This is a genomic window from Acinetobacter lwoffii, from assembly GCF_022967985.1.
Lineage (GTDB): Bacteria > Pseudomonadota > Gammaproteobacteria > Pseudomonadales > Moraxellaceae > Acinetobacter.
Window position 1 is genome coordinate 1 of sequence record NZ_JALJVC010000027.1, and the last position, 50,439, is coordinate 50,439.

Annotated in this window: 47 protein-coding genes; 25 read left to right on the plus strand and 22 right to left on the minus strand. The window is 43.4% G+C overall.

The features are described 5' to 3' along the window. Positions 1-259: 259 nt before the first annotated feature. Entirely contained in the window at positions 260-832 is a 573-nt protein-coding gene (locus MWG72_RS13735) for a peptidylprolyl isomerase A (RefSeq protein ID WP_004647112.1), read from the minus strand. 103 nt (positions 833-935) lie between these two features. Between MWG72_RS13735 and MWG72_RS13740 the strand changes: the two genes are divergently transcribed. Then, the gene (locus MWG72_RS13740; protein ID WP_195725359.1) at positions 936-1,610 is read left to right on the plus strand and encodes an acetoacetate decarboxylase family protein; all 675 of its coding nucleotides are present in this window, start codon (positions 936-938) and stop codon (positions 1,608-1,610) included. A 70-nt stretch (positions 1,611-1,680) separates the two neighbouring features. Here MWG72_RS13740 and MWG72_RS13745 read toward each other — a convergent pair whose 3' ends face one another. Beyond that, positions 1,681-2,751, minus strand: a complete 1,071-nt coding sequence (locus tag MWG72_RS13745; RefSeq protein WP_247144285.1) for an alpha/beta hydrolase — start codon at positions 2,749-2,751, stop codon at positions 1,681-1,683. A gap of 217 nt (positions 2,752-2,968) precedes the next feature. Here MWG72_RS13745 and MWG72_RS13750 point away from each other — a divergent pair, with 217 nt between their 5' ends. The 6 genes from MWG72_RS13750 to MWG72_RS13775 all read left to right on the plus strand — a co-directional run bounded on the left by MWG72_RS13750 (position 2,969) and on the right by MWG72_RS13775 (position 9,520). Further along, complete coding sequence (locus MWG72_RS13750) at positions 2,969-3,469, plus strand: cell envelope integrity TolA family protein (RefSeq protein ID WP_247144286.1); 501 nt, start codon at positions 2,969-2,971, stop codon at positions 3,467-3,469. 1,003 nt (positions 3,470-4,472) lie between these two features. Next, positions 4,473-5,021: a nucleotide exchange factor GrpE gene (gene grpE / locus MWG72_RS13755; protein WP_004647116.1), complete on the plus strand. Its 549-nt coding sequence runs from the start codon at positions 4,473-4,475 to the stop codon at positions 5,019-5,021. A gap of 118 nt (positions 5,022-5,139) precedes the next feature. Continuing rightward, the gene (dnaK, locus tag MWG72_RS13760; protein WP_005245535.1) at positions 5,140-7,080 is read left to right on the plus strand and encodes a molecular chaperone DnaK; all 1,941 of its coding nucleotides are present in this window, start codon (positions 5,140-5,142) and stop codon (positions 7,078-7,080) included. A 146-nt stretch (positions 7,081-7,226) separates the two neighbouring features. Continuing rightward, positions 7,227-8,057 (plus strand): OXA-134 family carbapenem-hydrolyzing class D beta-lactamase, encoded by an 831-nt coding sequence (gene blaOXA, locus MWG72_RS13765; protein ID WP_247144287.1) that lies wholly within the window; start codon positions 7,227-7,229, stop codon positions 8,055-8,057. A gap of 71 nt (positions 8,058-8,128) precedes the next feature. Beyond that, positions 8,129-9,037, plus strand: a complete 909-nt coding sequence (locus tag MWG72_RS13770; RefSeq protein ID WP_247144288.1) for a matrixin family metalloprotease — start codon at positions 8,129-8,131, stop codon at positions 9,035-9,037. A 105-nt stretch (positions 9,038-9,142) separates the two neighbouring features. Beyond that, positions 9,143-9,520 carry a hypothetical protein gene (locus MWG72_RS13775; RefSeq protein ID WP_016806936.1) on the plus strand — a complete coding sequence of 126 codons (378 nt, stop codon included), beginning with the start codon at positions 9,143-9,145 and terminating at the stop codon, positions 9,518-9,520. Between the two features lie 56 nt (positions 9,521-9,576). Here the strand turns inward: MWG72_RS13775 and erpA are convergent, their stop codons facing one another. From erpA to MWG72_RS13795, 4 genes are all read right to left on the minus strand, one after another. After that, on the minus strand, positions 9,577-9,912 hold the full coding sequence (gene erpA, locus MWG72_RS13780; RefSeq protein ID WP_004281944.1) for an iron-sulfur cluster insertion protein ErpA: 336 nt from the start codon (positions 9,910-9,912) through the stop codon (positions 9,577-9,579). 121 nt (positions 9,913-10,033) lie between these two features. After that, complete coding sequence (locus MWG72_RS13785) at positions 10,034-11,041, minus strand: putative solute-binding protein (protein WP_247144289.1); 1,008 nt, start codon at positions 11,039-11,041, stop codon at positions 10,034-10,036. A gap of 191 nt (positions 11,042-11,232) precedes the next feature. Further along, the gene (locus MWG72_RS13790; RefSeq protein ID WP_005094844.1) at positions 11,233-12,243 is read right to left on the minus strand and encodes a putative solute-binding protein; all 1,011 of its coding nucleotides are present in this window, start codon (positions 12,241-12,243) and stop codon (positions 11,233-11,235) included. 254 nt (positions 12,244-12,497) lie between these two features. Continuing rightward, entirely contained in the window at positions 12,498-13,502 is a 1,005-nt protein-coding gene (locus MWG72_RS13795; RefSeq protein WP_005094847.1) for a putative solute-binding protein, read from the minus strand. Between the two features lie 217 nt (positions 13,503-13,719). Here MWG72_RS13795 and MWG72_RS13800 point away from each other — a divergent pair, with 217 nt between their 5' ends. After that, complete coding sequence (locus MWG72_RS13800; protein WP_004281940.1) at positions 13,720-15,651, plus strand: ATP-binding cassette domain-containing protein; 1,932 nt, start codon at positions 13,720-13,722, stop codon at positions 15,649-15,651. Positions 15,652-15,992: 341 nt separating this feature from the next. Beyond that, complete coding sequence (locus tag MWG72_RS13805) at positions 15,993-17,156, plus strand: zinc-dependent alcohol dehydrogenase (protein ID WP_001202407.1); 1,164 nt, start codon at positions 15,993-15,995, stop codon at positions 17,154-17,156. 1,140 nt (positions 17,157-18,296) lie between these two features. On the opposite strand, the gene gyrB is transcribed toward MWG72_RS13805, so the two are convergent. The 4 genes from gyrB to dnaA all read right to left on the minus strand — a co-directional run bounded on the left by gyrB (position 18,297) and on the right by dnaA (position 24,567). Continuing rightward, positions 18,297-20,768, minus strand: a complete 2,472-nt coding sequence (gyrB, locus tag MWG72_RS13810; RefSeq protein WP_247144290.1) for a DNA topoisomerase (ATP-hydrolyzing) subunit B — start codon at positions 20,766-20,768, stop codon at positions 18,297-18,299. Between the two features lie 56 nt (positions 20,769-20,824). Beyond that, complete coding sequence (recF, locus tag MWG72_RS13815; protein ID WP_180039048.1) at positions 20,825-21,904, minus strand: DNA replication/repair protein RecF; 1,080 nt, start codon at positions 21,902-21,904, stop codon at positions 20,825-20,827. Positions 21,905-21,932: 28 nt separating this feature from the next. Beyond that, positions 21,933-23,081 (minus strand): DNA polymerase III subunit beta, encoded by a 1,149-nt coding sequence (gene dnaN / locus MWG72_RS13820; RefSeq protein WP_247144291.1) that lies wholly within the window; start codon positions 23,079-23,081, stop codon positions 21,933-21,935. 109 nt (positions 23,082-23,190) lie between these two features. Next, positions 23,191-24,567, minus strand: coding sequence for a chromosomal replication initiator protein DnaA (gene dnaA / locus MWG72_RS13825; protein WP_004281934.1), 1,377 nt, complete (start codon positions 24,565-24,567; stop codon positions 23,191-23,193). A 660-nt stretch (positions 24,568-25,227) separates the two neighbouring features. On the opposite strand from dnaA, the gene rpmH reads away from it, so the two are divergent. The 5 genes from rpmH to mnmE all read left to right on the plus strand — a co-directional run bounded on the left by rpmH (position 25,228) and on the right by mnmE (position 29,334). After that, entirely contained in the window at positions 25,228-25,362 is a 135-nt protein-coding gene (gene rpmH / locus MWG72_RS13830; RefSeq protein ID WP_000831329.1) for a 50S ribosomal protein L34, read from the plus strand. 29 nt (positions 25,363-25,391) lie between these two features. After that, positions 25,392-25,784, plus strand: coding sequence for a ribonuclease P protein component (rnpA, locus tag MWG72_RS13835; protein WP_004281932.1), 393 nt, complete (start codon positions 25,392-25,394; stop codon positions 25,782-25,784). A gap of 9 nt (positions 25,785-25,793) precedes the next feature. Next, complete coding sequence (gene yidD, locus MWG72_RS13840; protein WP_004281931.1) at positions 25,794-26,114, plus strand: membrane protein insertion efficiency factor YidD; 321 nt, start codon at positions 25,794-25,796, stop codon at positions 26,112-26,114. 5 nt (positions 26,115-26,119) lie between these two features. Beyond that, positions 26,120-27,883, plus strand: coding sequence for a membrane protein insertase YidC (yidC, locus tag MWG72_RS13845; RefSeq protein WP_005245552.1), 1,764 nt, complete (start codon positions 26,120-26,122; stop codon positions 27,881-27,883). A 92-nt stretch (positions 27,884-27,975) separates the two neighbouring features. Continuing rightward, positions 27,976-29,334, plus strand: a complete 1,359-nt coding sequence (mnmE, locus tag MWG72_RS13850) for a tRNA uridine-5-carboxymethylaminomethyl(34) synthesis GTPase MnmE (protein ID WP_247144292.1) — start codon at positions 27,976-27,978, stop codon at positions 29,332-29,334. 44 nt (positions 29,335-29,378) lie between these two features. On the opposite strand, the gene MWG72_RS13855 is transcribed toward mnmE, so the two are convergent. Continuing rightward, positions 29,379-30,557 (minus strand): MFS transporter, encoded by a 1,179-nt coding sequence (locus tag MWG72_RS13855; protein ID WP_479681890.1) that lies wholly within the window; start codon positions 30,555-30,557, stop codon positions 29,379-29,381. A 345-nt stretch (positions 30,558-30,902) separates the two neighbouring features. On the opposite strand from MWG72_RS13855, the gene MWG72_RS13860 reads away from it, so the two are divergent. Then, complete coding sequence (locus tag MWG72_RS13860) at positions 30,903-31,604, plus strand: DsbC family protein (protein WP_247144293.1); 702 nt, start codon at positions 30,903-30,905, stop codon at positions 31,602-31,604. A 90-nt stretch (positions 31,605-31,694) separates the two neighbouring features. Here the strand turns inward: MWG72_RS13860 and MWG72_RS13865 are convergent, their stop codons facing one another. From MWG72_RS13865 to guaD, 4 genes are all read right to left on the minus strand, one after another. Further along, positions 31,695-31,952 (minus strand): GlsB/YeaQ/YmgE family stress response membrane protein, encoded by a 258-nt coding sequence (locus MWG72_RS13865; RefSeq protein WP_004281926.1) that lies wholly within the window; start codon positions 31,950-31,952, stop codon positions 31,695-31,697. Between the two features lie 172 nt (positions 31,953-32,124). Next, positions 32,125-32,652: a hypoxanthine phosphoribosyltransferase gene (hpt, locus tag MWG72_RS13870; protein ID WP_004647133.1), complete on the minus strand. Its 528-nt coding sequence runs from the start codon at positions 32,650-32,652 to the stop codon at positions 32,125-32,127. 124 nt (positions 32,653-32,776) lie between these two features. Next, positions 32,777-32,902 carry a hypothetical protein gene (locus MWG72_RS15560; protein ID WP_004647134.1) on the minus strand — a complete coding sequence of 42 codons (126 nt, stop codon included), beginning with the start codon at positions 32,900-32,902 and terminating at the stop codon, positions 32,777-32,779. Further along, a complete protein-coding gene (gene guaD / locus MWG72_RS13875) occupies positions 32,877-34,205 on the minus strand; it encodes a guanine deaminase (protein WP_247144294.1) in 1,329 nt (442 codons plus the stop codon). The genes MWG72_RS15560 and guaD overlap by 26 nt, the downstream gene beginning before the upstream one ends. Before the next feature lie 98 nt (positions 34,206-34,303). Between guaD and MWG72_RS13880 the strand changes: the two genes are divergently transcribed. Beyond that, on the plus strand, positions 34,304-34,876 hold the full coding sequence (locus MWG72_RS13880) for a nucleotidyltransferase family protein (protein ID WP_247144295.1): 573 nt from the start codon (positions 34,304-34,306) through the stop codon (positions 34,874-34,876). Between the two features lie 40 nt (positions 34,877-34,916). On the opposite strand, the gene MWG72_RS13885 is transcribed toward MWG72_RS13880, so the two are convergent. Next, positions 34,917-35,882, minus strand: a complete 966-nt coding sequence (locus tag MWG72_RS13885; protein ID WP_004647138.1) for a TerC family protein — start codon at positions 35,880-35,882, stop codon at positions 34,917-34,919. A 331-nt stretch (positions 35,883-36,213) separates the two neighbouring features. Continuing rightward, entirely contained in the window at positions 36,214-37,407 is a 1,194-nt protein-coding gene (locus MWG72_RS13890) for a sugar transporter (RefSeq protein ID WP_247144296.1), read from the minus strand. Positions 37,408-37,562: 155 nt separating this feature from the next. Between MWG72_RS13890 and MWG72_RS13895 the strand changes: the two genes are divergently transcribed. Both MWG72_RS13895 and MWG72_RS13900 read left to right on the plus strand, forming a co-directional pair. Continuing rightward, the gene (locus MWG72_RS13895) at positions 37,563-37,841 is read left to right on the plus strand and encodes a GNAT family N-acetyltransferase (protein WP_005094867.1); all 279 of its coding nucleotides are present in this window, start codon (positions 37,563-37,565) and stop codon (positions 37,839-37,841) included. A 31-nt stretch (positions 37,842-37,872) separates the two neighbouring features. After that, entirely contained in the window at positions 37,873-38,163 is a 291-nt protein-coding gene (locus MWG72_RS13900; RefSeq protein WP_004647141.1) for a GNAT family N-acetyltransferase, read from the plus strand. On the opposite strand, the gene MWG72_RS13905 is transcribed toward MWG72_RS13900, so the two are convergent. Further along, entirely contained in the window at positions 38,156-38,503 is a 348-nt protein-coding gene (locus tag MWG72_RS13905) for a hypothetical protein (RefSeq protein ID WP_071851289.1), read from the minus strand. The two genes, MWG72_RS13900 and MWG72_RS13905, sit on opposite strands and share 8 nt — an antisense overlap. A gap of 196 nt (positions 38,504-38,699) precedes the next feature. Here MWG72_RS13905 and MWG72_RS13910 point away from each other — a divergent pair, with 196 nt between their 5' ends. Next, positions 38,700-39,173, plus strand: a complete 474-nt coding sequence (locus MWG72_RS13910; protein WP_191112715.1) for a BLUF domain-containing protein — start codon at positions 38,700-38,702, stop codon at positions 39,171-39,173. Between the two features lie 63 nt (positions 39,174-39,236). Here MWG72_RS13910 and MWG72_RS15600 read toward each other — a convergent pair whose 3' ends face one another. The 3 genes from MWG72_RS15600 to mpl form a co-directional block, all read right to left on the minus strand. Continuing rightward, the gene (locus MWG72_RS15600) at positions 39,237-39,692 is read right to left on the minus strand and encodes a zinc-binding dehydrogenase (RefSeq protein ID WP_311204619.1); all 456 of its coding nucleotides are present in this window, start codon (positions 39,690-39,692) and stop codon (positions 39,237-39,239) included. A 24-nt stretch (positions 39,693-39,716) separates the two neighbouring features. Beyond that, the gene (locus MWG72_RS15605; RefSeq protein ID WP_338149415.1) at positions 39,717-40,319 is read right to left on the minus strand and encodes an alcohol dehydrogenase catalytic domain-containing protein; all 603 of its coding nucleotides are present in this window, start codon (positions 40,317-40,319) and stop codon (positions 39,717-39,719) included. Positions 40,320-40,677: 358 nt separating this feature from the next. After that, positions 40,678-42,042: a UDP-N-acetylmuramate:L-alanyl-gamma-D-glutamyl-meso-diaminopimelate ligase gene (gene mpl / locus MWG72_RS13920; protein ID WP_247144297.1), complete on the minus strand. Its 1,365-nt coding sequence runs from the start codon at positions 42,040-42,042 to the stop codon at positions 40,678-40,680. Between the two features lie 242 nt (positions 42,043-42,284). Between mpl and MWG72_RS13925 the strand changes: the two genes are divergently transcribed. The 4 genes from MWG72_RS13925 to MWG72_RS13940 all read left to right on the plus strand — a co-directional run bounded on the left by MWG72_RS13925 (position 42,285) and on the right by MWG72_RS13940 (position 46,472). Then, entirely contained in the window at positions 42,285-42,626 is a 342-nt protein-coding gene (locus MWG72_RS13925) for a DMT family protein (protein ID WP_005252989.1), read from the plus strand. Between the two features lie 198 nt (positions 42,627-42,824). After that, entirely contained in the window at positions 42,825-43,337 is a 513-nt protein-coding gene (gene purE / locus MWG72_RS13930; protein ID WP_005104916.1) for a 5-(carboxyamino)imidazole ribonucleotide mutase, read from the plus strand. Positions 43,338-43,352: 15 nt separating this feature from the next. Continuing rightward, positions 43,353-44,474 (plus strand): 5-(carboxyamino)imidazole ribonucleotide synthase, encoded by a 1,122-nt coding sequence (locus MWG72_RS13935; RefSeq protein ID WP_247144298.1) that lies wholly within the window; start codon positions 43,353-43,355, stop codon positions 44,472-44,474. Between the two features lie 705 nt (positions 44,475-45,179). Further along, positions 45,180-46,472 carry a lytic murein transglycosylase gene (locus MWG72_RS13940; RefSeq protein WP_247144299.1) on the plus strand — a complete coding sequence of 431 codons (1,293 nt, stop codon included), beginning with the start codon at positions 45,180-45,182 and terminating at the stop codon, positions 46,470-46,472. A 102-nt stretch (positions 46,473-46,574) separates the two neighbouring features. On the opposite strand, the gene MWG72_RS13945 is transcribed toward MWG72_RS13940, so the two are convergent. After that, a complete protein-coding gene (locus MWG72_RS13945; RefSeq protein WP_247144300.1) occupies positions 46,575-47,702 on the minus strand; it encodes an anhydro-N-acetylmuramic acid kinase in 1,128 nt (375 codons plus the stop codon). An 80-nt stretch (positions 47,703-47,782) separates the two neighbouring features. On the opposite strand from MWG72_RS13945, the gene tyrS reads away from it, so the two are divergent. Continuing rightward, entirely contained in the window at positions 47,783-48,997 is a 1,215-nt protein-coding gene (gene tyrS / locus MWG72_RS13950; RefSeq protein WP_004647151.1) for a tyrosine--tRNA ligase, read from the plus strand. Between the two features lie 530 nt (positions 48,998-49,527). Then, positions 49,528-49,821 carry a hypothetical protein gene (locus MWG72_RS13955; protein WP_004647152.1) on the plus strand — a complete coding sequence of 98 codons (294 nt, stop codon included), beginning with the start codon at positions 49,528-49,530 and terminating at the stop codon, positions 49,819-49,821. Positions 49,822-50,439: the final 618 nt, after the last annotated feature.

The window sequence follows — 50,439 nt, forward strand, 5'->3', positions numbered from 1 at the left end:
CTAACACCTCGTCAGTGCTAGAAGCTGGACTTCGATAAACTCAACAACTCCGCCATTCTGCTTCGTTCGTTTCCGTCTATCTCGTCGGTATGTGCTCATTATAGGGCAATTTCTTACACGTGCAAGCGCTTTTAACGCACAGGAATCACGAGTGTTTTATTTTTATGCACCAAATTGGTTCAATTCCATACAATTCATTACATAAGTACATATTTTTAAAACAGAAATATAAATTAAATATTTCTGCTTTATTCTATGCCTAGTTTTTCACGACTGGTGCTTTAATCGTCACACTGGTGATTTTTACAGGGTTCACCGGCACATTTTGATGCATTCCATAGTTTCGGGTCGGTACTTTGGCAATCTGATCGACGATATCCATACCTTTAGTGACCTTACCAAATACCGCATAGCCGGCATTTCTAGCAGAACGATCCAGGAAATCATTATCGACCAGGTTCACAAAGAATTGTGCTCGGGCAGAATCCGGCTGATTGGTACGCGCCATGGCTAAAGTACCGCGTTTATTTTGCAGACCATTCGATGATTCATTTTTAATGGGTGCTTGAGTATTGGCTTTTTCTTGCATGTTCACATCAAAGCCACCACCCTGCACCATAAAGCCTGGAATGACGCGGTGAAAAATCGTGTCCTTATAGAAGTTGCTCTTTACATAGCTTTCGAAGTTCTTTGCCGAGATTGGAGCTTTGTCATTGAAGAGTTCAATTTCAATATTTCCAGATGAAGTCTTCATCTCAATAATCGTATTTGCAGCGAAGCTTGGTAGACTGACCGCAGCAAGTGCGATGACACATAATGATTTCTTTAACATTTATTAACTCATCTACTTAGAAGTAATGGTTGTGAATGACTATATATTAATCTTTTATAACTCATAATGCAGTGACCTGCCGACTAAAGACAAGAGAATAAGAATGAAGCATGCATTATTACAGGAGCAAAATATCCACCAGTTTCCACCTTGGCATTTGCAGGGTGAGGGTTTTATTCTGAATTATTGGCTGACCCCAAGCTTTATTGAGCAAGCAAAACAGTTCCGTATTGCGCCTTCTCCGCTGGGTCGTATGGTCCAAGTCTTATTGGTGCGTTATCACGCTTCGCCGATTGGCCCTTATGATGAGTTACTGATTCTGGATCATCCTTTAATTAGTAAACGACGCCTCAGCTCAATTCCTAAAATTTATGTGTCTACCCATGAGTCTGTGGTACACGGTCAGCATTTATGGGGCATTCCCAAAGAACATGCGCAGTTTGAATGGCAGGAAAAGGATCAGGAAGTACTGTGTCAGATTCAACACCAGAACCAGCATATGACGATTCGGCTGAAGAAAACCAAATCCGCACGCCAGTTCTATATTAATAGTCATCATATTCCAGCATCTATGCTGAAGATTCAGCAAGCCTGGAAAGGTCAGCGTTTTCAGTTTAGTCCACAGTTCCGCGGTCACCTCTCCAAACTCTCGCAAGTAGAATGGCAAGATGCCGAAAATATATTTCCAGATTTTTCCAAAGCCAAATTGCTGCAAAGCTTTTATGTCCCCAAATTCAATCTGATCTTTCCTGAAGCGCAGATCAGCAGCAAAGTATAAGAACTGATAAAAACCTATCTACAAAAAAGGTGTTTCATGAGAAACACCTTTTTACATTCATGCCTTGGATTTAACTATTTTTGTCCCAAAATTTGCGGAAATTTTTGCTGATCTCAATCACATATTTTTTGGCACGGCGGGAGATCGGCGTCAGGTTAATAAAACCATGTGCCTGATCGGTATATTCATGATAATGAACACTCACGCCATTCTGACGTAGTTTATGTGCATAGATTGAACCTTCATCATGCAGGACATCATGACGTGCAGTAATCACATAACTTGGCGGCAAGTTTTGCAATTCACCATAGGTGGGTGAAATCAGCGGATCATCCAGTTCAATCTGATGGGTTTGGGCATACATTAAGGTCACCAGATCAATATCCTGTTCCGAAAGTACCAGTCCATCTTTATAGGCATAAAAAGAAGGATGGCGACTTTTAAAGTCGACCGCCGGATAAAGCAAAAGCTGTGCTCGTGCGGCATAAGATTTACCTGCACTGCGCTGTGCCACCACAGTAGCCAGATTTCCGCCCGCACTGTCCCCTGCTACGGCAATACGATTTTTATAGATTTTTAGTTGCTTACTATGCTGATGTGCCCAAGCCAAGGCATCTTCACAAACCTGTACCATCTGCAAGGGGCTAAATTCTGGCGTCAGCGGATAAGCCACGCTTAGCACCTGCACTTTGGCATGTACTGCCAGCAAGCGACAGAATTCATCATGGCTGTCCAGACCGCCCACCATAAATGCACCGCCATGATAAAAAATCACCATCGGCAACTTCTTTTGTGGAGCTGGATGATAATGCCGGGCAAAGATGCTGCCACTTTGCAAAGGCAGGCGCAGCTCTTCGATGACTTTGACAGTAGTTGGTTTAGCCGCGATCGCTTTCATGCGTGCATCAAACAATGTGCGCGAATGTGCCAGATCCTCACTGATAAAACTGCTATGCCCCTGTTTTATCTGGATGGCCATCAGACATTTTACCAAAGGGTCTAAATCAGGGTAGACATGAGGATAATCCAGGGCCTTAACCAATGCTTCCTGTGCAATACCAGGTAAGCGGTCCAGCATACGTGCTGCCGTCCCTTGTCCTTTTTGCATCACACTTTTCAGAACCGGAGGATTCACAGTCATTATTTTTAGTCCTTATTCTCTTAATTCTTCATAGTTTCTACACGATTAGCGTTTCAGTGACCATATTCTTATATAAGTCTTAATATCAATGTACATATAGCTTCTGCCCGATACATTACCCTCATTTATAAAAGATGTCATTGACCGTTTAAAGGTTATTTTTGACGTACTTTTGCGAGCTTAAGTATATTTTTTATTACAAATCTGGAGGATGCCTATGGCTAGTAAAATTATAGCTTTGTCTTTGGCGACTGCATTTTTAGCTGTAGGCTGCGTCGCATTTCCTGAAGATGGTGGCTATTATGATGGCCACTATGATCAGCGTTATGACCGTCGCTATGAACTGGACCGGCGTTATGAACAAGATCGTCGCTATGAGCGGCAACGCTGGGAATATGAACAGCAACGCAAACGCATTGAACTGGATCGACGTAAACAGGAATTACAACGTCGCAATTGGGAGCAGGATCGTAAAAGACAGTTAGAGCTGGATCGACGTAAAAGCCAACTGGAACGACAGCGCCATGAACAGCAACGTAAAAATATCATGACGCAACGGCAAAAACAGGCAGAGGCAGAACGTAAACGTCGTCAGGATCTGGAGCGTAAACGTGTAAAAGATCAACGCAGTAAAAAAGTCCAGCAAAATCGTTCTAATCAACGCTGGAATGACAACCGACGTCATCAGGAACAACGTTCACGGGAGCGTCGTGACTAAGACTTGAATCACCCTCTCTATTAAAAGCCCAGACTGGGCTTTTTTAATGAAAAAGGTAGCTGCCAGATAGACAAAGGCCCTAAAGAAAATTTCTTTAGGGCCTTTGCAGAGGGTTATGTTAAACGAACTTCCACTTCGCTTATGCTTCTCAGCAATTCAACCAGAACATCCTGTTCTCTACACAAATTATCCTATCGAATCAACTTGCTCTCATGAAGCGGACATTCACTATCCAAGCTGTAAGTTTTATCTTACAAACCGCTAAAATAGAGACGACTGATTCCAACAAATTCAAAAAAGGTAAATTCTGGACAAAAAAAAGGCTTATCTAGAGAACAGGATAAGCCACGAAAACACATTTCAAAATAAGAAGAAACTACAGCGATAGAATCTGGAATAAATATTAATCAAAAGTTCATCTATTGTGAAAGACTTTATTGCTTAGATATTAATCGTTTTTATGTCTAATAAATAAACAGGCAAAAAAAAGCTGAGTTTTGGGGATACTCAGCTTGAAAAAAGCAACTCTAAAATAGGGCAACAGCAACCCGGTTCGGCTCTCTCCTCTGAACAAGGTCGCTGTTAATAGAAGTATGATGCAATTTTTTTACCAACACTTAAAACGGATTAAAATTATTAATTTGATTCAAAAATACGATTATTAATTTTTTATATTTATTTTCAAATACTTAATTCTTAGATTTAGTCGCTAATTAAATCTATTCAGTTCAAAATTCGGATTCATCGCTGCTGATGTCCGTGTACTTTATTCTCATCCTATCCTGCAGTTGTGTTCTGAATAGCTTGTTTTGCTATCCGCTGGATTCAGTATTTTGTATAAATCTTAAATTTAATCTGGGTCGACGCTTGAATTTTTACACCCTGCCCCGATTTCTTTAGGTAATCAAGAACTTCACAACCATGGCAGTTCAGCATAAACGCAGTGAACACTGAGGCCTAAGGACTGTACATGTTTAAGAACCCATTTAAACGGAGTAAATCAATGGCGACTGAGCAAAACGAGCAAGCTCAACAACTTGAGCAAGAGCAAGCGGAACAAGATACAGCGCAAACTCAAGCTGAAACCGAGCAGGCTGAAGTTTCCGTTGAGTCTTTACAAGAGCAGATTGCGCAGCTTGAAGGTGATTTAAAGTTAGAAAAAGCCCGTACCGCCAATGCAGTTTATGAAGCACAAAAGAGTGTTGAACGTATTCAGCGTGAATCTGAAAAGCATAAAGATACAGTTCTGGAAAAGTTCTCTAAAGAGCTTCTAGAAACAGTCGACAATCTGGAACGTGCCATTGTGGCTGCAGGTGAAGAGCAAACACCATTGCGTGAAGGTGTTGAACTGACCCTTAAATCTTTATTGCATACCTTGGAGAAATTTGGGGTTGTGGCAGTGGATACCAACAACGGTTTCAATGCTGACCTGCATCAGGCAGTCGGGATTGATCCAAATGCCAAAGCAAATGAAATTGGGACTGTTTTGCAAAAAGGCTACACGCTTAACAGTCGCTTATTGCGTCCTGCCATGGTGATGGTCGGCGCTTAAGCCAAATAAATTCGGGAGTTTGTGAAATTTTTCAAAAATTTTACTTGAAAAAAATCGAACGGCTCTCATATCGGATAACAAGTGTAAATCACAAAAAAATTTTAGAGGAAACATCCAAATGGCTAAAATCATTGGTATTGACTTAGGTACTACAAACTCATGTGTTGCAGTACTTGAAGGCGACAAAGTTAAAGTAATCGAAAACGCTGAAGGCGCGCGTACCACTCCATCTATTATTGCCTATAAAGATGGCGAAATTCTGGTAGGTCAATCTGCAAAGCGTCAAGCAGTAACGAATCCGAAAAATACATTGTTCGCGATCAAACGTTTGATCGGTCGTCGTTATGAAGACCAAGCGGTACAAAAAGATATCGGTCTGGTTCCTTACAAAATCATCAAAGCAGACAACGGTGATGCTTGGGTTGATGTCAACGACAAAAAATTGGCGCCACAACAGGTTTCTGCTGAAATCTTGAAAAAGATGAAGAAAACTGCTGAAGACTACCTGGGCGAAACCGTGACTGAAGCAGTCATTACTGTTCCTGCTTACTTCAACGATGCACAGCGTCAAGCTACTAAAGATGCAGGTAAAATTGCAGGTTTAGAAGTTAAACGTATCATCAACGAGCCAACTGCTGCGGCACTTGCGTTCGGTATGGACAAGAAAGAAGGCGACCGTAAAATCGCGGTCTACGACTTGGGTGGTGGTACTTTCGACGTTTCAATCATTGAAATTGCTGACCTTGATGGCGACCAGCAAATCGAAGTATTGTCGACTAACGGTGACACATTCCTAGGTGGTGAAGACTTCGATAACGCGTTAATCGAGTTCCTGGTTGAAGAGTTCAAGAAAGAACAAAACTTCAACTTGAAGCAAGATCCACTTGCACTTCAACGTTTAAAAGAAGCTGCTGAGAAAGCTAAGATCGAACTTTCATCTTCAAACGCAACTGAAATCAACCTTCCATATATCACTGCTGATGCGACTGGTCCTAAACACTTAGTGATCAACGTAACACGTGCAAAACTTGAAGGTTTGGTTGCTGACCTGGTTGCTCGTACGATTGAGCCTTGCCGTATTGCGCTTAAAGATGCGGGTCTTTCGACTTCTGACATCTCTGACGTGATCCTGGTGGGTGGTCAGTCTCGTATGCCAATGGTTCAACAGAAGGTTCAAGAATTCTTCGGTAAAGAGCCACGTAAAGACGTAAACCCTGACGAAGCAGTCGCAATGGGTGCTGCGATTCAAGGTGCGGTACTTTCAGGTGACAAAACTGACGTACTTCTACTTGACGTAACTCCGTTGACACTTGGTATTGAAACCATGGGCGGCGTGTTGACTGCAATTATCGAGAAAAACACCACGATTCCTGCGAAGAAATCTCAAGTGTTCTCAACCGCTGCGGACAACCAGCCTGCTGTAGACATTTCAGTTTACCAAGGTGAACGCAAAATGGCGCAGCAAAACAAACTGTTGGGTAACTTCCAGTTAGGCGACATTCCACCTGCTCCACGTGGTGTGCCACAAATTGAAGTATCTTTCGACATCAACGCTGATGGTATTTTGAAAGTATCTGCAAAAGACAAGAGCACTGGTAAAGAGCAATCGATCCAGATTAAAGCAAACTCAGGTTTGTCTGATGCTGAAATCGAAGCAATGATCAAAGATGCTGAAGCGAATGCTGAAGAAGACCGTAAATTTGAAGAGCTTGCAAAAGCTCGTAACGAAGCGGATGCTTTAGTTGCTTCTTCACAAAAAGCAGTGAAAGATCTTGGCGAGCAAGTGACTGCAGACGAAAAAACTGCAATCGAAACTGCGGTTTCTGAGCTTGAAGCTGCAACTAAAGAAAATGACGTTGAAGACATCAAAGCGAAAACTGAAGCGCTGCAAAACATCATCATGCCAATTACACAACGTGCATATGAAGCAGCTCAAGGCCAAGGCGGTGCGCAAGGTTTTGATCCAAACGCATTCCAAGGCGGCGAAGGTCAAGCTCAAAAAGCGGATGACGGCGTTGTAGATGCTGAGTTCACTGAAGTAAAAGATGACAAAAAATAATTTGTCGCTTTAACTGAAAAAACCGCGCGAAAGCGCGGTTTTTTTATTTCTCAACTTGAAGGAATAAAATAAAAATTACCAAAATTTGATCGTATTTTCAGGAAAAGCTGTTTAAGTTAAATCAAACATTAAAATACCCTGAACCGATGAAAATTTTGATTTTACTGCCTTTACTGAGTTTCTTGGGCCTGACAGCATGTAGCCTGCCCGTTTCATCTCTCCCATCTCAAAGCACTTCGACTCAATCGACTCAAGCGATTGCCAGCTTATTTGATCAGGCGCAAAGCTCTGGTGTTTTAGTGATTCAGCGTGGTCAACAAGTACAGGTCTATGGCAATGATTTAAATCGTGTAAATACCGAATATGTTCCCGCCTCTACTTTTAAAATGCTCAATGCCCTGATTGGCCTGCAACATGGCAAAGCCACAACCAATGAAATTTTTAAATGGGATGGCAAGAAACGCAGTTTTGCAGTCTGGGAAAAAGACATGACTCTCGGCGAAGCCATGCAAGCTTCTGCTGTACCCGTGTATCAGGAACTGGCACGTCGCATTGGCCTTGAATTGATGCAACAGGAAGTGAGACGTATTCAATTCGGCAATCAGCAGATTGGGCAGCAGGTTGATAACTTCTGGTTGGTAGGCCCTTTGAAAATCACTCCAAAACAGGAGGTCGAATTTGTCTCGGCTCTAGCCCGAGAGCAGCTTGCCTTTGATCCACAAGTCCAGCAGCAAGTCAAAGCCATGTTACTTTTACAGGAGCGAAAAGCTTATCGACTATATGCCAAATCCGGTTGGGGCATGGATGTGGAACCGCAAGTCGGCTGGCTCACCGGCTGGGTTGAAACACCGCAGGCTGAGATCGTGGCATTTTCGCTGAATATGCAGATGCAAAATGGTATGGATCCGGCGATCCGCCTTGAAATTTTGCAGCGGGCTTTGGCCGAATTAGGGCTTTATCCAAAAGCTGAAGGATGACGCAAATAAGCATGGGAAAGGCACTAAAATTAAGTTATATTTCTAAAAAAATAAACATTTAAATAAAAAATATGCGTCTCTTGCTCCGTCTGCTCGTGGTGGGATTGATCATGTCTGCCTATCTGCATATGCAGGCCAAAACCCATCCTCAACTGCGCTATAACTCGCTGGCTGATCGCTTGACGCATCCTTTCGATACCCGCTTACGTTTCCGGATTGATCAGGTCGATTCAGGCTTTGGACTCAGTAAAGATCAGGTCATTCAACTGAGCAAGGAAGCGATTGAAATCTGGCATCAGGGAACAAATCGTGATGATTTGATGGTCTATGATGAAAATGCCAGACTGAGTATTCACTTGATCTATGATCAACGCCAGCAAGACTATGATGCCTTAAAGAAAGTCGAAAAACAGTTGCTGGCAGATGACGCCAAGTATCAACGTCAGGTCAAAAACCTGGAAACATCCCATCAGCACCTGGAAAGTCAGCAGCAACGCCTGATCCAGCAAAGAGATCAGATCAATAGTGAATTTCAGGCCTTACAGCAACGACGCCGTCAGCCGAATTTATCTGCTTATGAGCGTGAGCAGATTGAATATGAAGTCTTGGCTTTACAGCGTAAATCGGAAAGTTTTCAACGGGAACTTCAGTACCTGCAGGAACAGCAAAATTCCTTTAATATGAATGTTTCCATGCATCAACATGGTCTGCAAAACCATCAGCAGAATATCATTCAAGCCCAACAGCGTTTCCCTGCCCGCGAATTTCATAAGGGCGTGTTTATGGGTAATCAAATTCATGTCTATCAGTTTGATACAGAAGATGATCTCCGTCTGACTCTGGCACATGAACTCGGACATGCCTTGGGCCTGTATCACCATAATGACCCGGAAGCGCTGATGTATCCGGTGCTAGGCAAACAGAATCTGCAACACTTCCAGCTACGACCTGCAGACAAGACCTTGCTTTATAACCGTTAAGTGATCAGCTTGAATTCCTTAATTAATTTAAGTGTATAAGTATTATAAAAAACACTCTATTCTGATTTCATGTTATTGTGAATGGCTACATTGTTCAGGCCATCTTTGGAGATTCGTGTGAGTTACTACCATATTTTAATTGAAGTAAATGACCACATTAGTACGATTGATGAAACCCGTGATATCGAGATCTTTGATATCGAGGACATCCAACCCTATCTTCATTCGATTTTGCTGCCTTATTTCAATGAACAACTGATTGAACTCGACGATGAAAATCTGGAATATAAAGATATTCTGCATCTGGAAATCAAACAGACCTTATTGCCGATCAATGACCTGATCGAAGAAGAACAGCGTCTGTTGCCAAGCGATACCGACATTACCATTAGCGCCTATGAAATTTTTAATAACCGCGAGTTGAGTCAGGATGTCACTACCGTGATCTTTGACCTGCTTGAAGCGGTAAAACTGGATAGCTAAACGTTCTTCCAGATATAAAAAAAGTCCTCATTGAGAGGACTTTTTTGTGCATGGATTTAGATCGAGAATGAAGATCCACAACCACAGGTCGTAGTTGCATTCGGGTTTTGTACCACGAAACGTGAACCTTCCAGACCTTCTAAATAATCTACCACCGAACCGACCAGATATTGATAACTCAATGAATCGACTAAAACTTTAACATCGCCATTGGCAAATTCTGCATCATCTTCATTCTGGCTTTCTGCAAAGTTAAAGCCATAAGAGAAACCTGAACAGCCGCCACCGGTCACATAGACACGGAGCATTAAGTCTTGGTTACCTTCACTGTCACGCAACTGGCGTACTTTATTTGCGGCATTGTCGGTGAGCACAAGCGCTTGGGCATTCATGGCGGATTCCTCTGTTGAATGGAATGTCTTTAAAAAGAAAAGACCATATTTAAGTATAGCACACTCAATATATGGTCAGTCTCTACAGATTAAAAGTCAAATCAGAGTAATTTTATCAGGATTATTTGTAGTTCTCATCCTGTAAGGCACATTCAAAGTTTTTCGGGTTCTGTTTGCAGCGGAATTGCCACAGCAATTTCATCATGCGTTTGTCATAAACGCCGCGTTTGGTTAGGTCAATTCGGGAATCCCTCATCATTTTCTGATAACCCGGTTTGTCTGCAGCAGGAATATCCATCCAGTATTTTGCTGGAATATCTGATTTCATTTTACCCAAAATACCAAAGGCACGCGGTAACTGGCTCTTGACCCACTCCCGTGATTTTTGTCCGTATCCGGCCGGGAATTTATCGGGACGGATAATAATATTACCTGTGACCTGCAATACCGGATAATTCACAATCGCACCTTTACTGCCTAACCCTTTATGTAATTCTAAAGGCTTAAATGCTGCAGCTGGTGCACCGATAATATCCACCTGACCATTATTAAACATACTGGCAAAATTGCTGATTTCGGCACTCACCGCTTGTGCACCGACCTGCTGTACCATGATTTTTTGTGCTTCGTCATGGCTCAGTACCGCAATTTTCTTACCTGCTGCTTTGGCAACAGTATTAATACTGCGGTCATTCACCAACAGAAAAGCATCACCTACCGGAATCACGCCGACAATTTCATATTTACCTTGCAGCATATGTTTGGCGAAGGTGGGACTGGCCAAGCCCTGCATGACTTTAACCGCCAGATTCAGATCTGGAATCGCGCCAATAGCGTCGAGTGAACCAGTAAAATTATTAAACTGACGGCCACGCATCCCGGTCACACTAATGCCATCACATTTTCCAGCTTTAAAATCTTCAGCAACCACCGCTTCATTGGTATTCACCCGCAGTTCGACATCTGCACCCCAGTTTTTGGCCGCCAGCTGATAGTCTTTCATCACACTATAGACATCACCGTTTTTACCGACCAGATCAAATACGCAAATCACCTGTTTGGCTTGTGCCAAACCTGAAACAGCCAGTGTTGCCGTAGCCAATGCCAGTGCTTTCCATCCTTTATGCATCATCATTTCCTTATCGCTTGTTTTTGTTATTGCAGTTTTAGTCACATGTGATTGTTTTTTATATAAAACATACGAATTTAATATTTAGCTCAAGCTTAAGCTATTTTATTCGCTGCACAATGGCAGATCTGACCTGGTTCAGCCATAAAAAAAGCCTAGATCAATCTAAGCTTTTTTCTTTAAAAATCAGATTATTCGCCAGCAATTGAACATTCAAAGTTGGCCTTATCGACAGAACAGCGCGCACGTTTTAAGACCGACATCATGCTGGCATCATAGATTCCGCGTTTGGTCATGTCCATCCGGCCATCACGTAACATTTTCTGATACTTGGTTTTATCTTCAGCGCTCAGATTCATTTTATATTTCGACGGAATACCCGCTTCCAGACGGCTGATCATCCCCATGCTCTTTGGCAGGTTTTTGATAAACCAGTCACGCGATTTCTGTCCAAAACCTGCGGGGAATTTTTCCGGACGAATCACAAAATCAGAGGTGACATGCAGTACCGGGAAATTAAACATTGCGCCGTTATTACCCAGACCTTTATAGATTTCTAATGGCTTGTAGGCATAAGCAGGTGCACCGACCATATCCACCTGACCATTGTTAAATTTGGCGACAAAGTTAGAAACATCGGAGATCACTGCCTGCGCACCGACGCGCTGTACCATGATTTTCTGGGCATCGTCATAGCCGAGTACGGCGAATTTCTTCCCTGCGGCTTTTTCAATCGAATTGATATTCTTGTCACGAACAAAAATAAATGCTGAACCCAACGGTGAAATACCGGCAATTTCGTATTTTTTGCCGCCCATATTACTGACCATTTTCGCTGCATTACGTTTGTCCAGAGCAAAACTGATCGCACGCTGGGCAATGGCATTACTTGGTGCACCGCCCAGTGCATCAATAGAACCGGCAAATTTATTGTATTGACGGGCACGCATGGCTGTCATAAACACACCATCACATTTACCGGCCTTAAAGTCATTGTCGGCAACCGCTTCATCCTGACGGGCAATCAGATTGATTTCTGCGCCCCAGCCTTTTGCAGCCAGTGCCCATTCTTGCGCCATCTGGAAAGACTCACCGGATTTACCCAGTAAGTCAAACACACAGATATCGACTTTTTCTGCATGCGCCGCACTTGCAAAACCAAATGCAGAGAATGCAGCCAATGATAAGAGTGTTTTTTTCATTGTAGTTATCCTTTGAAATCTTGTTATTCGCTGAGTGTCCGTACACGGGACAAATATTAAGCAAGTTTAATTAAAAAAAATAGAGCATTTACTCCATTTAAAACCGGCATTTTGGCCTATAAAGATAAATCAGCAATAGTTGCCTAAGTTATTTTTAAATATATATTTAAATATCAATATCTTAATATTTAAAACTGCTTTCTTATAATTACATTTACCCAGATATAGTTACAAAGATATACATGATTTCAGATTTATTCGCCACCAATCGAACATTCAAAATTGGTTCTTTCTACCGTACAACGCGCGCGTTTCAATACGTTCATCATGCCCTGATCATAAATCCCCTGTTTGGTTAAATCGATCCGCCCATCACGCAGAATCTTTTGGTAGGCCACACGATCTTCACGGCTTAGATTCAGAATATATTTGCTTGGAATCTCAGCTTCCATGCGCTTGACCATGGCAAAGCTGCGCGGTAACTGTTTCACAAACCAGTTTCGGGATTGTGCGGCAAAGCTTGCCGGAAACTTTTCCTGACGAATAATCAGATCAGCAGTGACATTAATCACCGGAAAATTAATCATTGCGCCTTGACGGCCTAGTCCTTTCTGTAATTCCAGCGGTTTAAATGCATAAGCCGGTGCAGCGACAATATCCACTTCGCCCTGATTAAACTTGCGAATAAAATTGGAAATTTCCGACATGACCGGTACTGCTTCAATCCGGTCGACCATGATTTTTTGCGCATAGTCATAATGCAGCACGGCAAATTTCTTGCCTTTGACCTGTTCCAGTTTATTTAGAGTACGATCACGAACAAAAATATAGGCTGGGCCAATCTGACCAATACCCGCCACTTCGAATTTTTCTTTGCCAATCTGGGTGATCAGGCGTTTGCTATTGCGTTTATCCAGTACATAGCTGATGGCTTTCATGGCAATGTCATTATTCGGCACGCCGCCAATTGCATCAATCGATCCAGCAAATTTGTTATAAGCCCGGGCACGCATTGAGGTCATATAGAAGGCATCACATTTTCCGGCTTTGACGTCCTGATCGACCTTGGCTTCATCCTGATAAGCGCTTAGCTGAATTTCGGCACCCCAGCCTTTTGCTGCCAGCGCCCATTCCTCCAGCAGTTTGTAAGACTCACCAGATTTCCCCAGTAAATCAAAAACACAGACATTCACTCTGGCTTGAGTTGAAGTCGACACCAAAATGCCCAGTGCCGATAAAATTAAACATCCCTTTTTCATTTTTATTTGACTCTATGATATTTTTTGCTCCATCAGCCTGAACTATAAACCACTGTTCATGCATAAAATAGAGCTTTTACTCAACTTATGCGTCCACCCTAGATCAATTGACAGAGGTGAAAAGCACACTCATTTCAGCAAAAACGGTAAGATTTTTCATTTTCACAGGGCTTTCCTTTAGAATAGGCGCATCTTATTTCTTAGCTTTGATTTCTCAATGATTCAGTTAGACCAGTTATCTATACGTCGCGGTGGACGTGTTTTATTTCAAAAAGCGTCGATGCAGTTACACCCAGGATGGAAAATTGGCCTAACCGGTGTCAATGGTGCTGGAAAATCTACCCTGTTTTCAGCCTTGCTGGGCGGCATGGAATCGGACACCGGTTCACTGACCCGACCTGCGGTATGGACCGTGGCGCATATGGCTCAGGAAATCAAAGCACTGAATATGAAAGCGATTGATTTCGTATTGTCGGGCGATGAAGAATACTGGGATATTCAGCAGAAACTCGATCAGCCGGATCAACTGGATGATGCAGAACTGGCCCATTTATATGGCCGTTTTGATGAAATTTCCGGTTATTCAGCTCCTGCCAAAGCCTCACAGCTGATGGCCGGTCTGGGCTTCTTTGAACATCAATCACAACTAGATGTTTCAAGTTTTTCCGGTGGCTGGCGTATGCGTTTAAACTTGGCGCGTACCTTAATGAGCCGCTCGGACTTACTGCTCCTCGATGAACCGACCAACCATCTGGACTTGGATGCGATTCTCTGGCTAGAAGACTGGCTGAAAGCCTATGAAGGCACCTTGGTGCTGATTTCGCATGACCGGGACTTCCTCGATGCGATTACCGACCATATTTTACATATCGAAAATCAGGAACTCATTTTATATACTGGTAACTATTCGACTTTCGAGCGTACCCGTAGTGAACGTCTGGCGCAGCAGCAACAGGCGTATGAAAAGCAGCTGGAAACCCGCGCGCATCTGCAAAAATATATTGACCGTTTTAAAGCACAAGCGACCAAAGCCAAACAGGCACAGAGCCGGATCAAACAGCTGGAACGTATGCAGGAACTATCTGCTGCCCATGTCGATACACCATTTACTTTCAGTTTCCGCGAACCGACCAAAATGAGTTCGCCGTTATTGCAACTGGAACATGCCGATATTGGTTATGGCGACAAGCTGATTGTTACCAATGTAAATTTACAGATCACGCCCAACAGCCGGATCGGGTTACTCGGGATGAATGGTGCAGGTAAATCCACGCTGATTAAATCGCTGGTCGGTGACCTGAAACTGATTCAGGGCCTGCGTAAAGATTCAGAGCTACTGAATATTGGTTATTTTGCCCAGCATCAGATGGATGCACTGGATGGTAATGCCAGTCCGATGTTACAGCTGGCACGTATTGCCGATAAAAAAATCAGTGAAGCCAGCCTGCGTTCTTTCTTGGGTAGTTTCGGTTTTAGTGGCGAACGTATGGATACGCCGAGTGAAAGTTTTTCGGGTGGTGAACGTGCACGTTTGGCCCTAGCGCTGATTGTTTGGCAGCGTCCGAATGTACTGATTCTGGATGAGCCGACCAACCATTTAGACCTCGATATGCGTCATGCACTGACCATGGCCTTGCAAGATTTCCAAGGCGCGGTAGTTCTAGTTTCGCATGAACGTCAGCTCATCGCCAGCGTCTGTGATGAACTGCTACTGGTACATAATGGTCAATGCCGTGAGTTTGATGGTGATCTTACTGCCTATGCTGACTGGTTACGCCAAGCCCGTATTGAGATGATTAAAAATGGGCAAAAGCCAGCAGAACCGGTGAAATCCCAAGTCGAAGTCAAACCGACTATTTCCAAACTGGACAAGGAAGCACAACGTAAGGAAGCTGCTCGCCAGCGGGAACTAAGTCGTCCGATTCGCAAGAATATTGAAAAATGCGAAGCACAGATGGCCAAACTACAGCCGCGACTGATTGAAATTGAAAACCTGCTGGGTGACAGTGCTTTATACGAAGCATCACGTAAAAATGATTTGCTGAAACTGATGAATGAGCAAACCGAGCTAAAAGCCAAACTGGAAACAGCCGAAGAGCAAATGCTAGAACTGATGATGGAACTGGAAAGTCTGGAACAGACGTTCTAAAGCTCTTTTAGTAAGATTTAAGATAAGAGATGAATGACCAACGTTGTTCATCTCTTTTTTATTCACTATTTTTAATGTTTTCTCTTCCATTTTCCCCCCTGTATTTTTTCATCTACGTCTAGATGTTTCTTTAATTCTGTTCTTTTCTATTCATTCGACACATAAGGTCATGAATTACACAAACCCTATATAAGTTTATTTTTTAAACAGTTGGATGCCTTATTTCATACATTAATTTACAGCGCGCTGTTTCATCCTAAGGCTCTAATACAAGTGTTTTTTAATTTTTGGCAGCCTTGCTACGAGTCTGTTTAATGTTGAACTAGAGAGAGGAAATCCGCATGCGTGCTCTTACCTATCATGGTGCTCGGGATGTACGAGTTGAATCCGTTCCAGATCCAGTGATTCAGGAACCAGATGACGTTATTTTAAGGGTGACAGCCACCGCCATCTGTGGCTCAGATCTGCATTTATACCGGGGGAAAATTCCGGCCACTGAAGACGGTGATATTTTCGGCCATGAATTTATGGGAATTGTAGAAGAAGTCGGCCCAGAAGTAACCGAAGTCAAAAAAGGTGACCGGGTGATTATTCCCTTTGTGATTGCATGCGGTCACTGTTTTTTCTGTGAACATGAACTCATGGCTGCCTGTGAAAATACCAATACCGGTCGTGGTGCAATTCTCAACAAAAAACAGATCCCACCAGGGGCAGCTTTATTTGGCTTTAGCCATCTGTATGGTGGTATACCGGGTGGTCAGGCTGAATATGTACGGATCCCCAAAGGCAATGTCGGACCATTTAAGGTGCCGGGTTCCCTGCCTGATGAAAAAGTATTATTCCTGACCGATATTCTGCCAACTGCGTGGCAAGCAGTGAATAATGCCCAAGTCGGTCGAGGTTCCAGTGTGGCGATTTATGGTGCTGGCCCGGTCGGTCTGCTGGCTGCTGCCTGCGCGCGGATGCTCGGTGCCGAGCAGATATTTATGGTCGATCACCACCCTTACCGTTTGCGTTTCGCGCATCAAACCTATGGGGTAATTCCCGTCAATTTTGATGAAGTCGATGCCGCTGAATTTATCATTCAAAATACCACGGGTTATCGTGGAGTCGATGCCGTCATTGATGCGGTCGGTTTTGAAGCCAAAGGCAGCATGCTGGAAACCGTAATGACCAACCTGAAATTAGAAGGTTCGAGTGGTTCAGCGCTAAGACAATGTATTGCAGCGGTCCGTCGCGGCGGTGTGGTGAGTGTACCTGGAGTTTATGCCGGTCCAATTCATGGCTTCCTGTTTGGTGATGCCTTTGACAAAGGTTTGACCTTTAAAATGGGACAAACCCATGTGCATAACTACTTGCCGCAGTTGCTAGAACATATTGAAAATGGAGATCTGTCTCCAGATCTGATTATTACCCATCGCATGAAACTGGAAGATGCTGCGGAAGGTTACCGTATTTTTGATAAAAAAGAAGAAGACTGTCGTAAAGTGATTCTGACGCCATAAATATGATTAAAAAAAAGCGCCGTCAGGCGCTTTTTTATTTTTTATCATCATTTTATCAATCCTGTTTTCCTATTTCTAAGCAATAAGATTTCAGCAACCCCCTCCCTCTTTTCTATTGAGTAATGAAAGAAGTTCCAGATTTTCAATAATGAAATCAAGAAATAAATCAAAAATGAGAAATAAAAAAGTTAAGCAAAAATCGATAAAAGTATGATTCTGAAATAAAAATGAAAGTTCACTTGATTATTAAATTAATTGTGTAGTTTAGCTACATCTTGAGTTTTTAACTCAAAATATGTTCCACGCCAATGATTAGAGAAACTACACTATATTTACAAGTATTTAATTTATAATAATTTTTTATTTTAAAGCCAATCCAAGGAATAGTCTGGTCATACTAGCAATATATCGCCAAATCTAGCTTTAAATTTAAAATGCTATTTTAAATTTAAAAACACTTACCCACAAGACAAGAGAGTTTAAATTTGAATTTAAAATGAAGAATTAATACATGGATTAAAGTTTGTGGAAAAATATTATCTTATTCACATAAAAATTATGGATAACTTCAGAGTTATCCACATATTTGATCAGGATTACTACACACTTAAAGCAATATCACTCACGTATTCTTTAATTTATTACACCAAATTTTTTATAAGTGATTGAGAACTTAGTTTTTCTACATGGGGGAGTATTTATTATTTTCAGCCAAATCCAAACTGAATATTTGATCAGTTTTATTGCATTTATATTTCTCTAATGCCACTTTGACCTATGCAGATTTCACCCAGCATTCTGGACTGCATATATACTCTTCATCGTATAAAGAGCGTCCTTCTACCTCTCTTTCCTGTTCAAATATTATTCTTCAAAGAATCAATCCTGATTGTCGTTATAACGACAGATTCACTCCATATTTCAGGTATTCTCCTGAGCTGATGATGTATACATAAACCCTTCCTTAGAGTCGATCCAGCTTATTCAACTTGGCTTTTAAAAACTAAAATGAACCTGTTCTATATCCAAAAATCTGTCCAAAATTACTTTATTCTGCCTAACTCACAGGATATGAGTAAAAAATTTATCTAAAAAAGCGCCTCGAAAGGCGCTTTTTAGTTTTGATTTTATCCTGAGGGATCAGGCATCAATATCTGCATTTAAGGCATTTTCTTCAATGAAGGCACGACGTGGTTCTACATCATCGCCCATCAAGCAAGAGAACATACGATCCGCTTCAATCGCATCGGTAACTGTCACTTGCAGCATGTTACGGTTGTCTGGATCCATGGTGGTTTCCCATAACTGTTCCGCATTCATCTCGCCCAGACCTTTATAGCGCTGGATCATCATGCCACGACGTGAGTCCTGCAAGATATGTTGCCAAACCTGATGGAAATTGCTGACCTGAATCTTGCGATCGCCTTTTTGCAAATATGCACCCTCTTCAAGCAGACTAAACCAGCTCTTTGAATTCTTTAATAAACGTGCATATTCACTTGAACCTAACAGTACTGAGTCTAACAGGTAGCTATGTGGCAAGTTATGTACATAGATCGTGATACGTGGCAACCAGCTTGCAGTTTTTTGACCATCTGCCAGTTCTTTTTCAAAACGCTCCAGGGTTAATTCTGGACGTAATGTTGGCTGAATGGCTTCAATCGCTGCACGCAGATTCTCACCCCATATTTCCACATAGGTTTTGTCTTCCAGCTGATCCAGCTTAAAACCTTCCAGTGAAAGTAGTGCATCAAGCAGACTCGCAGGATAACGCTGGGTCAAACGTGCCAAGCTCTTCTGGGAAGTCTGATAATCAGCAATCACATTCGCCAGTGCTTCACCACGAATCGCAGGCGCTTCTGCACTGATATGCAGTTCCAGCTCATCAATCGCATTCGAAATTAGGTAAGTTTCCAGTGCATCATTGTCCTTGATGTACTGTTCCTGCTTACCTTTTTTCAGCTTATATAATGGTGGCTGTGCGATATAAATATGACCACGTTCCACAAGTTCCGGCATTTGACGGAAGAAGAACGTCAACAGTAAGGTACGTATATGCGAACCATCCACGTCAGCATCGGTCATGATAATGATTTTGTGATAACGCAGTTTGTCCGGATTATATTCTTCACGACCAATACCACAGCCCAATGCGGTAATCAGCGTACCGACTTCAGCAGAGGAAATCATGCGGTCAAAACGGGCACGTTCCACGTTCAGGATCTTACCTTTCAGCGGTAAAATCGCCTGCATTTTACGGTTACGACCTTGCTTGGCCGAACCACCTGCAGAGTCACCCTCGACCAGGTACAGTTCAGACAAAGCTGGATCTTTTTCCTGACAATCAGCCAGTTTACCTGGAAGACCGGCAATATCCAGCGCACTCTTACGGCGTGTCATTTCACGTGCTTTACGCGCTGCATCACGCGCACGTGCTGCATCAATGATCTTGCCAGCAATCGCTTTGGCTGCTTGTGGATTTTCCAATAAATATTCAGAAAATGCCTTATTCATGGCCTGTTCGACAGCAGTTTTTACTTCACTCGACACCAGTTTTTCTTTGGTCTGTGAAGAGAATTTTGGATCAGGCACCTTGACTGACACAATGGCAGTCAAGCCTTCACGTGCATCATCACCCGATACCGCAACTTTTTCCTTTTTCAGGATATTTTCGCTGTCCATGTAGTTATTTAAACCACGGGTCAACGCAGCGCGGAAGCCGGCCAAATGCGTACCACCATCCTTTTGCGGGATGTTATTGGTAAAGCAACGCACATTTTCCTGATAAGAATCATTCCACTGTAATGCAACTTCTACCGTAATGCCGTTGTCAGCCTGCGCAGCAGTAAAATGGAAAATATCATTCAGGTGAGTTTTGCCTTCGTTAATATATTTAACGAACTCAGACAGACCACCTTCATAATCAAAGACATGCTCGGCATTAATGCGTTCGTCACGCAGCACAATACGCACACCTGCGTTCAGGAACGACAGTTCACGCAAACGACGCGCCAAAATATCAACATTAAAAATGGTCTGACTAAAAGTCTCGGCACTTGGCCAGAAACGGACACGAGTACCGGTTCTATCGGTATCGCCCACTACTTTTAATGGATATTGAGAATCGCCATGACGGTATTCTTGTTCATGAATTTTACCGGCACGGTGAATGGTCAATTCGAGTTTTTCAGACAGTGCGTTGACTACGGAAACACCGACACCATGCAGACCGCCAGACACTTTATAACTGTTGTCGTCGAACTTACCACCGGCATGCAGAATGGTTAAAATCACCTCTGCTGCAGACACACCTTCTTCAGGGTGAATGTCGGTCGGAATACCACGACCATTATCAGAAACTGAAACCGATTCATCTTCATGGATCGTCACTATAATTTCATCACAGTGGCCTGCCAAGGCTTCATCAATCGAGTTGTCGACTACTTCAAACACCATGTGGTGCAGGCCTGTACCATCGTCTGTATCACCAATGTACATGCCCGGACGCTTACGGACTGCGTCTAAACCACGTAATACCTTGATGCTAGAGGAATCATAAGCCTTTTCAATGGTTTGTTCTGTTTGAGAAGCAGCTTGATCTTCTGAACTCATGGTTTCTCCCTAGTGAAAAATAGGTCTATCCAAAGATGGGTAAAACTCAAAAAATATTATTGCACAACTTGAACTGTACCGTTTTCAACACTGAATAACTGATATGAGATAGACAAATCATGTAAGTGCTTTTGTACTGATTCATGGTCTAAGGTGGTAATAAAAACTTGACTACCAAGTTGGCTCAATCGCTCAATTAAACGTTGTTGTGCGGTTAAATCTAATTCTGCTGTCACATCATCTAATAATACCACAGTTTCCTTATTACAAGAATGTAGCATTGCGATTTGCGACAGTTTTAGTGCGATCATCAGCAGCTTTTTCTGCCCGCGCGACAGGATCACATCAGCATCCCCCATCGGGGTCTTTAAACGCAAATCTGCGCGATGTGGGCCATATTCGGTATAGCGTCGCTCACAGTCTTTTTCATGCTGGTTGGTCAGATCATTTAGCAGGCCGGTTTCACTATGAAAGCCCGGACTGTATTCCAGACTGACTTGCAATTCAGGTAATAACTGTTTCAGATCATCTTCAAAAAATGGCTTCCATTGTTCCACAATCCCGACACGTTGCGAGTGCAGGATTTCACCATATTCACTCAGCATCTGGTTCCACGGTTCCAGATCAGACAGACTGAGAAAGCGTTTGCTTTTGAGCAGACTATTTCGCTGTTTCAGCGCACGAGAATAATATTGCCAGGCATGATAAAACTCTGGTTCCACGTGGAACATTAACCAGTCGAGCAATTGACGTCGTGGTTTGGCACCATGATCGATGATATCGGTACTTTGTGGATCAATCAGTTGCAAGGGTAACAGTTTGGCCAGTTGTCCCTGAGTTGCCACTAGATCGCCATTGACCTTGATCAACTGTTCCCCGCTGGCCATTTTTTGCATGCCTATTTTTTCAGTCGCAGATTGTGCAAACACAATCGCATCCTGTGCGCCATGCTGGATATAATTTTTGGGAATATGGGTACGGAAAGAACGACCAGCAGCAAGTAAATGAATCGCCTCTAAAATCGAGGTTTTACCTGAACCATTTTGGCCATAAAAAACATTAAACGGCTGCAATCCTTGGAGAGCAACCGTCTTTAAATTCCGCACACGCTCAATATGTAAACGCGTAATATGCATGTCTTATATAAATATCAAGAGCCGCGGCTTAAACACGCATCGGCATGACGACATAGGTTTGATCCGTATGCGCCGGGTCTTGTACCAAGACAGACTGATTCGCTTCAGTCATGGTCATTGACACATCATCGCCATCAAGCACACCGAGTACTTCAATCAGATACTGCGCATTAAATGACATTTCTAGCGGTGAATCAGCATATTGAATCGCCAGATCTTCAATCGCTTCATCCTGCTCCGGGTTATTGGCGCGAAGTTGCAAAGAATCGGCATTAAAGTTTAGAAACACACCACGCAGCTTTTCATTACTTAAAATCGCCACACGTTGCAAAGACTGCTTGAACACGTCATGTGCGATCATCACCACTTTGTCGCCACCACGTGGAATCACACGGCGATAATCCGGGAACTTACCATCAATCAGCTTGGTGGTGAAACGCACGGTAATATCCGCCTGTTCCTTGTCACGGCTTGGCATCTTGATGGTCACATTGAGCAGTTCACGACCAATCAATAGAGATAATTGCTCATCTTCAACGCTGAGCAGGCGCTGTAATTCTGCAACGGCCTTACGTGGCACAATCGCCTGAATCGGTTGTGCTGCAGTGGATTGTGCCGCTGTTTCACACAGTGCCAGACGGTGGCCATCGGTGGTCACAGCACGTAGCTGATTGGCATCAATTTCCAGCAAGGTACCGGTCAGGTAAAAACGTACATCCTGAACCGCCATGGCAAAAGCAGTTTTTTCGAACAGGCGTTTTAGCTCACGCTGTGTCACCGTTACTTGCGTGCCTTGGGTGTTTTCAGTGTTCAGCAATGGATAATCATCAGCAGGCAATGTCCCCAGTACAAAACGGCTGTTGCCTGATTTAAGGATGCAGCGCTGATCTTCAGTGATATGCAAATCCACCAATGCTGCTGAAGGAAGTGACTTACAGATATCAATCAGCTTACGTGCAGGAACTGTGGTCTCGCCTTCCTGCAAACATGCACCTTCAGCCAGTGCTGTACTCGCCACCAGTTCAACTTCCAGATCGGAACCGGTCACGGTCAATGCTTGCGCAGTCACCTGAATTTTCAGGTTAGACAAGATATTCAAGGTATGGCGACGTTCAACCGCTCCTACGACATGTGAGAGAACATTCAGTAAGCTTTCTTTCGCGATTTTTAAACGCACGGTGCATTCCTCTAAAGCTGAAGATTAATATAGAAAAAGTGATTTTTTTGACGGTTTACTATGCGGCAAAAGCAGCCGCATAGCAAGAATAGAATTTGAGCGATTTAGGTCAACTTTGCAACAGACGTTGCAGGTTTTTATAGTCTTCGTTAAAGATCGGATCTTCTTCACGCAGACTCTGTACTTTCTCGCAAGCATGCATCACGGTACTGTGATCACGACCGCCAAAAGCCATGCCAATTTCCGGAAAACTGTCGCCTGTTAATTCACGTGCCAGCCCCATCGCCAGTTGACGTGGGCGGGCATAAATCCGGGTGCGTTTTGGACCGACCAGTTCTTTCAGCGGAATCCGGAAATACTCACTCACGACACGCTGAATATTTTCAGTACTGATAGTACGGGCACGAATCGCCAGCACATCTTTTAAAGATTCACGCACCACATCCAGATCAATTGGTGTGCCTTTAAAACGTGAAATCGCCACCACTTTGTTCAGCGCACCTTCCAGCTCACGCACGTTAGCCACCACCTGCTGGGCAATAAACAGCGCACAGTTACGTGGTAAATCAACCTGGTTGCTTTCTGCTTTTTTCAGCAGAATTTCAATTCGAGTTTCAATATCTGGTGGTTCAACCCCGACCGACAACCCCCAGGAAAAACGTGAAACCAGACGTGGATCGAGTTCGGTTAGCTCTTTAGGATAACGATCTGAAGTCAGAATGATCTGTTTAGACTCGTCCAGAAGTGCGTTAAAGGTGTAGAAAAACTCGACCAAACTAGCTTCTTTACCGGCCAACAAGTGAATATCATCGACCAGTAATAAATCCAGAGAACGGCAATTTTTCTTAAACTCTTCAACTTTGCCCTGCTGCAACGAGCTGACAAAGTCCTGTACAAAACTTTCTGCGGTCATGTACATGACACGTGCATTCGGTTTGGCCTGCAACAGTGCATTGCCGACCGCCTGCATCAAGTGGGTTTTACCCAGACCGGTCGGACCATATAAAAATAACGGGTTGTGCTGTGAAGCACCCAGCTGAGTCAGCACCTTGCGACAGGTTTCTGCCGCCATCTGGTTAGATCGACCTTCCACAAACAGCGAGAAGGTAAACAAAGGATTCAACTGACGTCTACGGCTATTTTTGCCGCTGTCTTCTTTTTCTTTCTTCGGTTTCGGCACCGGCATCGGTGTCGAAGTCAATGCCGCCGTCGTAGTCGCCGGTTGTTCACTGGCAGATAAAATCGCCCCTGGACGTGAATCGACCAAAATTTCGACCTTGCGTACCCGTCCTTCAGACAATTGCTCTGCCAGAATCGTGATCAGTTCCAGATGATGTTCTTGAATGTAACGCGTCCAGTAAGGATTAGGTGCATACAAACGCAAGCTGTCTTCCAGCTCTTCTGCAACCAATGGGCGAATCCACATTGTAAAGACATTTCCAGAGAGCTCTTGTCGCAGGCGATTTAAGCAGTCCGTCCAAAGCATGTGAATCCCCTATTCATTCCATTGTTCATTCAAAAAAGATGACCGCGACCAAAAGCGGGTCGCCATTCTAACCAAGTTATCCACATCTGTCATGGCAATTTCCACAAAAACTGTGCAAAAAGAAATCACCATGCATAAAATTAAATTTAAAACCCAGTGTGGATAAGTTTATCCGCAAGCTGTGGATAAAATATATCATAAAGTTATCCACAAAGTATAAAATTAATAGAAACAGTTTTATCCACAATATAAGCTCATGTTTAAATAAATAAAAAGTGGCTTATCCATAGAAAAAGCGCTCCCTAATAGTAATAAATTTAAATTTATAAATTTGAATTTATTTATAAGATCACTGGTTTTTGTGGATAACTCAAAAAACTTCAAATTTAAATTCAAAACCGTAAGTTAAATTTAAACTCTGGATAACATGTGGATAACTTTGTTGATAGAGTTGTTCATAACTTATATATCTTTATATAACAATAACTTAATTTGTGATTAACTTAAGTTGAACTATTTTTTATTCAGTTCTCTGAACAACTAGGGTCTTTATATTTTTTGATCTTATTTGAAAAGAAAACCGCTTTTGCATTGACAGCTCAAGCAATGAGCACTAAAATCGCGGACCTTCATAGAAAGATCATTTTTTGGAGTTTCAATATGAAACGTACATTCCAACCGTCTGAATTAAAGCGTAAGCGTGTTCATGGTTTCCGTGCTCGTATGGCTACTAAAGCTGGTCGTCAAGTATTAGCTCGCCGTCGTGCAAAAGGTCGTCATAGCTTAACTGTTTAATCAGTTACGCTAAGACGATTTTGGGTGTTATGACAAAACTTTATAGTTTTGGCACAGAGTTGCGATTACGCTGTGCTGCCGATTATAAAGGTGTCTTTGATGGTGCGCTTTTTAAAGTGCATCAACCCCATTTCTTATTTCTTGCAAAACATTCCGAACTGCCAAATAGCCGTTTGGGTTTAGTTGTTGCCAAGAAGAAAGTGCGACGTGCACACGAAAGAAATAGAGTAAAACGACTTGCTCGCGAAAGTTTTCGCCTGCATCAACAGCAATTAGATGACTTAGACATTGTAATCATGCCGAAAATGGGTGTTGAAGCAGTGCCTAATGCAGAATTGCACCAGCAATTACAATTTGCCTGGCAGAAACTGAACCGTCTCGCCAAAAAGCATTCAAAAATAGCCCCCTCCCCACAAAAGTAGAGTTGGCCAATGGTACGTTTACTGCATTGGTTGATCCGTTTCTATCAGATTGCGATTAGTCCTCTTCTTGGACCGCGCTGTCGTTATATTCCAACTTGTTCTCAATATTCCTTGGAAGCAGTCCAGATGCATGGCGCTGGGCGTGGAGTGTGGCTGGCTACTAAACGTATTTGCCGTTGTCATCCGTGGGGGGGCTCGGGATATGATCCTGTTCCCTCAAAAGCGATTCGTTTTATTTCATTTCAGCAAATAGATTCTCAAACGCTTCACGTTGCTGTACCCTTTCGTGATCGTTTATTGAACCAAAATCACTCTCACCACTTGGGGTAATACATATGCAACAATGGGCCAGGATTGCAATTCTCGGAGCCATGTTTGTTGTCGCATATTTGCTCATTTTGGCGTGGCAAAAAGATTATGGAAATGCTGAAACAAAACCGCAGCAGGAAACTGCTGTTGTTTCGCATGACGTATCTGCAGATTTGCCAAATGGTCAGACGGCTACAGTTGCCTCTGATCTGCCACAAGCAAATGTGCCAGCACAGCAAGCCACGGATGCCACAGCACCTGTAAGTCAGCAGCTTATTTCAGTACAAACTGACCTTTATCACCTTTGGATCAATCCTAAGGGTGGTGATATTGTTCGTATTGAATTACTCAATCATGACAAGAACAAAGACAGCGATGAACCGTTCGTGATGCTGGAAAGCGATGCGAAACGTACTTATGTCGCCCAGTCTGGCCTGATCGGTCTGAATGGACCGGACAGCAGCCGTAACGGCCGTCCAATGTATGAGCTGGAAAAAACGGCTTATACTCTGGCAGATGCGAAAACAGTCAAATCCAAAGATGGTGAAAACCTGAAAGTATTGTCTGTACCGCTAGTGTTTAAAACCGCTGACGGGATCGAGATTATCAAGACCTTCAATTTCACTGAAGGTGAATATCCGGTCGTGGTAAATCACAAAGTGGTTAACCGCAGTGGCCAGACTTGGCAAGGTCAGATGTTCGGTCAGATCAAACGGGATAACTCGGAAGATCCAGGCAAATCTGATCAGGGGATCTTCACGCTGGGAACATTCCTCGGCGGTGCATGGGGTACCCCGGACGAGCAGTACAACAAGCTTAAATTCGACAACTTTGTTGAAGAAAAAGTCAGTACTGAAGCGACAGGTGGTTGGGTGGCAATGGTACAGCACTACTTTGTCAGTGCATGGGTTCCAGGTCAGCTGAAGTTGACTCAAGGCAATGGCGAAGCTTATAGCGCCAAGCTTGAATCACGTAAATCAACCGATAACATGAACATCATCGGTTTTACCTCACCGACGTTCAATGTGCCTGCAGGTACAGTGGCTGAAATTGATGCGACTTTCTATTCAGGTCCAAAAATCCAGTCAGAACTGAAAGATTTGGCTGCGGGTTTAAACCAGACCGTTGATTATGGCTGGTTATGGCCAATTGCGAAATTACTGTTTGTCGGTCTTGAATTCTTCCATGGTCTGGTGGGTAACTGGGGCTGGGCAATTATTCTGTTGACTATCTTGGTGAAAGTAATCCTGTGGCCATTGTCGTCGAAGAGCTATCGCTCGATGGCGAAAATGCGTGTGATTGCGCCAGAAATGCAACGCATGAAAGAAGAGTTCGGTGAAGACCGGATGCGCTTCTCTCAAGAAATGATGGCATTGTACAAACGTGAACAGGTCAATCCGCTTGCCGGCTGTTTACCGCTGTTATTACAAATGCCGATTTTCCTAGCCTTGTACTGGGTATTGATGGAATCTGTGGAACTGCGTCATGCGCCATGGATGCTGTGGATTCAGGATTTGTCTTCAATGGATCCTTGGTTCATCCTGCCGTTGTTGATGGGCTTGACGATGTATATCCAACAGTCGTTAAATCCACAACCGACGGATCCAATGCAGGCAAAAGTCTTCAAGTTTATGCCGATTATCTTTACCGTATTCTTGTTGTTCTTCCCGGCAGGCTTGGTCCTGTACTGGATCGTCAACAACTTGATCACGATTCTGCAACAAACTTTGATTAACAAGTCTGTTGCCAAAGATCGCGCGAAACGTGATGAGGCCACTCCAGTCAACTAAGTTGTACGGATAGGCTGAATAAATCCGCTTAAGATGGTAATCTTAGGCGGATTTTTTTTGGCTGTATTTTTGAGTCTTTGCAGGTGAATTTTATGCTCAACCGAACCACAACTATTGCTGCGATTGCCACTCCACCAGGACGTGGCGGCGTTGGGGTGATTCGCCTGTCAGGCCCGAAATCCTATGAGATTGCCCAGCAACTGACACAAAAAGAGCTGGCTAAAGCCCGTTTTGCCGGTTTCCGCCAGTTCTATGATGCGGCCGGCGAAGTCATGGATGAAGGACTGGCGATTTGCTTCCCGAATCCAAACTCTTTTACCGGCGAAGATGTGGTCGAGTTGCAAGGTCATGGCGGTCCGGTGATTCAGAATGCCCTGCTTGGCCGTTTGCTGGAGCTCGGAGCTACAGCGGCTAAAGCCGGTGAGTTCTCGATGCGTGCCTTTGAAAATGGCAAGCTGGATCTGGTACAAGCTGAAGCAATTGCCGACCTGATTGATGCAACTTCGCAAGCGGCTGCACGTTCTGCTGTACGTTCACTGCAAGGGGCTTTCTCGACCAAAGTCAATGCAGTCCTTGAGCAGCTGATTCACCTGCGTTTGCATGTGGAAGCTGCAATTGATTTTCCGGAAGAAGAAATTGATTTTCTCGCAGATGGCAAAATTTTAAATCTGCTGGATGGCGTATCCAGTGCAGTCACTCAAGTACAGCAATCCGCACGTCAAGGTCAATTGTTACGTGAAGGTTTACAGGTGGTAATTGCAGGGAAACCGAATGCCGGTAAATCTTCCTTACTGAATGCATTAGCTGGAATTGAACGCGCGATTGTGACCGATATTGCCGGTACCACCCGTGATGTCCTGCATGAAAAAATTACCTTAAATGGTCTGCCGATTACCCTCACCGATACTGCGGGCTTGCGTAAAACTGGCGATATCGTGGAAAAAGAAGGGATCCGCCGCGCAATTAAAGAAATCGAACAGGCCGATTTATTGCTCTTGGTCTATGACTTAAGCCAGGGCGAAGATCCGCTGCAACTCGCCCAGGAATATTTTGCTGAACATATAGAACCGAAACGTTTGATGCTGATTGGCAATAAATGCGACCTGACCGGTGCTGAAGCCGTGATTGGAGATTTAAATGGTTTCCGGCATATCGCAGTCTCTGCCAAGCAGGAAACCGGCGTTCAGGCGCTCATAGAAGCGATTACAGCGCATGCAGGCTTCCAGCCTGAGGAAGACACCTTTATCGCACGTACCCGTCATTTAGACGCAATGAAGCGCACTCAGCTCTATCTGGCTGAGGCGCGTGAACAACTGGTGGTGTATAACGCCGGTGAACTGGTAGCGGAGTCCTTACGTCTGGCGCAAAATGCATTGGGTGAGATCACTGGTGATTTCAGTGCAGATGACCTGCTGGGCAAGATCTTCGGTTCATTCTGTATTGGAAAGTAATTATTTAATAAAACATCAAAAAAGCCCTCAACTGAGGGCTTTTTTTAGGCTGGTAGGCGGGATTTTTGATACGCCCACCACAGCGCAAAACACAGCAAACTAATCGCGATACAAAAGCTGATTACGGCGAAATCCAGCCCCCAATGATCGGCCAGATAACCCACGGCAATGATAGGGACAATAGTGCCCAGATAGGCAATAAACAGATAGGTTGACATGACGGCTGCACGGTTGTCTAAGCTGGTCATTTGATGAATCAGGGCAAAAGCACCCATCAGGGCAAAACCATGGCCAATTCCAAAGCAAATATCACTGATAAAAAATAGCAGGCTGATTTTCGAATACATACATAGCGCTAAAACCATCAGGCTCAAGCACATCATCATCAGGCCGATATTCAGACATTTGGACGCTGCAACCGCTTTGGCCATAAATTGCACGATCACTGAAACCACTAAGATACTGGTAATGGCCAGCCCACTGACCAGAGGGCCATGCCAAGGTAAAATATTTCGCACAAAGGACGGCGACAGTGAGGCAAACAGGCTAAAGGCAGCAAAGGCACTAAAAGCCGTCACTGCAATAATCATAAACACCCGATGAAACTGCGCTTCAGGTCGTTGCAGTTTAGGCGCCATGCTAAAGGGCTGCGCCTCAAACTTGGGTGCTTTGATCCAGAACAGGCCAATCAAACACAGTACGGCACCCAGAATAATCGGTAAATATGGCATCACCAAAGGGGCAGCGGAAAACTGCGCAATCACACCACCGACCAAGGGTCCCAAACCAAAACCCATTGCGGTGATGATTGAAATCAGTTGTGGTGCAGTGTGTTTATGGCTTTCTGGGATGGTATGCATTAAACCCATCATGGCAGAAGTGGTCATCAAGCCCGAGGCAATCCCAATAATAAAACGGCCAATCGAGAGGATCAGTGCATTCTGGGCAAAAACGGAAATGATCAAACCCAGCGTGATCAGGGCCAGACCAATTTGCAGGGTCCGTAAAAATCCGATGCTGTTACTGGTTCTGCCCAAAAACAACAAGGTCGAGAGACAGCCAAACATATAGGCGACAAAAATGTAGGTGATCTGGCTGGGAAGCAAATGCCAGAGCTCTTGATAAATCGGATAAAGCGGACTGGCCAAAGCAGTACCAATCGTTCCCATCATTAAAGCCAGGCTGACCATCAAGAACGGTCGCCAGCTGGTCGTTATTGTCATGAAAATGCCGTTATAGTGTTGATCCTTGGCCAATCCATGTCAGGGCGTAGCGAGGAAAATAAAAAGTGTCTGCAGTTTAGAATGGATGCAGAAAATCGGTCAAGGTTGAATGAGTAAGATATTTATCATTTAAAATATTTTAAATATATAAAACAATTATTTATTATGAATATTGATATGTTTTCTAGATATATTGAAGTTAAATATAATGCTATACATTATGTTCCACGTGAAACATGGTGAGCTTGTTTAATTGAGTGTAAACAGTAACATAAATGTTTGAGAAATTTAAAAGCAGAGCAATTAGAATCGAGCATATTCTTATCCAATTCATGTAGAACATTCATGTTAAAAAAAACACTGATCATTAGTTTAAGTACATTCATTTCGAGCTTTGCATTTGCCAATATTGATACGGTACAAACTAACTTGGCAAAAAACAGTCCCAATTTAAAAATTGAAAATATTCAGACTACGGAGATGAAAGGCATCTATAGCGGTTCCATGCAGGGCCAAGTGGTTTATTTGAATGAAGATGCCAAGCATCTGATTGCTGGCCCGATGCTGCGAATTCAGGATCAGCATAATCTGACCCGTGATTTAATGTTGAAGCAAAATAGTATCGACTGGAAAAAATTACCGCTTCAGGATGCTGTGAAAAGTGTAAGAGGTACGGGTAAACGTCAGATTGCGATCTTTTCTGACCCAAATTGCCCGTATTGTAAAAAGCTTGAGCTAGAGCTGAAAAAACTGAATGACTTGACCATTTATACCTTTATTCTTCCTTTAAAACCCCAGTCGGTTGCTCCTTCCAAACAGGTGTATTGCGAGTCTAATCCAGCTCAGGCATGGGAAGATCTTATTGCTCAAGGGATTCAACCTAAATCGAAAAAAAGTTGTGCCAATCCGATTGAGCGGAATAAAAAACTGGCTCAGTCTATGGGTGTGAATGGGACACCTGCGATTATTTTTTCCAATGGCTTTAAGGTAATGGGCGCCTATCCGGCAGAGCAGATTGAGCAGATTTTTAAAGAATTCAATTTATAAAAATTAAATAAAGATATCAGTCGTTCAATATAAAAAAGCACCTCATTGGGTGCTTTTTTATTAAGGTGATCCAGTCAGCGTCAACTTGATTTAGACCGTGCGGCGTTTGGTCACCATATTATAAATAAACAGAATAATCACAGCACCAATCACGGAAGCAATCAGACCTGCTGCGGAATCTGCCGAATACAGACCGAGCATACGACCACCAAAAGTCGCCAATAAGGAGCCGGCAATACCCAATAAGGTGGTCATGATAAAACCTGCCTTATCATTACCCGGGTGAATGGCACGTGCAATCAGACCTGCTACAAAACCAATGACGATCGCCACAATAATTGTCCACATATGCATACTCCTTCTTGTCATGTCTTTGTTTTCACATCTGTTTAATCATCTTGAAATAAAGTCAGGATTATAAAAAGTTGAATCCTGAAACGAGATGTTATTTTTTGTTCCCGGTTTCCTGTCCATTTTAGGCATAAAAAAAGTGGCTTATGCCACTTTTTTCAACCTGATTTTAAAGACCGATTTCACCAATAAATGGCAGGTGACGGTACTTCTGGTCATAGTCTAGGCCATAACCCACAATAAATTTATCTTCAACTTCAAAGCCCATAAATTCGACTTTCAGATCGATTTCACGACGCGATGGTTTACTTACCAAAGTACACAGTTGAATCGAGTTAGGTTCACGGGTTTGCAGGATTTCGAGTACCTTGCTTAAAGTGTTGCCTGAATCAATAATATCTTCAACCACCAACACATCTTTACCACGGATTTCACCGTCTAAATCTTTCAGGATTTTTACATCACGTGACGATACCGTGCCACCGCCATAACTGGACACAGTCATGAAATCCAGTTCATGCGGTTTTGAAATCACACGACATAAATCAGCCATAAAAATCACTGAACCACGTAATAAACCGATGAGCACAAGTTCTTTGTCACTATTGGCATAGTGTGCATTGATTTGAGCACCAAGCTCTTTGACTTTAGCTTGAATTTCTTCAGCGGAAATCATTACGCTCATTTGAACGGTCATGGGTAGATACCTAAAAAGTAAAAATAGCAAAATAAAAAAGGTGTTGACCTGCAACACCTGAATACGTCGCAATTTTAATACATCCCTAGCAGAGATGCACCTGTTTTGCTGGCTGTAAATGTAATCATTTTTTAGCCGCTGTTGAATCGCGTTTCAATAAAAAAACACAGCCCAGTGCCATTGCAGACAGGATCAAGTATTGGCGACGGCGGGATTTTTTCGGTTTATTCACTGGCTGCTGCTTTGACATAAACGGCTGCTCCATAGACATAGGTGGCTGCAATATTACGGTCATCGCCAAGCATGGTCAGTGCAAAAAATGCATCTTCAATATTTTTAGCTCTGCTCTGGCGTAACTGCTGTAAGGCAGTTGCATTGAGATTCAGCACCACAAAGTCGGCTTCTTTGCCAATATTAAAGTTCCCCAGGCGATCATCCAGACTCAAGGCTTTGGCACCGCCTAAAGTGGCATGATACAAGGCCTCAAAGGCGGAGAGTTTTTCGCCCTGTAACTGCTGCACCTTATAGGCTTCATTCAGGGTTTGCAGCTGATTAAATGATGTTCCTGCTCCAATGTCTGTGCCTAAGCCGACTTTGACCCCTTTGTCCCAAGTTTTTTTCAGGGGAAATAAGCCACTGCCAAGGAATAGATTTGAGGTCGGACAGAAGGCAATGGCGGAGTCGGTCTGATGCATACAATCCCATTCCTTATCTTCCAGATGCACACAATGTGCAAAGACGGACTTGCTCCCGGTTAAACCATAATGATGATACACATCCAGATAACCTTCACGTTCAGGAAAGAGTTCTTTTACCCAGGCAATTTCATTTTTATTTTCACTCAAATGGGTATGTACATACACGTCCGGATATTCACTTTTGAGCTGGCCGGCTTTTTGTAATTGTTCAGGTGTTGAGGTCGGTGCAAAGCGTGGGGTAATCGCATACAGGTTCCGCCCCTGTCCATGCCACTTTTCAATCAGCGCTTTAGAATCGGTATAAGCTGTTTCTGCTGTATCTGTGAGTGCTTCCGGAGCATGACGATCCATCAGGACTTTACCCGCAATCAGACGCATATTGCGCGTGGTCGCCGCATTAAACAAAGCATCTACGGATTCAGGATGAACGGTACAAAAGACCAGTGCAGTGGTGGTGCCGTTTTTAAGCAATTCCTGCACGAAAAATTCGGCAATTTTTTCGCTATAGGATGCATCTTGAAACTGGATTTCAGTGGGGAATGTATAGGTATTTAACCATTCCAGCAGTTGTTCACCATACGCCCCGACCATTTCGGTTTGCGGGAAATGAATATGGGTGTCGATAAAACCGGGAACAATCAGTTGATCTGGATAGTGCTGTAATTCAGCGTTGGTAGGAAGTCGTGACTGCCCTTCTTGCCATGGACCAAACCACTGGATTTTACCCTCTTGAATGATGACTAAGCCATCTTCTACATATCGCACTTGGTCGTGTATATCACGTGCTTGGGCAACTGTATTCTGAATGTCGAGGAAGCGACCACGGATCGCTGTCGTTGCAATTACAGAAGACATTTTAAACCTACGCTTTTAATTTTTTCGATTGATTGTAGCTGAAAAAATTGCCATGTTTGTATGAACATTCATATTTAAATAGTGATCCCGATTCTTCTATGACCTCATCCAATTATCATGATCAATTTCAACAGATCGTACGTGCGCAGCCGACATTAATGCGCATCTTGCATCAGTTAGCACAATTACACTCTGACGCTTATGTCGCAGCGGGTGTGTTACGTCATGTGATCTGGGCGCATTTACATGGATGGGAATATGAAATAAATCATACTGAGGTCGATGTGATTTTCTATGATGAAAATGAGCAGGCTCGCGTTATAGAACAGCAACTTGCAGATCGGTTAAAAGAGTATTTTCCAGATATCCGTTGGGATGTGACTAATCAAGCCTTTGTACATGAGTGGTATCGTACCGATCAAAATGAAAATATTGAGCCTTTAACTTCAATTAGTCATGCGCTGTCATTATGGCCAGAAACTGTCACGGCCTTGGCACTGCGCCTGAAAGATGATGAATTGGAGTTGATTGCTCCTTTCGGTTTAGCAGATTTATTTGAGTTAAAGCTGCGTTGGAATCCGAATTTAGTCAGTTATGCCGTGTTTGAACAACGCATGCTGAGCAAACAGTTTTTGCAAAAATGGCCCAAATTATCCCTGATAGAACAATAAAAAAAAGCCTGCTGATGCAGGCTTTTTTGATGATTACTTTTTACAGGGTGGTTTCGTTATATTTCTTGCTATGACGAATCGACAAGATCGCGGTCACAGTCAGGACAATCACAATAAAGCTCAAAGAAATCCAGATCGGCATATGGAACACATCCAGCATCAGCATTTTAAAGCCGATAAAGACCAGAATGATCCCGAGACCATAAGGCAGATAATGCATTTTTGAGGCTGCGCCCGAGAGCAGGAAGAACATCGCGCGTAGGCCTAAAATCGCCATCAGGTTTGCGGTAAGGACAATAAAGGGATCGGTGGTGACGGCAAAAATAGCTGGAATAGAATCGACCGCAAAGATCACATCAGACGCTTCAACCAGGATCAGGACCAAGAACAACGGCGTTGCCCAGAGCAAACCATTCTGACGGACAAAGAATTTGTCGCCCTGAAGTTGCGGGGTAATACGCATATGTTTACGTAGCCATTTCAGAATCGCCATATCTTCAATATTGCTGTCTTCTTCATGCTGACCACGCAGGAATTTGAAGCCGGTATACACTAGGAACGCACCGAAGATATACAGAATCCATGAGAATTCCTGTACGAACCACGCGCCAATAAAAATAAAGATGGTTCTGAGTACAATCGCACCCAGTACGCCATATAACAGCAGCTTGCGTTGCAATGCGGGTGGAATGGCGAAGGCCGCGAAGATCATCAGCCAGACAAAGACGTTATCAATCGCCAGGGATTTTTCCAGCAGATAACCGGCAAAGTATTCCATGACCTTAGCATTGGCAATTGCCGTGCCTGCGGTCTGCTCCAGATACAGCCATAAGCCGCCACCAAATAAAGTCGCGACACTGACCCAGGCAATACTCCAGTAGGCAGCAGTACGGACTTTAACTTCCTGACCATGCTGATGCTTAAAGCCGACAAAATCGATTACCAGCATGACTGCGACAATCGCGAAAAAGACAAGATACAGCCAGAGTGTACCAATGGTTTCCATGTGAATTCTCCACATCGGACAACTAGCCATAAAAAAACCTTGACCAGTTGCCAGATGAAAAACATCTATAACAACATGATCAAGGTCTTGCCTACATCTTACTGTTCCACTTTTTTATATAAAGTGTGACTTCAAGATGCTCAGATACCGACTTTTTGCAAAGTGTAATGACGATATTCTGACACGTTTAAAAATTGAAATTTCATTCTTAAACGCTTGGAGGAGGCTACTCCCCTTGTTCAAACTAAATTTTATTTGAGCGGTAGCTCAATGTGCAGCAAGCATGACAGATTTTTGCTAAGACTACAATTTCATTTACAAAAATCATGCTTCAAGGCGCTTTCTTACCTAAGAAATCCGGACGCTGAATCAGATATAAGCTGATCAGAAAACCTAGGCTAGCCAAGATGGCTCCTACCCAGCCAATACTATGTAATCCGATATGTGCCGTTACCAGACCGCCGAGTAAGGCACCGCCGCCAATCCCGACATTGTACAAACCTGAAAAAATCGCCATGGCGACATCAGTCGCATCGGAAGCCAGATTTAAGGTCTTGGCTTGTAGGGCCAGACTAAACCCAATAATGCTGATGCCCCAGATTAACGCTAGGCTATTGAGCTGAATTACACCCTGAGACAGGGGCAGCAATAACAGCAGCGAGATCCCTAGCCCGAGTGTAAATAGCGGAATGGTGAGTCGGGGAAAATGCGGTGCAAAGCGGCCAAATACATAAGACCCGATCAGGCCCGCACCGCCATAAATCAGCAATAAGCTGGTGGTCTGTGCAGAGCTGAATTGCGCAATATTCAGCGCAAAGGGTTCAATATAACTATAGGCGGTAAATTGCGCACTAATCACAAGCACGGTAAGCGCAAAGACCAGCATCAGGCTGGGACGTTTTAGCAAGCTTTTTAAACTGCTGAGTGAACCTGAATTAACACTTGGCAATAAAGGCAAGGTTTTGGCCAGCAATACGCACACCACGCTTGCCACAACTGCGATCAAGGCAAAACTATTGCGCCAGCCATAGGCCTCCCCGACCATCCGGCCAAAGGGAATTCCCAGAACCATCGCCATGGCGGTACCGGTAGCCAATAAGCCCAGTGCCTGAAACTCTTTGCCCTTTGGCGCAACCCGCACGGCAAGCGACGCCGTAATTGACCAGAACAGCGCATGCGCCACGGCAATACCAATTCGGCTCAGCACCAGAATGCTAAAGCTCCAGGCAAAATAGGACAGCACATGACTGAAAATAAACACCGCAAATAAAACCATCAGCAGAAAGCGCCGTTCAATATTTTTGGTCAGTAACATCATTGGTAAAGAAAGCAGCGCCACGACCCAGGCATAAATCGTCAGCATCCACCCGACCTGAGTGGGTGACATGGAAAAACTGGTACCAATATCACTTAATAGCGCCACCGGGATAAATTCGGTGGTATTGAAAATAAAGGCAGCAGAGGCTAAAGCAATCACACAGACCCATTGACGCGTCACCGAAGAGGTGGAAGAAGAGCTGGACATAAACATCTGATAAAAGGAACCGGCCGGTAGTTTAAACCTGTTAAGCAGAATGCGGTATTGGTCAGAAGGATAGATTCACAATCCTTTAAAAGAAATCTAACAATAGTGCAGGGAAAAATATGTCAATCTGACTTAAAAACAAGGAGAGGATCGGCATGTTGATCGAGCATCAGCAACAGGACACTGGAGGTTTATGGTTTGTAGAGCCGAATGAAAAACGTCTGGCAGAAATGAGTTATTCTAGAGTAAATGAAGATCAATTAGTGATTGAACACACCTGGGTCGATGACAGCCTACGCGGACAGCACGTCGGGTATTATCTGGTCGAGGCCGCTGTGAATTTTGCCCGTGAACACGGCATCAGGATTATTCCAAAATGCCCTTTTGCCAAATCCGTGTTCGAGCGAGAGCCTCGCTTTAATGATGTTTTATAATTTAAAAATGACAACAAAGGTTTAGATTCGTATGGAAATCAAATATCAAGATTCAAAACGCGGTGGTGTATTTTTTATGGAAGATCAAGGACGCCGCCTGGCCGAGATCACTTATCAATGGCGGGGCGATGCAGTCATCATTGCCGATCATACTTGGGTCGATGATTCCTTGCGTGGCCAAGGTATTGCCCGAAAAATGCTGGATGTACTGGTCGATTTTGCCCGTGAAAAAAGTTTAACCATCATCCCGCAATGTTCCTATGTGGATGTCATGTTTAAACGTGACCGTAGTCTGGCAGATGTCGCGGCAACGACTATTTAACCATCCAAGGGGATTTCCCGAAAGATAAATGCAATCTTTCTTTCAAGGCAGGAATCAATATAACCTGTAACAGGGTATATAAACCGAAACCTGCCATCACCCCGGTCATCGCCCAGAAAATTTCTTCAAACTGTTGCAGCATTACTAAAATTGCCATGATCAGCAGATAACTGGCATGAAAATAAATTCGATGCCCAACAAATTTCAAGATCGTCCAGCTAATAAAAATTGAACTGATCAGCAGATTGGTTTGAGCGCTGAATTGCCAATTATTTAAAGTGATGATCAGGATAAAACACACACATAACAAGGCGAGGGTTAAAATCAGATCTTTTAACATCAAGTGATCCTCATGTTCATGGTAGGTGTATGAAAATATTCGTTTAATAATTTAGGCACTATTGTTAAAAGTTTAATCCAGAAATGCAAACTGAAAACCGTGTAAGCAAAAACGGATATTTGCTTAAAAAATAGTCGACTTAATTTAAAATTATTGATTAAATTGTGTTTTTAATTCTTCCCTCTAGAGAGATGGCATGATGCTACAGCTTTGCTATGCCAGTGAACGCATAGAATCTGAACAAGAGTTGTTACAAGATTTGAGCGATATTTTGGCCACTGCCCGGAAGTTTAACCTTCAGCATCAGATTCATGGGGTGTTGTATTATTCCCATGGCAAATTTTTCCAGTGCCTTGAAGGTCAGGCTGAAGTAGTGGAAAGTTTATTTCAGAGCATTTGTCAGGATGCCCGCCATCATAGTATCTTGCGTTTTGCAGATGCGATGGTAGAGCAGTCTCATTTCTCGGAATGGTCAATGAAATATGTGCATAAACACAGTGAAATTTCTTCTTTATTTTCACGTTTAGGTTTGAAGCAATTTGATCCACATGCCTTGCAGCAGTCAGGAATTGCCGAATTCCTCAAAGTGCTGTATCGCCTGGAAGAAAATCAGGCCAGTCTGGCATCGCCAAAAGGTTATAAGCAGCGTGGTTATGTCCCCTATTTCTGATCTGAGGGATTAAAGCTGAAAATAAAAAAGTCCGCATGGCGGACTTTTTTTGTCTGATGTAGATTAGCTCATGTCAATCATGACTTTTAAGGCCTTCTCATTGGAGGCATGTTTAAACACATCATAGGCTTTTTCAAAATCGGCAAATTTAAAATGATGGGTCGCCAGTTTTTCTAGGGGCAATTTGCCGGAACAGCAGGTTTTCAGCAACATCCCTGTGGTATTGGCATTCACCAGACCGGTAGTAATGGTCAGGTTTTTAATCCACAGTTTGTTCAGTTCAAAACTCACCGGTTTACCATGTACGCCGACGTTGGCAATATGCCCGCCCTCTTTGACGACATGCTGGCAAATATTCCAGGTAGGCTCCACCCCCACTGCTTCAATGGCACAGTCAACCCCGCGTCCATCGGTAATCTCTAAAATTTTTTGAATGGCATCTTCTTTGGCGGAGTTGATGGTATGCGTTGCACCGACAGTCTTGGCAAATTCCAGCCGGTTATCATCCATATCCACCATAATAATATTGGCAGGTGAATAGAACTAGGCAGTGAGCAGACAGCTCATGCCGATTGGCCCTGCCCCGACAATCGCAATATTGTCGCCTGGTTTGACATCGCCATATTGCACGCCAATTTCATGTGAAGTTGGCAGGATATCTGAAAGGAATAAGGCCACATCTTGATTCAGGCCTTCGGGTAAATGATAGAGTGAGGTGTCGGCAAAGGGCGTGCGTACATATTCGGCATGGGTACCGTCAATCATATAACCCATGATCCAGCCGCCTTCATTGCGGCAATGCGCATATAGCTGTTTCTGGCAGTTTTCACAGGTTCCGCAGCGGCTGACACAGGAAATAATCACCCGGTCGCCCTTTTTGAAATTCTGCACGGCGGAACCGACTTCTTCCACAATGCCAATACCTTCGTGACCTAAAATACGCCCCTTAAAGCTGCCCTCTTTACGTGTGGCCTCCTGCTCAATTTCGGGGTTTTTACCTTTCCAGATACCTAAGTCGGTACCACAGATGGTAACTTTTTCGAGTTTAATGATGGCATCGCCGGGATGCAAAATGGTGGGAACCGGGCGGTCTTCAAAGCGGATATCATTTGCGCCGTAATAGACCATCGCTTTCATCGTTGTCATGACACATCTCCTAATGGAGTGAGGAATGAGAATGACCTGACTCAGCGAGAATAATGAACGCCTCGATTGCTTTTATATAGTGACAGCGATGGGCTGATTCATGATCTGGCTTTCAGGCCTATAGATACCTGTGTTCTTCTCGATTGTGCCTTGAGTGATATGGCGCTGCAATGAGTCTTGTGTACAGATTGCAACAAAAGATCATTCGGGATGGTTCAGAGGTAAATCTGCTCTTTGGGTCAATGTTTAAATCATAGGATTGCAGGATCAGAACAACTGTTCACTTTTGCTGAAGCAAGGTTTTAATATGCTAAAAAAAGCCCGCTAAACGGGCTTCTTCATTTCACTTAAATCTGTTTTATGCTTGTAAAACAGTGATCAGCTTCTGATGCAAACCACCAAAACCGCCATTCGACATAATTACTACGGCATCGCCCTCGCCTGCTTCTGCTACTACGGTCTGAATGATGTCATCCAGTGTGCGTGCAATTTTGGCCTTGTTTGGCGCAGCCTCAATGACCGGTTGCAGATCCCAGTCCAGTCCTTCCGGTTGATACCAGATCACTTCATCGGCCAGACGTGCTGAATGAGCCAAGCCATCTTTGTGACTGCCCATGCGCATGGTATTGGAGCGCGGTTCAATAATTGCCCAGAGTTTGCGTTCACCCAGACGTTTGCGCGCACCTTCTAAGGTCGTATCAATCGCCGTCGGATGATGGGCGAAATCATCATAAACCTCGATACCACGGACTGTGCCTAATAGTTCCATACGGCGTTTCACCCCACCAAAATTGGACAGTGCTTCACAGGCAGTTTCAATCGATACGCCGACATGTTCAGCAGCAGCAATCGTGGCCAAGGCATTGGCAACCGAGTGCTGCCCGGTCATATTCCACTGTACTTCGCCTTTGACTACGCCCTGTTGCAGGACTTTGAAATGTGAACCATCTGCTGACAATTGTTCTGCATAAAGTTCAGATTTTCCGTTGGCATCCAGACTGGTGCGCACTACAGGCGTCCAGCAGCCCTGCTCCAGCACTTCATCAATATTGCTCTCAGTAATCGGCGCGATAATCCGGCCTTCGCTTGGAATGGTACGAACTAGATGATGGAACTGCTTTTGAATTGCGGCTAGATCATCGAAGATATCGGCATGGTCAAATTCCAGGTTATTTAAAATTGCTGTTTTTGGATGGTAATGCACGAACTTGGAACGCTTGTCGAAGAAAGCAGAATCATATTCATCGGCTTCAACACAGAAATATTTCCCGCCACCGAGACGCGCACTTTCCGAAAAGCCTAAAGGTACACCGCCAATCAGGAAGCCCGGCTCCAGACCGGCTTGATCCAGTACCCAAGCCAGCATGGTGGTGGTCGTGGTTTTACCATGCGTTCCGGCGACACCCAATACGTGTTTGCCTTGTAGGACATGATCAGCCAAAAACTGCGGACCTGAAATATAAGGCAGGCCTTCATTCAACATATATTCGACTGCATCAATACCACGCTTCATGGCATTACCGACAATCACCAGATCCGGATGTGGTTGCAAATGACTGCGGTCATAACCCTGCATTAAAGTAATACCAGCATTTTCAAGTTGGGTCGACATGGGTGGATACACATTCAGGTCTGAACCTGTTACCTGGTGGCCCAGATCGCGTGCAAGTAGCGCTAACGAGCCCATAAAGGTGCCACAAATACCCAAAATATGCAGATGCATCTACTTCACTCCGTTCCTGTCTGACCCATCACTTTATATTGGTGCTGTTGTCATGATTTATTCAATTTGCAAGCAACGATAGCAAGGCTTTAGCTGAAAAGATAGTGAAAATTCTGGCCTTGTTGTGGGATTTTTTAAATCCTGTTTCACGGATAAATTCAAAGAAAATTTCAAAGTGACGCAATGTCTTTTCGCTTAATAAACCGTAAAATAAGTTCGACCTTTTTGCAGAGTGCATGCAGATGCTGCCGGCTTTATTTCTTCTGGTAATTGCCAACTGTTTTATGACCTTAGCTTGGTATGGGCATTTAAAGTTTTTGCCACATGATGCACCGCTCTGGCAAGCGATTTTATTCAGCTGGGCCATTGCCCTGTTTGAATATAGCCTGATGATTCCGGCGACCAAATTACTGGCGCAGCAAGGAATGGCAGTCGGTCAAATGAAAATTACCCAGGAAGTCGTGACTTTACTGGTCTTTGTTCCTTTTATGATTTTCATGTTTAAGCAGCCTTTTAAACTGGATTATCTCTGGGCCGCTTTATGTCTGTGTGGATGCGTCTATTTTGTATTCCGCAGTTCCTGAATAGCTGTAACTGCGGCTACTCCCCTATTTTTATTCCAGTTTTTGAAAATTCGATAAAAAAACAAGAAAAATCGAGCCTTGCTTTGACCGTTAAATTTTATGAAGCTGAATTTTCAGTCTATAATACGTACTCCTATTCAAGCTTGGCTCTCTCGTCGAGATTTATCTTTTCTCACTTTAATCTCTGGAAAATTTGCAATGAATGCGGCTGCTGCACAAGATACTCCTCTCGTAGGTATTATCATGGGTTCTCAATCAGATTGGGCAACTCTCGAACACACTGCCAATATGCTCAAGCAGCTTGGTGTCCCATTTGAAGCCGAAGTTGTTTCTGCACATCGTACTCCAGACCGCCTGTTTGAATATGCTGAGCAAGCGCGTGATCGTGGTATTCAGGTGATTATTGCTGGTGCAGGTGGTGCAGCGCATTTACCGGGTATGTGTGCGGCGAAAACTGATCTTCCAGTTTTGGGTGTACCTGTGAAATCTTCGATTTTAAACGGTATTGATTCATTGCTGTCTATTGTGCAAATGCCAGCTGGGATTGCGGTTGGTACCTTGGCTATTGGTCCTGCCGGTGCCACCAATGCTGCCATTATGGCCGCGCAAATTCTGGGTTTGACCCGTCCAGAAATCGCAAAAAATGTTGCAGATTTCCGTGCAGCGCAAACAGATAAAGTGGCAAGTAACAATATTCCAGGCCAGGCTTAAGTCGAGACACAGATTATGGATAAAACCATCGGTATTTTTGGTGGCGGTCAGCTGGGTCGTATGATGGCGCAAGCGGCACTTCCATTAAATATTCAATGTACATTTTTTGAAGCCAGCACAGACTGTCCTTCTGCTGCTTTGGGTCCGGTGATTTCGAGCCAGGCTGAAAATGGTCTGCAAGACTTTATTAATAGTGCAGATGTATTTAGCCTTGAGTTTGAAAACACGCCCCTTGCAGATGTTGATGTACTGACACAAAGCAAGCAACTGCATCCGCCACGTCAAGCTTTAGCGATTGCCCAGCATCGTTTGTCTGAAAAAGCCTTGTTTGATGAACTGGCTATTCCGGTTGCACCGTACAAAGCGGTCACTTCACTGGAAAGCTTACAGGCTGCTGTAGCTGAACTGGGTTTGCCGATCGTACTGAAAACTTCACGTGGCGGTTATGATGGCAAAGGCCAATTCGTTTTACGTTCGGCCGATCAGATTGATCAGGCTTGGACAGAATTGGGCCCTGCGGGTGAACTGATTGCTGAAAGTTTCGTGACTTTCTCGCGTGAAGTCTCGATCATTGCAGTGCGTGGTCAGAATGGCGATGTCAAAACCTGGCCTTTGGCAGAAAACCATCATCATAACGGGATCCTGTCGCACTCGATTGTGCCTGCACCAAACAGTGCAGATTTGCAGCCTGTGGCGCAGGACTATATCACTCGCCTGCTGAATCATCTGAATTATGTTGGTGTCCTGACCCTTGAGCTGTTTGTGACAGACAAAGGCTTATATGCTAACGAGATGGCACCACGCGTGCATAACTCGGGACACTGGTCGATTGAAGGCGCCGTATGTTCGCAATTTGAAAATCATGTACGTGCGGTGGCTGGTTTGCCTTTAGGTTCAACTGAAGTGATCCGTCCAACTGTCTTAGTGAACATCATTGGTCAGCATCCAAAGTCTGCCGACGTTCTGGCTTTGCAAGGTGCACATTTGCATCTGTACAACAAGTCAGAGCGTGAAGGTCGCAAGATTGGTCACATTACCCTGATGCCAAATGACAGCGCGCAATTGTCTGTGCTTTGCCGCCAACTGGCGAAAATTTTACCGAATCCATTGGCATTGAGCGAAGATATGACCATCTAGGCTTTAACTTGCTGATAAAAAAAGCGATCACTTCGATGATCGCTTTTTTATTTGTCTGCTTTCAGGCATGATTGCGCCTCTTTAAAAATGCCTGCCATTGATCGGATCAGTTTTTAAATCAATTGCTTATAAACTGATCAATTGAGTATAAATATACCAATTCAATAAAATTTTATTTATCGCTGAATTTTGTCATATTCATTTGTGGATAAGCCTAAAATCAAAGTTTGAATTTAAAACTGGAAAGTGGTTTTGAATTTAAATTCATAAAAACAAATTCAAATTTAAATCGGACTTTGAATTTAAACTTGCGCTTTTAAATTCAAAAAATATGAATTCAAATTTAAAACTGGATAAATAAATTCAAAGTTTTGAATTTAAAAATATTAGCCCATTATTCAAATGAATTTAAAAGAAAAACGAGTGTAATTAGAGCATGTTGATGATTGTGACTCACTTTTCCTGAAACAAGTTATCCCTATATTTTTTAAATTCAAAACTAATTTCAAATGTTTTGAATTTAAAAATCCTGCTGATTTGAATTTAAAGCAGGCTTGTGGATAAGTCGTGTTTAAATTTAAAGATTACAAAATGAATTTAAAAGTGTAGGAATTATGAATTTAAATTTACGCATTGGCGCTTTAATTTTCATCATGAGCTGCTAAGGTAGAAACATAATTCAAAATCTAAATATTCAAGGGTCTTATGCAACGGCTTGCACTTTTTGTTGGTTCTGTGGTCTTGGCTGCTTCACAGGCACAGGCTGAACTTATTATTAATGGTCAACGTGTCACGCCGACTGATTTGACCTCTATTTCAAATATCCCGAGTTATGCCTCCCAAAATAATTTTCAAAACTGTCTCGCCAATTTGCGCAGTCAAGCTGTTGCTAGAGGTGTAAGCGGCAGTACCTATGATCGTTATACCCAAAACTTAAGCCCTGATTATTCAGTGATTGAACGCCTGAATTACCAGCCTGAATTTTCTACCCCGATTTGGGATTATCTGTCTGGTTTGGTGGATGAAGAACGGGTTCAGCTCGGCCGGCAAAAATTACAGCAACATCGTGAGGTGCTCAATCGTGTTGCTGCCACCTATGGTGTACCTGCAGAAATGGTAGTTGCGGTATGGGGTGTTGAAAGTAATTTTGGTGATATTTCCGGGAAATATCCTTTATTACAGGCTTTAGGGACTTTGAGCTGTGAAGGCCGTCGCCAGAGTTATTTCCGTGGTGAGTTTTTTACTACCATGAAACTGTTACAGCGTGGCGATGTACGTGAAGAACATTTAAAGGGTTCCTGGGCAGGTGCATTTGGTCATACCCAGTTTATGCCATCGACTTATGATGAACTTGCAGTTGATTTTGATGGAGATGGCCGACGTGATCTAGTTTCGAGCATTCCGGATGCACTCGCATCAACTGCCAACTTTTTAAGCAAGCGTGGCTGGCAGAGCGGACAGCCTTGGGGTTTTGAAGTCAAGATCCCTCAAGGCATGTCGGTTTCCGGTGAAGGCCGAAGAAATAAAAAATCCTTGAGTAGTTGGATTAATCAAGGTGTAGTTCGTGCCGATGGTTCGGCATTGGTTCAAGGAAATTTATCGCAATCCTCTCAAGCTGGATTACTTGCGCCCGCGGGTCCGAATGGCCCGGTGTTCCTGGTCTTTAAAAATTTTGATGCCATTTATAGCTATAACGCGGCAGAAAGTTATGCATTGGCGATTGCGCATTTATCCGATCGCCTGCAAGGTAAAGGTAGTTTTACGGCCACATGGCCTACTGATGATCCGGGAACTTCGCGTGCAGAACGTCGTGAGATCCAGCAATTTTTATTGAATCGCGGCTATGACATTGGTGCGGTGGATGGTTTGATTGGTGATAAAACCCGTCAAGCGATTCGTCAGGAGCAGCAGCGTTTGGGCTTGAGTCCGACAGGACGGGCCGGTCAGCAGATTTTGCGGGCCTTTAGAAATGAAAATGCCAAACGCATGATGCAATAAAAATATTGAAAACGAAAAAAGGTCTGCATTCATGTAGACCTTTTTTAATGACTATCTTTCCAATAACTATATAGTCATGGAAATAATATTGTTTAGGATGGCTTAGACTGCAGTAATGGTACCGAGGACGCGATATCCAGCAGCACCAGTGACTGCAGGCAGGTTGCCATTCAGCTGGTTCATAAAACGCATGGCCAGCCAGGCAAAGGCAGTAGCTTCTACCCAGGTCGGACTGAGGCCCAGATCGGCGGTAGTCTGTACGCTCCATTCATGTTTGCGCAGGCGCCAGCGCAACTGCTCTAGTAAATGTGAGTTGTAGGCACCACCACCGCAAACAAAAACCTGTCCGGTATCCATGCCGGAGCGGTAAATGGCTTTTTTAATGGCTCGGGTGGTGAGCTTTAATAAAGTCGCCTGTACATTTTCCGGCGTATCTTCCAGTTCATCGTATTGCAGGTCATTGCGCCAGTCAGCAATCTGTTCATCCAGCCATTCCAGGTTGAAATCTTCACGACCGGTACTTTTTGGAGGTTCTTTGGAGAAGAATTCGTGTGACTGAAAGCGATCGAGTAAACTGCGAATCGGGGTGCCATAGGCTGCCCAGTTACCATTTTCATCAAAAGGCTGACCGGTATAACGGGCACACCAGGCATCCATCAAGATATTGGCTGGTCCAGTATCAAAACCATAAACTTCTTCAGGCTTGCCGGCAGGCAGCAGGCTGACATTCGCTATACCGCCCAGATTTAAAATTACCCGGTGAATACTGTCATGCTGGAAAATATCCTGATGAAATGCCGGAACTAAAGGTGCTCCCTGACCACCTGCCGCCAGATCACGACGCCGGAAATCTGAAATCACCGGAATCTGGGTAATTTCAGTAATGATGTTTGGGTCACCAATTTGCAGCGTGAAGCCATGTTCAGGACGATGCCGGATAGTCTGGCCATGCGAGCCAATCGCCTTAATTCTGGATTTATCCAGGTTATTTTTTTCAATCAGCGCATTAATACCATGACCAATCATTTGTGCCAGTGCAACATCGGCCTTACCCATGCGGTCAATTTCATTGTCATCTGGCAAAGTTAGTGCCATCAGCTCATCCCGAAGGTCAGGATCAAATGCCAAAGTGAGTGTGGCATGAAGCTGGAGTGGATCAAAAGAAGCAGCAACAATATCGACACCATCCATGCTCGTGCCGGTCATTACCCCAATATAGATCGCTGTCATGGTTATTCTTAAGCCTGCAATATGCTGAAAAAGTGTTAGTATATCGCACAAATTGAGTAACTGATGTATTGGATTTTGTGATGTCAAATTTCCTGCCGGCTGAAGAACAACTTGCCCTCATTCAACGAGGCACCCACGAAATTATTTCTGAAGAAGACCTTCTCAAGAAATTAAAATTGAATCGTCCATTAAAAATTAAAGCGGGTTTTGACCCGACTGCACCTGATTTGCACTTGGGCCACACGGTTCTCATTAATAAGTTAAAAGTATTCCAAGACTTGGGTCATGAAGTGTTGTTTCTGATCGGTGATTACACGGCGATGATCGGTGATCCAACTGGTAAGAGCGCAACACGTCCACCATTGTCACGTGAACAGGTTTTAGAGAACGCTAAAACATATCAAGAACAAGTGTTTAAGATTCTTGATCCAAACAAAACCAAAGTAGTGTTCAATTCGGAGTGGTTTGCACAAAAAACTGCGGCTGATCTAATTCAATTGGCATCACAGCAGACGGTTGCGCGTATGCTCGAGCGTGATGACTTCACCAAGCGTTATAATAACCAGCAGCCAATTGCGATTCATGAATTTTTGTACCCATTGGTACAAGGCTATGACTCTGTTGCGCTGGAAGCAGATGTTGAATTGGGTGGTACAGATCAAACCTTTAACTTGTTGATGGGTCGTACCTTACAAGGTCGTTATAACCAAGAAGCACAAGTATGTATCACAGTGCCAATCCTTGAGGGTTTAGATGGCGTCAACAAGATGTCTAAATCTTTAGGTAACTATATTGGTGTATTTGATGCGCCGGGCGCGATGTACCAGAAAGTGCTTTCAATGCCGGATGCATTGATTGAGCGTTATTTTGATCTGCTGAGCTTCAAAACCATTGAAGAAATTCAACAGTTATTAAAAGAAGTGGCAGAAGGCCGTAATCCACAAGAAGTCAAAAAGATTCTTGCGCTGGAGCTGGTTGAGCGTTTCCACGGTGCAGAAGCGGCTGCCAATGCGCATAAAGGCGCGGGCAATATCATTACTGAAGGTGAATTGCCTGAAGGTACGCCAGAAGTGACTATTTCACGTGGCGAGTTTGGTGGTGAAATCTTTATTACCTCGATTTTACGTGAAGCAGGTTTAACCAAAAATGCAGCCCAGGCTAAGGATGCATTAGGCCGTGGTGCAGTGAAAGTGGATTGGCAGACGGTAGATACGACGTATTCTGTGAAAGAGAACGTGACTTTGATTGTTCAGGCCAGCAAAAAAGCAATTGCTAAAGTCACTTTTGTTGACTAAAAAGCGGATAAGTTATTGAAATAAAAGCAGGCTTCGGTCTGCTTTTTTTATTGATGTCCTATATTTAAAAATCAAATAAGTAAAGTCAAAAAAAACCCTATGAAAACAAGAGTTAATTTTTCCCAAATCACTTGCTTTTCATCTTTATTATGTATAGGATTTATTCATCTAGAGAATTCGTTTAGAGCATCTAGAGGGTAGTAAAAATAATAGTACTCCACAACTGAGAAAGTCTCTTTTCCAAGAGGCTCTTTTTAAAAGCTTTAAAGCGAATAACTATAATAATGACATAATGGATCGGGTAAAGATTCAATTGTAAGGAGGAGATTTTGGGAGAGATCTCTTCCTTTTTTATTTATTCTGATTGCGTAATCAAGATATAAATCTGCATGCCTACTCTTGTCGTTGAGCAACTAAACTTAAAATTAACTAGCAAATTGGGCTTAGGTGAATGACCTCTAAGAATGAGTTCATTTCAATTGACTGTGAAAAAAGAGCAAAACATAAAAAATTAAAGCAGGGGTGATTGAATGTATCGCTTTCCAACAGAAAATATTTTTGATGAACAAATCGATTGCATATTACGGTTCTTATTTGAATACCAGCCAGTCGAACAAAAACAGCAACTCTATGGATCTGTCTATACTTTATTTATGCAGCTTGATCTGGCCGCGCATTACTTTCTATTTTCCCTGATTGAAGAGCAGTTACCGCGACGCGCGAAATTATTCTTTATTGCCGAGGATTATCAGGGTAAGAAAGACATGATTGTAGAGGTCATGCAACATTGGCGTGGACAGCAACAGCAGGAAAAAGTCGCTTAATGCAAAATAACAGACTTTATCTTCTATATATAAGTGATCTACGCATGGTTTTGGGATTCGAAAACTAAAAATGAATACTTCTTTTATATAGCAGCCCAAGAATAGGCTTTTATAAAAGCTTTTTACGTAAAAAATAACTCACAAATTAAGGAGTCTAGGATTTAGATCGGCTTACTGAGCGAGATAGATTAATTTTGGTTTTCTTTTGACGTGCTAATTTAAATAAAAGACAAGATTTCAATGTTAAAAGGCTAAAAATACTATTTTAACGATTATTGTGATAGCTTTTAGGTCTAAATGAATTTTCAGTTATAAAAATAAAATGACGTGTTTAGTGCATTTATTAAATAAAAACGCTTAAAAATTAGATAAAAAAGCGATTTTTTAGCAATTTTTGTAGAAAAAAAAGACATACGTGAAAAATATAGTGAATTGGGGGTTGCAATGATTCTGAAATCCTCTAGAATGCACCCATACCGACGAGATAGATGGAAACGAACGAAGCAGAATGGCGGAGTTGTTGAGTTTATCGAAGTCCAGCTTCTGGCACTGACGAGGTGTTAGAAAGATCATTAAGAGATTATGAAGAACAACTTGTGTGGATTTTTACTGGTTGAT

What these genes read in the sequence shown, in the direction of transcription:
- mnmE (WP_247144292.1), top strand. Translation starts at nt 27,976, where the DNA reads ATGCTCAACCGAACCACAACTATTGCTGCGATTGCCACTCCACCAGGA.
- MWG72_RS13865 (WP_004281926.1), bottom strand. Translation starts at nt 31,952, where the DNA reads ATGTGGACAATTATTGTGGCGATCGTCATTGGTTTTGTAGCAGGTCTG.
- mpl (WP_247144297.1), bottom strand. Translation starts at nt 42,042, where the DNA reads ATGCATCTGCATATTTTGGGTATTTGTGGCACCTTTATGGGCTCGTTA.
- MWG72_RS13940 (WP_247144299.1), top strand. Translation starts at nt 45,180, where the DNA reads ATGCAACGGCTTGCACTTTTTGTTGGTTCTGTGGTCTTGGCTGCTTCA.
- MWG72_RS13895 (WP_005094867.1), top strand. Translation starts at nt 37,563, where the DNA reads ATGTTGATCGAGCATCAGCAACAGGACACTGGAGGTTTATGGTTTGTA.
- MWG72_RS13900 (WP_004647141.1), top strand. Translation starts at nt 37,873, where the DNA reads ATGGAAATCAAATATCAAGATTCAAAACGCGGTGGTGTATTTTTTATG.
- erpA (WP_004281944.1), bottom strand. Translation starts at nt 9,912, where the DNA reads ATGAATGCCCAAGCGCTTGTGCTCACCGACAATGCCGCAAATAAAGTA.
- MWG72_RS13945 (WP_247144300.1), bottom strand. Translation starts at nt 47,702, where the DNA reads ATGACAGCGATCTATATTGGGGTAATGACCGGCACGAGCATGGATGGT.
- MWG72_RS13740 (WP_195725359.1), top strand. Translation starts at nt 936, where the DNA reads ATGAAGCATGCATTATTACAGGAGCAAAATATCCACCAGTTTCCACCT.
- MWG72_RS13860 (WP_247144293.1), top strand. Translation starts at nt 30,903, where the DNA reads ATGTTAAAAAAAACACTGATCATTAGTTTAAGTACATTCATTTCGAGC.
- MWG72_RS13745 (WP_247144285.1), bottom strand. Translation starts at nt 2,751, where the DNA reads ATGACTGTGAATCCTCCGGTTCTGAAAAGTGTGATGCAAAAAGGACAA.
- rpmH (WP_000831329.1), top strand. Translation starts at nt 25,228, where the DNA reads ATGAAACGTACATTCCAACCGTCTGAATTAAAGCGTAAGCGTGTTCAT.
- gyrB (WP_247144290.1), bottom strand. Translation starts at nt 20,768, where the DNA reads ATGAGTTCAGAAGATCAAGCTGCTTCTCAAACAGAACAAACCATTGAA.
- MWG72_RS15600 (WP_311204619.1), bottom strand. Translation starts at nt 39,692, where the DNA reads ATGGTGGATATGGATGATAACCGGCTGGAATTTGCCAAGACTGTCGGT.
- MWG72_RS13785 (WP_247144289.1), bottom strand. Translation starts at nt 11,041, where the DNA reads ATGCATAAAGGATGGAAAGCACTGGCATTGGCTACGGCAACACTGGCT.
- MWG72_RS13790 (WP_005094844.1), bottom strand. Translation starts at nt 12,243, where the DNA reads ATGAAAAAAACACTCTTATCATTGGCTGCATTCTCTGCATTTGGTTTT.
- hpt (WP_004647133.1), bottom strand. Translation starts at nt 32,652, where the DNA reads ATGACCGTTCAAATGAGCGTAATGATTTCCGCTGAAGAAATTCAAGCT.
- MWG72_RS13800 (WP_004281940.1), top strand. Translation starts at nt 13,720, where the DNA reads ATGATTCAGTTAGACCAGTTATCTATACGTCGCGGTGGACGTGTTTTA.
- MWG72_RS13770 (WP_247144288.1), top strand. Translation starts at nt 8,129, where the DNA reads ATGCGTCTCTTGCTCCGTCTGCTCGTGGTGGGATTGATCATGTCTGCC.
- MWG72_RS13735 (WP_004647112.1), bottom strand. Translation starts at nt 832, where the DNA reads ATGTTAAAGAAATCATTATGTGTCATCGCACTTGCTGCGGTCAGTCTA.
- MWG72_RS13805 (WP_001202407.1), top strand. Translation starts at nt 15,993, where the DNA reads ATGCGTGCTCTTACCTATCATGGTGCTCGGGATGTACGAGTTGAATCC.
- MWG72_RS13855 (WP_479681890.1), bottom strand. Translation starts at nt 30,557, where the DNA reads ATGACAATAACGACCAGCTGGCGACCGTTCTTGATGGTCAGCCTGGCT.
- recF (WP_180039048.1), bottom strand. Translation starts at nt 21,904, where the DNA reads ATGCATATTACGCGTTTACATATTGAGCGTGTGCGGAATTTAAAGACG.
- yidC (WP_005245552.1), top strand. Translation starts at nt 26,120, where the DNA reads ATGCAACAATGGGCCAGGATTGCAATTCTCGGAGCCATGTTTGTTGTC.
- tyrS (WP_004647151.1), top strand. Translation starts at nt 47,783, where the DNA reads ATGTCAAATTTCCTGCCGGCTGAAGAACAACTTGCCCTCATTCAACGA.
- MWG72_RS13910 (WP_191112715.1), top strand. Translation starts at nt 38,700, where the DNA reads ATGATGCTACAGCTTTGCTATGCCAGTGAACGCATAGAATCTGAACAA.
- yidD (WP_004281931.1), top strand. Translation starts at nt 25,794, where the DNA reads ATGGTACGTTTACTGCATTGGTTGATCCGTTTCTATCAGATTGCGATT.
- MWG72_RS13905 (WP_071851289.1), bottom strand. Translation starts at nt 38,503, where the DNA reads ATGTTAAAAGATCTGATTTTAACCCTCGCCTTGTTATGTGTGTGTTTT.
- MWG72_RS15560 (WP_004647134.1), bottom strand. Translation starts at nt 32,902, where the DNA reads ATGTCAAAGCAGCAGCCAGTGAATAAACCGAAAAAATCCCGCCGTCGC.
- MWG72_RS13925 (WP_005252989.1), top strand. Translation starts at nt 42,285, where the DNA reads ATGCTGCCGGCTTTATTTCTTCTGGTAATTGCCAACTGTTTTATGACC.
- MWG72_RS13955 (WP_004647152.1), top strand. Translation starts at nt 49,528, where the DNA reads ATGTATCGCTTTCCAACAGAAAATATTTTTGATGAACAAATCGATTGC.
- MWG72_RS13885 (WP_004647138.1), bottom strand. Translation starts at nt 35,882, where the DNA reads ATGGAAACCATTGGTACACTCTGGCTGTATCTTGTCTTTTTCGCGATT.
- blaOXA (WP_247144287.1), top strand. Translation starts at nt 7,227, where the DNA reads ATGAAAATTTTGATTTTACTGCCTTTACTGAGTTTCTTGGGCCTGACA.
- dnaA (WP_004281934.1), bottom strand. Translation starts at nt 24,567, where the DNA reads ATGCTTTGGACGGACTGCTTAAATCGCCTGCGACAAGAGCTCTCTGGA.
- purE (WP_005104916.1), top strand. Translation starts at nt 42,825, where the DNA reads ATGAATGCGGCTGCTGCACAAGATACTCCTCTCGTAGGTATTATCATG.
- dnaK (WP_005245535.1), top strand. Translation starts at nt 5,140, where the DNA reads ATGGCTAAAATCATTGGTATTGACTTAGGTACTACAAACTCATGTGTT.
- guaD (WP_247144294.1), bottom strand. Translation starts at nt 34,205, where the DNA reads ATGTCTTCTGTAATTGCAACGACAGCGATCCGTGGTCGCTTCCTCGAC.
- MWG72_RS15605 (WP_338149415.1), bottom strand. Translation starts at nt 40,319, where the DNA reads ATGACAACGATGAAAGCGATGGTCTATTACGGCGCAAATGATATCCGC.
- rnpA (WP_004281932.1), top strand. Translation starts at nt 25,392, where the DNA reads ATGACAAAACTTTATAGTTTTGGCACAGAGTTGCGATTACGCTGTGCT.
- MWG72_RS13935 (WP_247144298.1), top strand. Translation starts at nt 43,353, where the DNA reads ATGGATAAAACCATCGGTATTTTTGGTGGCGGTCAGCTGGGTCGTATG.
- MWG72_RS13880 (WP_247144295.1), top strand. Translation starts at nt 34,304, where the DNA reads ATGACCTCATCCAATTATCATGATCAATTTCAACAGATCGTACGTGCG.
- MWG72_RS13750 (WP_247144286.1), top strand. Translation starts at nt 2,969, where the DNA reads ATGGCTAGTAAAATTATAGCTTTGTCTTTGGCGACTGCATTTTTAGCT.
- MWG72_RS13795 (WP_005094847.1), bottom strand. Translation starts at nt 13,502, where the DNA reads ATGAAAAAGGGATGTTTAATTTTATCGGCACTGGGCATTTTGGTGTCG.
- MWG72_RS13890 (WP_247144296.1), bottom strand. Translation starts at nt 37,407, where the DNA reads ATGTCCAGCTCTTCTTCCACCTCTTCGGTGACGCGTCAATGGGTCTGT.
- grpE (WP_004647116.1), top strand. Translation starts at nt 4,473, where the DNA reads ATGGCGACTGAGCAAAACGAGCAAGCTCAACAACTTGAGCAAGAGCAA.